Below are 57,182 nucleotides of genomic sequence, written 5' to 3'. Positions count from 1 at the left end.
GCGAATCCAATGCCGGGCACTACAACCGCCAGGTGGATGGCTCGTTCCGCATGGGCATGGTGTGGTTCATCTTTTCCGAGGTGATGTTCTTCTGCGCTTTCTTCGGTGCGCTGTTCTATACGCGTGTGCTGACCTTGCCCTGGCTGGGTGGCGAAGGCGACGGCGTGATGACCAACGAGCTGTTGTGGAACGGCTATTCCGCTGCCTGGCCGACCAATGGCCCGGGCACGATTGGCGGGCAGTTCCAGACCATTCCGGCCTGGGGTTTGCCGCTGATCAATACGTTGATCCTGCTCAGCTCCGGCGTGACCTTGACCATCGCCCACCACGCACTCAAGGGCGGGCGCCGCGGTGGGTTACTGGTGTGGCTGGGCCTGACCGTACTGCTGGGCTGCGTGTTCCTGTTCCTGCAGGCGGAGGAATACATCCACGCCTACACCGAACTCAATCTCACCCTTGGCTCGGGCATCTACGGCTCGACGTTCTTCATGCTCACCGGCTTCCACGGCATGCATGTGCTGCTGGGCACGATCATGCTGGCGGTGATGTGGCTGCGTGCGGCCAAGGGGCACTTCACCCGCGACAATCACTTCGCATTCGAAGCGGCCGCGTGGTACTGGCACTTCGTCGACGTGGTGTGGCTGGCGCTGTTCCTGTTCGTGTATGTACTTTAAGAATCGGGAATCGCCAGAGCGAGCCTGCTTTTGCTCTTACGATTCCCCATTCCCGGCCGCGTCAGCGGCCGATGCCATGCGGCTTGATCCAGCCGGTATAAATGCCGAGGATCACGATGGCGATCAACGCAACCGATAGTCCGATGCGCCAGGTCAGTGCGTTGACGGTGCGCTTGGTCTGGCCTCGGTCGGTCAGCAGGTAGTAGAGGCCGGCGCCCAGGTTCCACAGAATCACGATCAGGAAGGCGACAATCAGCAGCGTCTTGAGCGAATCGTTCACAACAGCCCCGGGTGCAGTCGGCGTGGTGATGGCATTGCACGCCTTTTTGCGTCGCTTGTCATGACGCGCAAGCACACGGCGGCGGTCGGCTGGTGTCTGGCGCTGCTGGTGAGCGCGGGTTTCGCCGCGCTTGGGCACTGGCAGTTGCAGCGCATGCATAGCAAGCAAGCCTTGCTCGACCGTGCCGCGCATGTGCGCGATACCACGCTGTCCTTGGCACAGGCGCTGGCGACGCCGCACGATCTGGCATGGGTGCGTGGGCGTGTGCGATTCCTGCCTCACCTGGTCTTGCTGGACAATCAGTTGCATGACGGGCGTGCCGGTGTGCGGGTGTATCAACTGGCAGCGCCAGAAGGCGTGTCGGCAAGCATGCTGGTCGATTTGGGCTGGCTGCCATTACCGGCGGATCGAACGTTGCCCAGCATCGTTGCGCTAACCGGCCTGCAGACCGTGCAGGGTCTGTTGAGCGCACCGCCATCGGCGGGGCTGGCGATCGGGCCGGCAGTGGCGCCGGGGGCCGCTCCGCAGAGCTGGTTGGCCACGCGTCTGGATGCGGAGGCCTTACGCCGCATGCTTGGTAGGCGCGACATTTCGTCGCAGGTCTTGCGCCTGGATCCGGCACTGCCGGTTGGTTACGTACGCGATCTGGAAATGCTGCCAAACACGCTGCCACCCGCGCGGCACTTGGGTTACGCGGTGCAATGGTTCGGGCTGGCCGCCGCGGTACTGGCGACCGCGACGCTGCTGACATGGCGTGCGCGCCGCCGCCGCCGCGGGCACTGATGCCTGCGGCATGAGAAAATCGCCGGCATGACCCAATCCACATCGGCCACACCGCAGTCGGTCAAACGCGGTCGCAGGATGCTGATTGCCCTGGCGGTGCTGTTCTTCGGCTCGATGTTGCTGGCCGGCGTGCTGCGCTTCTCCGGATGGCAGCCGGCATCGATGCGCAATCACGGCGAACTGCTGAAGCCGCCCGCGGATCTGCGGGCGTTGGTGCCGGTCCGTGCGAACGGGCAGCCGTATGCCTGGGCACCGAGCGAGCGCATCTGGCGCATCGCGGTGGCGCCGCCGGCAGATTGCACCCAGCAATGCGTGGCGTTGGCCGCAGAACTGGACAAGGTGTGGCAGTTGCTCGGGCACCGCGCCGACAAGGTAGAGGTGTTGTGGATCGGCACGCCGCCGGCCGGGCTGCCGCCGATGCCGGAATTGCGCGTGCTGCGCGACGATGCCCGCCTACGCCAGGCATTGTCGCGCGGCAACAATGCGGCCGGCGTGCCGGTGTATGTGATCGACCCCAATGGCTTCGTGATCTTGCGTTACGCCCCAGGCTTTGATCCGGCCGGCTTGCGGTCGGATCTGGTCAAGCTGCTGAAACTGATGTGAGCCCGTTTCGATGAATTTGTTTGCGCCACCGGCATTGTTCCGTCACTTCCATCGCATGGCCTGGCTGGCTGCGCTGTTCACTGCGAGCACGATCCTGTTCGGGTCGTTCGTGCGGCTATCCGATGCCGGCATGAGCTGCCCGGACTGGCCGACCTGCTACGGCCGTGTGACCTGGCCGCAAACCAGCGACGAAGCCAACACGCATGTGGCCAGCAAGATCCGTCCGCTGGAATCGCATAAGGCCTGGCGTGAGCAGGTACACCGCTTCCTGGCTGGCGCGCTGGGTGTGGAAGTCCTCGTGCTGTCGTTGCTGGCGGTGCGTCGCCGCCGCATGGGCATTGCCCAGGTGGTGTCGGCGGCCGCGTTGGTGGCGTTGTCGATCCCGCTCTACATGTCCGGCTGGCACAGCGTGGGCTTGGGCGTGGCGATCGCCGGCGAGGCCATCCTGCTACTGGCGGCATTGCGCTGGAGCAACATTGATCTGGCGCGCGCGGCGGTGCTGACGCTTGCGGTGGTGATCTTCCAGGCGCTGTTGGGCATGTGGACGGTGACGCTGCTGCTCAAGCCCATCGTGGTGATGGGGCACCTGCTGGGCGGCATGCTGATGTTCTCGCTGCTGGTGTGGATGGCCTGGCGTGCGACGCATTTGCCGATCACCCTGGCCGACGCGTCGCGCTTGAAGTGGCTGCTGCGCCTGGGCGTGGCGGTGCTGGGTCTGCAGATCGCGCTCGGTGGCTGGGTCAGCGCCAACTACGCCGCGCTTGCGTGCGGCGGCGGCAGCTGGTCGGCCGATAATTTCCCGCGTTGCGTCAGCCAATGGTGGCCGCCGCACGATTTCCGCGAAGGCTTCACCTTGTGGCGCGGCATTGGAGTGGATTACGAAGGCGGCGTACTGGATGGTGCGGCGCGTATCGCGATCCAGATGGCCCACCGGCTGTGGGCGATTGCGACGGCGCTGTACCTGTGGTGGCTGGCTTGGCGCTTGTCGCGTTCGCCGGGGATGCGGGTATGGGCTGCGGCGCTGGCGCTGCTGGTGGCCGTGCAGGTGACGCTGGGCGTGCTCAACGTGAAGCTGGCGCTGCCGTTGGAAGTGTCGGTCATGCATAACGGTGGTGCGGTGGCCTTGTTGTTCGTGCTGGTCTCGCTGCTGGCGCGGCTGCGCGCGCCGGAGTGAGCATGGCCGTCAGCGCACGCGATTATTGGGATCTGACCAAACCCAAGGTGGTGGCACTGATCGTGTTCACTGCGTTGGTGGGCATGTTCCTGGCCATTCCCGACATGCCGACCTGGCTGCAGGTGCGCACCGGCGCGCTGGGCTTTCTGGGCATCTGGCTGGCCGCCTCGGCGGCGGCGGCGATCAACCAATTGCTCGATGCCAAGATCGACGCGCAGATGGCGCGCACTTCATGGCGCCCGCTAGTGGTGGGCAAGGTGCAGCCGTGGCAGGTGCTGGTGTTCGCAGGCGCGCTGATCGTGATCTCCATGACCATCCTGGTGGTGTGGGTGAATGTCATCACCGCGGTGCTGACCTTCGCCTCGCTGATCGGATATGCGGTGATCTACACCGTGTACCTGAAACGCGCGACCTCGCAGAACATCGTGATTGGCGGTCTGGCCGGCGCCACGCCGCCGATGCTGGGCTGGGCCGCAGTGACCGGGCTGTCGACCAGCGCCGACTGGATCAACGCCTCGCTGCTGGTGCTGATCATCTTCATCTGGACGCCGCCGCATTTCTGGGCGCTGGCGATCTTCCGGCGCGCCGACTACGCCAAGGCGGCGATCCCGATGTTACCGGTGACCCACGGCGTGCCGCATACGCGCAAGCAGATCCTGGTCTACACCGTGTTGCTGGCCATCGTGACCTTGCTGCCGGTGGCAGTGGGCATGAGCGGGGTGTTCTATCTGGGCGGCGCGGTGGTGCTCAATGCGGTGTTCCTCTGGTATGCATGGCGCATGCTGGACCCGCCGGACGAACTGTTTTCGATGAAGATGTTCGGCTATTCCATCGTGTATCTGATGGCGCTGTTCGCCTTCCTGATGGTCGACCATCTGCTGTTGCCGTGGGTGCGCTAGTCGCCACGGTGGCGCGCTCCGCGCATTCTGCGCAATGCGCCTGTCGCGCGTTCGCAGTGTGACCAGGAACTGTCGGGTAGACAGGCCAGGTGCGCCGTGTGGAAATCATAGCGACGTCGATGTTGGCAGACGTCGCGGTTCCCGGTTCGCGAACTGAGTTGATCCATCAGACGTTGCCAGCAACGGCAACGCTGTGCCGGCTCAGCTCAACCAGCTGGCGCACTCGCTGGTGTTTTTGCTGTCGCAGCTGGATTGCATTTTCTGTTGCAGGCGCGCCAGCACTGCGCTGCCTTCATGGCGGTGCTGCTTGCTCCAGGCCTTCAATGCGGTGCCGAGCGTAGCGAAGCGCTGCCGGGTGCGTTGCCGGTACCCATCCGGTTGGCCAGCCAACTCGCCGATCACCTGCGTGGCAGCGCTCTCGATGCCGGCGGTGTCGTCGGGACTGAGCCGGATCAGCCCATCCACGTACATCACGCCCCACTGCACGCGGGTGGCAGGGCCTTGCGCGCTTTCGTAGGCCTTCCTGAGCCAGGACAGCGCGGTCTTCTTGTCGCCACGTTGTTCGGCCAGATCTGCCAGCTCGGGCATGTAGTAGTACGGCGTCTTGCTGCGCGACAGCTCCGCCAGCAGCAGTTGCTCGGCACCGCTGGCATCGCCCGCTTCTCCCAGCAACGCCGCGGCGGTGCTGATGGTGGACTGGCGCTCCTCATCGGTCTTGGCTGCGTCGCTGGCCCATTGCACGCGCTGGCGCACGAGATCGGCCACCTCGGTGGGAAGCGGCGGCTGCGGGCCTTTGGCCTCGGTCTCGGTGGGCTGGCCTTGCGCCAGGCGTGCCAGCTGGATGCGGGCATATGCAGTGCCGAGCCGGTCGGAGATCGGCAGTGAGGTGTCGGCGTAGACCTTGTCCAAGGCCTGATTCAGTGCGTTGGAAAGCGTAGTGCGTACGCCGGCCTCGTTGCTGGCGGCCGTGATCAGACGCGCCGGCATATAGCTCAGCGTGCCGAGATTGGCGCGTACTTCTGCCGGGTCGGCCAACACCGTTTCCAGCAAGGTGCGATTGGCGGCGCTGGCGGCCGGTGGATGCTTGGCAGCGCTAATGGCGGCCAGGGCGAAGCTGCGCTGCAGCGCCGGCTGTGGCGCCGCTGTCGAGAGCCGGGTCAGCACATTGGCGGCGTCGGCGGGCTTGACCAGCCGGTCGTCGGTGCCCCAGGCATAGCTGCCGAGCACGGCCCAATCGTCTGCGCTGAGCTGTTGCGGCGTGTGCAGCGCCTTGTCGAGCAATTGCTGTGCGGTGCTGGTGCTCTTGGCCGCAACCCGCAATACCTCGGCCAGGCGTGCGTTATCGGCATCGCCGGCCAGACGGGTGATTTCGCTGTGGTCCGGGCGTAGCACGATGATGGTGGGATAGCCCTTGACCCCGAAGCGCTCGCCCCAAGCCTGCGCGCCTTCGGAATCGCCATCCAGGTGCACGGCGACAAATTGCTGGGTGCGCGCGATGAAGGCCGGATCCTTGAACAGCGTGGCCTTCAGTCGATTGCAGGGCGGGCACCAGGCCGCGCCCCAGTACAACAGGATCGGCTTGCCGCTTTCCTTGGCTTCGGCAAAGGCGTCTTCCACGTCGCCCTCGCGCCAGGCGATGCTGGCAGCGGGCGCTGGCGTGGATGCAGCCTTGGTCTGCGCGGGAGCTGCGGGAGCTGCGGGCGGGGCGGGCTTGTTGCAGGCAGTCAGCGTGGCCAGCACCGCCAGCAGCGCGATCAAGGACGGGGAGGGGCGTCGAAACGACAGCGTCATGACAGTCACCGTGGGGCGGCAGGAGGTCGATCCAGCACTCTAGCGAGCGCGGGGGCGCGCAGGCGGACGTGCGTGATCACCGTTGTATATCTGCTTACAACCCGGACCTTCCGGCAATGCGAACTGCTGTCACGCGATGCGCAACGGCTGGGCGCTGACGATGCACCGTCAATGCGCCCCGGGCGCGCCTTGCGGCGCGTTTGGTGCATTGCGTGCATAACGCGCGGCCACAAACGCGCACACGATCAGCTGCAACTGGTGATACAGCATGATCGGCAACACGATCGCGCCCAGGCCGCCACCGGCAAACATCACCTTGGCCATCGGCACGCCGGTGGCCAGGCTCTTCTTCGAGCCGCAGAACACGATGGCGATCTCGTCGGCGCGGTTGAAGCCAAGCCGGCGCGCAATGAAGGTGATCGACAGCATGGCCACTGCCAGCAACAGTGCCGCCGCGCCCAGCACTGCGAGCAATGCCGGCAGTGGCGTCTTCTGCCACAGCCCTTCGTTCACCGACGCGCTGAAGGCGGTGTAGACCACCAGCAGGATGGTGCCCTGGTCGGTATAGCGCAGCACCGCGCGATGGCGCTCGACCCAACCGCCGATCCACGGGCGCATGAAATGCCCCGCCAGGAATGGCACCAGCAACTGCAGCAGGATCTTGCCGATGGCTTCGGCCGGGTGCGCCATCGCGCCCTGGCTGCCGACCATGGCGCCCATCAGCAATGGGGTAAAAAACACGCCCAACAGGCTGGACAGCGAGGCCGCGCACACCGCGGCCGGCACATTGCCGCGCGCCATCGAGGTGAATGCGATCGAGGACTGCACCGTGGACGGCAACGCGCACAGGAACAGCACGCCGATGTAGAGCTCCGGCGTCAGTGCGATATGCGCCAGTGGCTTGAACAACAGGCCGAGCAGCGGAAACAGTACGAACGTGCAGGCCAGGATCACCAGATGCAGGCGCCAATGCAGCGCGCCGGCCTTGACCGCTTCGCGCGAGAGCCGTGCGCCGTGCAGGAAGAACAGCGCGGCGATCGCCACATCGGTGACATCGTCCATGATCGCGGCGGCAGCGCCGGAAACCGGCAACAACGAGGCGAGCGTGACCGTGCACAGCAATGCAAGGGTGAAAGGATCGATGCGCAACCGCGCCAACCAATGTTTGATCATGGTGTGAAACTGGGGCAAGAGAGTGTCTAACGCAACCTGCATTGTAGAGTCAGTCGCTCGCTAAGGCATCGTGCCGGCCGTGGCGCTGCACCCACATGCGCCTACCCCGCAAGTCGTTTCGAAATTACGTGCAGGTCTCAGTTCGCGCAGCCCGGTATTGCTACATTTATTCAGCACTTGCACACGGCGCGCAGCTGCAGGCGACCACTCCATCAGTGGAGTCAGGTCATTCGACGTTTTCTATCGACCACAGGGAAAGGTGTGTCATGCCCTACGATCAATTCCAACGGACATTCGCGTTGTCGAGCCTGGCCAATTGGGTCAGCACGTGTACGGGCCCGCAATCCGTGCTGCAGGCGGACTGCCAGCAAATGCTGACTGATACCTTGTCTTTATCTTCCAACCAAAAGGTCATTGGCGACTGGCAATTGGTCTGGGGGCCGCAGGTCTGGCAGGCGCCGGATTCGGTGTTGTCCGGCAACGTCATGTATGTGGCGCATACCGCTGCGATGCCAGACGTTGGCGAAGCCTATGTGGTCGCACTGAGCGCTACCAATCCCAGGTCGCTCTACGATTGGTTCGGCGAGGATTTCGATGTCGCTTCCAGCGTGGATTTCGCCAGCTTCGATCCGTTGGCAAGCAGTGCACCTGTGGCGCTGAAGAAGCCCGTCGACCCGCAGGGCGTGACGATCTCGATGGGCACCGCCACGGGTGTGTGGCATCTGCTGAATATGGTCAGTCCGCAGACTGCGCTGGCGCCCAACACGACCCTGGTCGAATTTCTGCAAGCCTTGGGCAACACCGGCGCGACGGTGATCTTTACTGGACATAGTCTGGCCGGTGCGCTTTCGCCAACGTTGACGACCTGGTTGAAGACGCATGGCAAACTGGACGGGTTCGATCAGGTCTATTGCTACCCCACTGCGGGGGCAACGCCGGGCAATGCAGGCTTCGCAGCGCTATTTGCAGCGACCTTGCCATCGACGGGTGTGGGCGAAAAGCCCTACCAGATCTGGAATGCCGACTTGTGGAATACGCTCGATTGCGTGCCGCACGCCTGGGAAATTCCGATGTTGAATCAGATCAGGACGCTGTACGGCAACGCCAAGATCGGTGAAATCGATCTGCTCGTGGATCTGGCGATTCTCAACACCAAGGCATCTACCGTCAGCTATTGCCAGATCGACAATCAGTCCTTGACGGGAACCTCTACCGGCATACCGACGGATATCGGGCAATTTCTTGAGCAGATGAAGTCGCAGCACACCACTGCCTACGATAACTTGATCGCCGAGCCGATCAAGGCCGTGACCGGGAAGCAGCAGTGCCAGCAGGCCGACGCAATCGAGCAGCAGGCGCGCGATGCCTTGATCGACCGGCTGGTCACGCACGCCCGGCAGATCGAGGCCAGCGATGTGCAGGATGCGGAGACGACTGTCGCTGTGCTTGAGTCCATGGCAAACACCTTGTTCAAGCGGCTCTAGTGTCAGCAATGGCCACCGACGTGCCGAGCGCGTTGGCCTTCAGGCGTGATCGGCTATTGCAAGATTCCCAACGCTGGAGCAGGCCGGCGATTTCGCGCGTCAGCGCGGCGGTGCGGCATTGCTTGCCCTGACATGACGCCAGCGGAAGTGCATCACGACGCTGCGAGTGCCTTGAGCAGTTCGCGCATTTCGTATTTATCGGTGTCGTCCAGACCCTGCGCGCGCTGTTTGCCCTGCAGTTCTTCCACGCGCTGACGCAGCAGCTGTTTGTCGAGCTGGGCGACGACGTCGTGCAGCTCGATTGCCCAACTGTGTTCGTCGCCGGGCAGTTCCTGCGCCGCCAATTTTTGCAACGCGGCCTGCTCCTCGCGCTCGGCGAAGTGCTCCAGCAGCGCGCCCGTGCTGATGTCCGGGCGTTGCCGGACCAGATCCAGCAACTCCATCAACAAGTCGATACCAGGCAGGCGCAATCCGGAAAAATCATGAACGCCCTCCAGGCTCGCTGCCAATGACGGTCGTTGCAGCAGGATGGCGATCGATGCCCGTACCAGGCTGCGTTTCTGCGTGGGGGCACCCATGCGTGCAGGCGGCCGCGGCTTGGGTGCAGACTGCTGCGCGGACGCACCCGCACCAACGCCGGTCAAACGCGCCAGTTCCTGTTTCATCAAATCGCCGAACGCACCCTCGGGGATCTGCGCCAGCATCGGGCGCGCGCGTTCGGCCAGGCGTGCCTTGCCGTCGAGCGTGTGCAGGTTGATCTCGCGCGACATCTCGTCGAAGAAGAACTGTGACAGCGGGGTAGCCTGTTTCAGGCGCTGATCGAAGGCCTGCGCGCCTTCCTTGCGCACGATGGTGTCCGGGTCTTCGCCATCGGGCAGGAACAGGAAGAACGCCTGGCGGCCATCCTTCATGCGCGGCAGCACCGATTCGAGCGCGCGCCAGCCGGCCTTGCGCCCGGCGTTGTCGCCATCGAAGCAGAAGTACACATCCGGCGCATTGCGGAACAACAGCTCGGCATGTTCGGGCGTGGTGGCGGTGCCCAGCGTGGCTACCGCCTGGGTCACGCCGAACTGGAACAGCGAGACCACGTCCATGTAGCCCTCCACCACGATCAGCCGCTCGATCTTCTGATTGGCCTGGCGCACCTGCCACAGGCCGTACAACTCGCGGCCCTTGTGGAACAGCGCGGTTTCCGGCGAATTGAGGTACTTCGGCCCCGGGTCGCGGCCATCGGCCGGTGCACCCATGATGCGTCCGCCGAAGGCGATCACCCGGCCCCGGCGATCGAAGATCGGAAACATCACCCGGTCGCGGAACTTGTCGTAGACGTGGCCGCGATCGTTCTTGGAAAACAGCCCGGCCCGCTCGAGCACACTCATGCGGCGGGCATCGGTGCCCAGGGTGTCCTTCAATGCGCTGTAGCCATCGGGCGCATAGCCGATCTGGAAACGCGCACGGTTCTCCGCATCCACGCCGCGCCCGTCCAGATATTCGATCGCGCGCGCGCTGCCTTCGAGCTGACGCTGGAAGAACCTGGTGGCCGCTTCCAGTGCCGAATACAGCTCGCGGCTGTCGTCCTGCTGCTGCGGGGTGCGTTGCTGGGTCTCGCGTGGGATTTCCATGCCGGCGCGCTTGGCCAGCTCGTCGACCGCATCGAGAAATTCGAGGCGGTCGTAATTCATCAGGAAGCTGATCGCGGTGCCGTGCGCGCCGCAGCCGAAGCAGTGATAGAACTGCTTGGTCGGCGACACGGTGAACGAGGCCGAGCGCTCGTCGTGGAACGGGCAGCGCGCCGAATATTCCTTGCCCTGACGCTTGAGCGGCACGCGACCGCCCACCACCTCGACAATGTCGGTACGTGCGAGCAGTTCGTCGATGAATGCGTCGGGGATGCGGGCCATCCCGCTAGGATATCTCAGCGGCCTGCCGGCGCCCTGTCCCGCCATTCAGTGACTGCGTGCGCCAGCCATGCGGAAACCGCTGTTGTCCTCAGCCGCGTGGCAGCGGCACTGACTCCGACGCTGAAGACATGGGCGCTGCATCGGCAGGCGGTACGATCACCGGCGGATGTTCCGGGTCGACACCTGCCTCGCGCAGCTTGCGATGCGAGCGCACGCGCTCGTCGATCACCGCGGTGATCAACGCGCCCACAAAGAACACCACCGAGGCGTAGTACATCCATACCAGCAGGATGACCAGCGTCCCCATCGAACCGTACGCGCTGCCTGGCGCAGCGGTGGCGATATACACGCCAATGGCGTAGCGGCCCAGCGCAAACAGCAGCGCAGTGATGACGCCGCCCAGAAACGCCTGGCGCCAATCGACGGTGCGGTCGGGCAGATAGCGATACAGGAACGCGAATGCCAGCGAATACAGCGCCAGCGTCGTCACATATCCGACCGCAGGCAACACCGATGGCAGGCGTGCGAACACCACCTGCAGTGCGGTGGTGGCGATCATCGACACGATCAGCAAAAAGCCCAGTGCCAGGATCACGCCGAACGAGAACACGCGCTTTTTCAGCCACGCCATCAGGCCGTCCAGGCGTTGCTTGTCGGTACGAAAAATCAGGTTCAGGGCGTTCTGCAGTTGCGCAAACACCGCCGTGGCGCCGATGAACAGCAGCAGCGTGCCCCACAAGCCTGCCAGCGAGCCAACGCCGGGCTGAGCGGTGGCGTTGCGAATGATGGTCTGGGCCACTTCGGCAGCGCTGCCGCCCGCCAGTTGCGCGACCTGCTGCACCAACGCGTCCTGCGCGGGCGGATACAGCGAGGCCGTCAGCCACAACAGCAGGACCAGCAGCGGTGCGAGCGACAACAGCGCGTAGAACGACAACGACGCCGCCTGCGTCATCACGTCGATCTCAATAAAGCGGTTCAGTAGCGCCATCGGCACGCTGCGCTGTAGACGGCTCACGTGCTTATGCAGATAGGCGGTTGAAAGCGTCGTCACCGTCGGGAACATCCTTGGCGCATACCGTTGTACGCGCAGGTGACGCCAGAGCAAAGTTGGTATGCGGAAAGACCTTGCCCATGCCTGCGCTGTCCCGCTTTTCTAACAGGGCTGATCCAAAGATCGGGTGAAAGCGGTGAGGAAGGAGGGTCGATGGGCGAAGGCATGCAGCGTGGACCCTTGGCACTTAGCGATGCCCGCCGCAACGGGATGCTGTCCTGGCGTGAAGTACGCAGCGGGGGCAGCCTTTGGTGTATCTGCCGTGCAGCGTCATGCGTCCAGAGGCGTTACGAAATCCTGGTAATGATCGCGTGCCGGGGGGACAGAATGAAAGCCCTTCGATGCAAGGAGTCTCGCCTGCATCAGTGATTCGGATATCTCTTCCAGGAATTAATGCAGGGAGAGATCGAAGTACGACGCCATCGCTATTCGTAATGAAGGCAGGTCAGCACAGCTGTCGCAAATCGGGCTGGATCTTCCACCATCATGAGGTGGCCTGCATTCGGAATGTTTATCCGCATCGCGCATCCCGCATTGGCCCACTCCGGGACATCCCATCCCGCAGACGAGCGCGCTCCGGCAATGAGATACATCGGCGTTGATGAGGTGAGTAAATGACGGATGTCTGTCAAATACTGGTCTGCACCTGTCGCAGCGACAACGGCTTGCGCTTGCGCCCGGATCGTTGAAGCCGGTTGATTGGCCAGCCAGCTTCTCGCAAGGGTGGAAGTCCATGCGGTGATTGGAACTCCGGCAGCAGCGATCCAGGCATCGGGATCAGCTTTGTAGCGATCCATGATCGCAGTCACCTCGGTCAGTGGCTTTTGCGCAACCTGCCCGGACCAGAAGGCATCTTTCAGAGTGAAGTTGCCCTCGACACTGGTGAAGGAAGCGACGAGCTCTGGGTACAGGCTGCAGACCAGCACAGCGACTGCTCCGCCCACGGAATGCCCCACGAGATGAACCTTGTTTCTTGCAAGGCGACGAATGTATGCCGCAACGTGGTGCGCCTGATCCGTGAGGGTCAGGTTTTCCGGGGCACAATGCTTATAGTGTCCGTAGCCAAGTAAATCCGGTGCATAAACGTCTGCAGTTCCAAAAGCGGTCAGTATGTTCGGGTCTGCCAAATGTCCAAACAGACCATGTACGAGAACGATTGGAGAATTCAGCAAGACCATCATTAACTTCTGCTTCTTCAGGCGTTGCGGATCGATAACGTCCAGACGAGATGCTTTGATGGAAGCTCCGGTGGGAATCGTACTGCGCGATTGCACTATGCCGAGAGAGCTGCATGCTGTGCCGCAATCGCCGCAATCGCCGCAATCGCCGCAATCGCCGATCGCTGACCCGCCCGGACGCCCCGGCCGATTGGCGCAGGACGTCGCGGAGGTGGGGCTCAGCCGGCCAGGTGCTGCTTGACCAGGGTCGAGACCAGGCCCATGTCAGCCTGACCGGCCAGCTTGGGCTTGAGCGCGCCCATCAGCTTGCCGATGTCGGCCGGGCTGCTGGCGCCGGTCTGCGCGATGGCAGCCTGGATGGCGGCGACGATGTCGGCTTCGCCCATCTTGGCCGGCAGGTAGCGCTCGATGACCACGATCTCCTCGCGCTCGATCTGCGCCAGGTCTTCGCGTGCGGCGGCTTCGAACTGGCTGACCGAGTCCTTGCGCTGCTTGACCATCTTGTCGAGCACGGCGATGACGGCGGCATCGTCCATCTCGATGCGCTCGTCCACTTCCTTCTGCTTGATCGCGGCATTGATCAGCCGGATCACGCCCAGGCTGTGCTTGTCGCCGGACTTCATGGCGGCCTTCATGTCATCGGTGAGCTGCTGCTTGAGGGGCATGCGGTGACTCCTGAGTGTGGGTATCGAATGGTGGCCGAGGCGCCTGGACCCACTGGGTGCGTCGGCCGAAATGTAGGCGGGGCGCGCGTTGCAATCAGCACGGTGGGCGGCACGCGTCTCGCACGGGCTGCGCGATGTCGCTGACGCGCAACCGCGTGACAGACCAATGCAAAAAGCCGGCGACGCTTGCGCGTGCCGGCTCTTGGGTTCGCTCCCGGTGAGACGCGCCTTCAGCGCAGACCCACCGGCAAGGAACCGCGTTCGATCAGTACAAGCGCTGGCGCTTGGTGACGTCGCGCGAGGAACGACGCAGCTGACGCTTCACGGCAGCGGCAGCCTTGCGCTTACGCTCCTGGGTCGGCTTTTCATAGAACTCGCGCTTGCGGGTTTCGGCCAGCACGCCGGCCTTTTCGCAGGTGCGCTTGAAACGACGGAGCGCAAATTCGAAGGGCTCGTTCTCGCGGACTTTAACGCTGGGCATGTGTTCTCCAGAAAATGGGATTTCCGTCCGGGAGCCCCGGGCGGGTGCGAGCGGACTCGCGTGACGGAATTTCCGGGTTGCCCCGGCGAGCCGCGCATTATAACGACTTGCCAACGACCTGCAAGCCCCCGGCAGAATTTCCTGGCACGACACTGATAAAGCGTGCGCCCGGGCCGGATATGGCCAAGATCACGGGGCGACGCAGCCTATCGTCATCGGCCAATCTGCGCAGCCCAAAAGCTGCGAAAATACGTACATGTCTGTACCTGCCGAGCTGCCGTGAAAGTCCTTGGGATCGAATCATCGTGCGATGAGACCGGTGTAGCGGTCTATGACACCGCGTTGTCCGGTGTACCGGCGCTCCGCGCCCACGCGGTCTACAGTCAGATCGCGCTGCATGCCGAATATGGCGGCGTGGTGCCGGAGCTGGCCAGCCGCGACCACGTGCGCAAGCTGCTGCCGCTGATCCGCCAGACCCTGGGCGAGGCCGGGCTGGGCATCGACGAACTGGATGGCGTGGCCTACACCGCCGGCCCGGGCCTGGTTGGCGCCTTGCTGGTCGGTGCCGGGGTAGCGCGTTCGCTGGCCTGGGCACTGGATGTGCCGGCAATTGGCGTGCATCACATGGAGGGCCACCTGCTGGCACCGTTGATGGAGGACGACCCGCCGGAGCCGCCGTTCGTGGCCTTGCTGGTGTCGGGCGGGCATACCCAATTGGTGTCGGTGAAGGCGCTGGGAAGCTACGAAGTGCTGGGCGAGACCCTGGACGATGCGGCGGGCGAGGCCTTCGACAAGACCGCCAAGATGATGGGCCTGCCGTATCCGGGCGGCCCGCAGCTGGCGGCATTGGCCGAAACCGGCACGCCGGGGCGCTATAAATTCGCGCGGCCGATGACCGACCGACCCGGCCTGGATTTCAGTTTCAGCGGGCTCAAGACCCAGGTGCTGTTGGCCTGGCGGTCCAGCGATCAGTCGGACACCACCCGGGCGGACATTGCGCGCGGCTTCGAGGACGCGGTGGTGGACACCCTGGTCATCAAATGCCTGCGCGCTCTGGATGCGGCCGAGTGCAATACGTTGGTGGTGGCTGGCGGCGTGGGCGCAAACAAGCGCTTGCGCGCGCGCCTGCAGGAGGCTGCGCAGCGCCGCAGCGGCCGGGTCTGCTTCCCACGCCCGGCCTTGTGTACTGACAACGGCGCAATGATTGCCTTCGCTGGTGCGCTGCGGCTGCAAGCCGGCGAGCGCGCCGACGCGTCGGTGCATGTGACGCCGCGGTGGGATATGGCTGCGCTGCCGCCATTGGCGGCGAGGGAATCGGCAGTGGGGAATCGGGACTAGTGAAGAGCGGTACTCCGAGCCTTTCCCTACGTGCGCCGTTGCCTTTGCTTCTACCCATTTCCGACTCCCGACTCCCGATTTCCCATGGATAAAGTGTTTATTGAAGGTCTCGAAATCGATGCGCTGATCGGCATCTACGACTGGGAGCGGCGCATCCGCCAGACCTTGCGGTTCGATCTGGAGATGGGGTTCGACAACCGTCTTCCGGCGGCCAGCGACGACATCGCCGATACGCTGAACTACAAGGCGGTAAGCAAGCGCTTGGTCGAATTCGTGCAGGCGTCGAACTTCGGGCTGGTCGAGACGCTGGCCGAGCGCTGTGCGGCGATCGTGCTGGACGAATTCGGCGTGCACTGGCTGCGGCTGAAGCTGAGCAAGCCCGGTGCGGTGCGCGGCGCGCAGGCAGTGGGCGTGATCATCGAGCGGGAACGGGCGGTCTGATTGCCGCCGGCCGTATGTCGCGCTGGCCACGTTCGCTCCGTGGGGTGCCACGGGGTGCCGGAGCAAGGGGCGCGACGTTGCCAATCCGGCGCGCCCACGCGCAGTCCAACCGGGCTCTACGCCTCCAATCCCGACTCCCGGCCCTCAAAACTTGCCTTCCCGCAGGCGCGTCAGGCTAGAATTGACGGCCATGTAAACGTTTTCTCAAGGATCTCATGGCTGCTGATCGCATCGAAACCCTGATTGCCCGGATGACCGTCGAAGAGAAGGTCGGACAGTTGGGTGTGTTCGCCGACATGGTGCGGCCGTTCGCGCCGGACGTGAATCCCGAAGCCAACGTGCTCAATGCCGACGAGGTGTTGCAGCAGGTGCGCGCCGGCCGGGTCGGCTCACTGTTCAACGGCGTCGGCGCCGCGCTGGGCGCGCAAATCCAGAAAGTCGCGGTGGAAGAGAGCCGCCTGGGCATCCCGGTGATCCTGGCCGCCGATGTGATCCACGGCATGCGCACGGTGTTCCCGATCCCGCTGGGCGAGGCGGCCAGTTTCGAGCCCGAGCTGGCCGAGCGCACCGCGCGCGCCACCGCGATCGAGGCCACCGCTGCCGGCCTGCACTGGACCTACGCACCGGCCGTGGACATCGCCCGCGACCAGCGTTGGGGCCGTGGTGCCGAAGGTGCCGGCGAAGACGTGTTGCTGGGCGCCGCCTTTGCCGCCGCCCGCGTGCGCGGGTTCCAGGGCAGCGACCTGACCGCCCATGATTCGCTGCTGGCCACGCCGAAGCATTTCGCCGCTTATGGCGCGGTGGCTGCGGGCATGGAATACAACACCGTCGATATTGCGCCGCAAACCTTGCGCGATGTGCACTTGCCGCCGTTCAAGGCGGCCTTCGATGCTGGTGCACTGACCGTGATGTCGTCCTTCAACGACATCAACGGTGTGCCGGCCAGCGCCAACCATGAGTTGCTGACCGAGATCCTGCGCGGCGAATGGCAGTTCCCCGGCTTGGTGATTTCCGATTACACCGCCGATATGGAATTGATCGCGCACGGTTATGCCGCCGATGAGCGCGACGCGACCAAGAAGGCCTTCCTGGCCGGTCTGGACCTGAGCATGCAGAGCGGCTTCTATGCCGCGCATCTGCCGTCGCTGGTGGAAAGCGGCGAGGTGCCGGTGGCGATGTTGGATGCCAGCGTGCGGCGCATCCTGCAGCTGAAAGAAACGATCGGCTTGTTCGACAATCCGTATCGCTCGCTGGACCCGGCGCGCGAAGCCGACACCGCGCATCTGCCAGCGCACGATGCGCTGTCGCGCGATGCGGCGCGGCGTTCGATCGTGCTGCTGAAGAACGAGGGCGCACTGCTGCCGCTGAAAAAGAGCGGCCAACGCATCGCGTTGATCGGCCCATTCGTGCAGGACCGCGAGAACATCGAAGGCTGCTGGACCCTGTTCGGCGATCAGGAACGCTACGTGACGCTGGAGCAGGGCGTGCGTGCGGTGGTCGGCACCGAAGACCTGAGCGTGGTGCCCGGTTGCGGCCTGGAAGAAGCGTTGCCGGGCGGTATCTCCGCGGCGATCGATGCTGCGCAGGCGGCGGATGTGGTGGTGCTGGCGTTGGGCGAGCCGCAGCGCTTCAGTGGCGAGGCGCAATCGCGCACCGAGATCACCTTGCCGGCGGCGCAACAGGCGCTGGCCGAAGCGATTGCAGCGACCGGCACGCCGATGGTGGTGTTGCTGCGGAATGGCCGCGCGCTGGCCTTGAGCGGTGCGGTGCGCGATGCCGACGCGATTGCGGTGACCTGGTATCTGGGCACGCAGACCGGCACCGGCGTGGCCGATGTGCTGTTCGGCGACTATAACCCGTCAGCGCGTTTGCCAATCAGCTTCCCGCAGGTCACCGGGCAGCAGCCGTACTTCTACAATCATCTGCGCACCGGCCGCCCGGAGTTACCGACCCTGTCCGAGTACAAGGCGCGTTGGCGCGAGATGCCAAACGAGCCGCTGTATCCGTTCGGGCATGGCTTGAGCTACACCACGTTTGCGTATGCGCAGCCGCAATTGAGTGCGGCGCAACTCGGTTGGGATGACACGCTGACCGTTACCACGCGCGTCACCAACACCGGCAAAGTCGCAGGCGAAGAAGTGGTGCAGTTGTATGTACACGACCGCGTGGCCAGCCGCGTGCGCCCGGTGCGTGAGCTCAAGGGGTTCTGCAAGGTGCTGCTGCAGCCGGGCGAGAGCCGGGACGTGGTGTTCACGTTGGCGCGCGATGCGTTGGCATTCACCAATCACAAGGGCGTCTTCGGTGCCGAGCCAGGTCTGTTCGACGTGTGGGTATGCGCGTCGGCCAAGAGCGGCGAGGCAGTGACTTTCGAGCTGCTGGAAAGCTGACAGCGGTAGGCTTTGGGGCGCGGCCGGCATGTAGGCTGCGCTCTTGAGCGAACTGCGCGGGAGTTAGGCCAACGCTGTTGCTGTCGATACGTGACTGGTGCTGGCAGTTGCGCAGCGATGACCGCAGCAGGGAGTGCTACATCACTCAACTAGCGCGCTGCATCGACGTACCACATTAACAAGACCGACGTGCATCCTCGCCCGACGGTGATGCCGTTTATCCTCACGATCGCCAGCGCTCCAACAGCGCGTGGCGATCGTGCGAACCGGGTGAACCAGTGCGACAGCAGGAAGTGCCGGCTGACGTAGTGCTTGCGCGCGATGACGACTGTCCAATGTCGCCATCGCGCCAGTCGATGCATCAAGCCAGTTGCATCAGCGCATACCTCGCACCCACTCAAGCGTCGTTCTCGACCGCCGCCTTGCTCTTGGGCGTGAGTTTCAGCAAACGTCCGGTGCTGCCACTGGCTTCGTCTTCGAGCAGCCACAGCGCGCCGTCCGGGCCTTGCTCCACTTCGCGGATGCGTGCGCCCATGTCGTAACGGGCCACTTCACGCGGTTGGTCGCCCAGCGACACCTGCACCAGCGCCATCGACGACAGCCCACCGATAAAGCCATTGCCGCGCCATGCCGGGAACTGCTTGCCGCTGTAAATCACAAAGCCAGCAGGCGAAATCACCGGCGTCCAGCTGATCTTTGGCGCGGCGAACTCCGGGCGCGTGTTGTGGTCCGGGATCGGCGTGCCGTCGTAGTTGTCGCCGTTGGAGACGATCGGGTACCCGTAGTTGGCGCCGCGCTGGATCAGGTTCAACTCATCGCCACCGAGCGGGCCCATTTCGTGTTCCCACAGGCGTCCCTTGCTGTCGAAGGCCAGGCCGAGAATATTGCGGTGACCCAACGACCACACCTGCGCGGCAACGCCGCCTTGCGCAACGAAGGGGTTGTCGGCCGGCACGCTGCCGTCGTCATTGAGCCGGATCAGCTTGCCGAGGTTGGCTTTCATATCCTGAGCGGGGGTAAATTTCTGCCGTTCGCTGGAGCTGATCCACAGCTTGCCATCCGGCCCGAAAGCCAATCGATGCCCGAAGTGGCCATTGCCGGTGACCTTGGGGTCCTGGCGCCAGATCACGTTCAGGTCCGACAGCACGCCGCCGCCGGTTGCATCCAGGGTGAGCTTGGCGCGCGCCACCGCAGCGCCGCGTGTGTCGCCCTCGCCCGGCTCTGCGTAACTGACGTAGACCAAGCCGTTCTTGGCGAAACGCGGATGCGCCAGCACATCGCCAAAACCGCCTTGGCCGCCGTAAGCGACGGCCGGAACGCCGGTGATGGCGCTCTTGCGTTTGGTCTTGGGGTCCAGCCGCATCAACGCACCGCGCTTTTCGCTCACCAGCAATGTGCCATCGGGCAGGAAGGTCATTGCCCAGGGTTCGTCGAAATCGGCAACCGTAGTGGCCTGAAATGGCCACTGTGCTTTGGGGATCGAGGCCGCGGGAGCGGCGGCGGGCGCGGCAGCTGCAGCGCCGGTAGTGAACAAGGTGGCCGCGCAGGCCAGAGCAAGCAAACGTCGGGCAGACATGGAATCCTCCTGGGGATAGGGCGTGGTGACGCTGCAGCCCTCCCGCAACGTGTCCCGCGTCGGGTTTTCAAGTACCTTACACGACGCCGCCGGGGTCGCCTTTGTTGCAGATCACTGTCTGCAAGACGTCCGCGTCTCACATCGTTGTATGTCATGCATCGTTTCACCATGAAAAGGAGTTTCCATGGCCACGCAAAAAACCTCGCCTGCTTTTATCGCCGCATCCTGGGCCGCATTGTTGCTAGGCGGTGCGGCGTATCTGATCGGATTGTGGAATGCCCAGATGCTGCTCAACGAGAAGGGTTACTACTTCACGCTGCTGTTGTTCGGTTTGTTCGCATCGGTGTCATTGCAGAAGAGCGTGCGTGACCGCGCCGATGGGATTCCGGTCACCGGCTTGTACTATGCCATTTGCTGGTTTTCGCTGATCGTGGCGTTGGTGCTGCTGACCATCGGTCTGATCAACGCAACGCTGTTGCTGAGCGAAAAAGGCTTTTACGCAATGGCCTATGCGCTGAGCCTGTTTGGTGCGGTTGCGGTGCAGAAGAATACCCGCGATGCGATGGAGATCGATGACGCATCGCGCAGTGCGCGGAGCGTGCCGCCGGCACTCGACTAATACATGAGAGATCGTGCGATGCAACAACGCCACCTTGACGGTGGCGTTGTCGTTTCAGCGCTTATGTGTCTCGTCGCCAGTCACCAAGTCGGCTGCGTTTTCCCAGGCGCGCCTGACTGCGTGCCGTGCCTTGCTCCAACTGAGGGAAGACGTTCCGCGCTTGGTTTCCCAATCGCGATGCAATTCGGCTTCAACCTGGTCGTAGGCGCGCGCGTTGTCGCGGATGCGCGCTTCATGGCCTGCGAGGTAAGCGCCTTCATAATCTTCGTAGCGATCGCCTTCGGTGTAGTACGGTTCTTCGGTGAAGCGTTCGCGCCAATACGTCGATACGTTCTGACTGCGGTCTTCGTCCGGTGCACGGCCCGGAATCTGATACGGCACGTTCATGCGCGTCTCCGTGGTGGATGTGCGTTCTACCGTAGGTCGCTTGCTGTTAATTTCATTGCCAGGGCGAGTGAGGGGAACATCAAAGCCGCAGGTCCACGCAGTGCAGGACGACCACATTCGAACGGACTATCGCTGCGGCCCGGCACGCATGGTGTCTTGCCTGCGATTCAGGTGGTCGCTGAGGCGGCTTCATACGGCAATGCTGTCGCGCCAGCGGCCACCATCGCTGGCGCGGCATCCTGCAATGCCGCTTGCTCGGCATCAAGGATGACCAACACGCGCCCGGACTGGATTTCGTCTTCGAACTGACGGCGTACCGGATCGGGCACCGTCGCACCGATCAATGCCGACGACCAGCTGCCGACCAGTGCGCCAGCCAACGCCATGACGCCTGCGCCCGCCAAGGTCAGCCCGATCGGTGGCACGGCAATGGCCACCAATCCTGCCACCAGACCGGCCGCACCGCCGGTGGCCGCGCCACGTGCGGCCGCAGGAAGGAAATCGGTCTTTGCGTCCTTGCGTTCGTCCGGCACATCCTGCAATTCGATATCAGAGCGGGCGATCAATGACAGCGCATCGTTATCGATCCCCGCGCTGCGTGCCGCCTGCAGAACACGTTGCGCACTGTCGAGATCGGCAGTGCTGTAGACATGGCGCTGTTTCATCGCGAGCTCCCGTAAGCTGAGAGCCGCAGCGTTGGACGCACGCGGTTAGGCGTGCGTGAGCGCTGCGCGAGAGTGCTGCGAAACGTCTGGTTGCGATGGAGCGAGCGCGTTGCCGTCAGCCGAGGTCGGCCAGTATCCGACGCTCCGTTGTAGTGCGCGTACTGCAGTGACTGCGCGTGCTCCAATTCCGGTAAATAACGACGCCGTAGCGCGCTCAGCTGTTCTCAACTTGCTTGCGCGGAAATAGATAAAACGCCCAGCCGACCAACAGCGCGACGCCTGCAGCGGCCAGGTTCTGCCAGCTGGCGCTGGCCAGCAAGCCCAGCGACAGCAACAAGGCGGCGATGGGGATGGCCGGGCCGCCAGGCAGGCGTAAGGTATCGGTGCGTTGTCGGTACCTGCGCGCCAGCACGATCACCGCCGCTGCGGTGCCGATGTAAGCGAACAGGCGCGTGACCATCGACAGTAACGCCAGCTGCGTAAACGATCCCGACAATGCCAGTGCAAGCGACAGCACGCCCTGGGTAAGCACTGCTGCGGCAGGCGTGTGGAAGCGCGGATGCACGCGTGCCAGGAACGCCGGTCCATACCCATCGCGAGCAAGCGCAAACAGAAAACGCGGACCCAGCATCACCGTGTTGCTGGTGGTGCCGAGGATGGAAATGGTGGCACCCACGGTCAGGATCAGTGCCAATGCTTCGCCACCGAATCGGCTTGCTGCATCTGCCAACGGTGTGGGCGAGGCGGCAAGATTCGGTAGCGTGCCCTGGGCTATCACCTGCACCGCGGCGTAGATCAGGGTCACGGTGACGATCATGGTGATCAAGGCGAAGGGCACATCGCGCCGCGGGTTGCGGTACTCGCCAGCGGCTGCGGGAATGTTTTCGAAACCCGCGTAGGCAAATAGCAGCAACAAGGCCGCTTCACCGAGATTGCCCAGGTCACGCAGATCGGGCGTGGTGCCGGCAAACGCCCACGACCAATCCACATAGAACACACCGATCGCCACGAACAGCAGCAATGGCACCAGCTTGCCGATCACCAGCGCGATGCCAGTGCGCGCGGCCGATTTGACGCCGATCACGTTGATGGCAGTGAGCAGGCCCAACGAGCCGACCACCACCAACGAGCGCGCCCAGGTATCGGTAGAGGCGGTGGGCCAAAACCGCGCGACTGCATCGGCCAGACCATTGCTCAAAGCGGCAGCCGAACTGATGCGGGTGAGCCAGATCATCCAGCCGATCTGAAAGCCGACGAACGGGCCGAATGCTTCGCGCGTGTAGAGATAGCTGCCGCCCGGCGTATCGAAGTAGCTCGCCGCCTGCGCGTAGCACAGCACCAGCAAGGCCACCGCCAGGCCAGCCAGCATCACCGCCCACAGGCTCATCGGCCCCAGCAGGGCGGCAGTCGCGGCAGGTAGTAAATAAATGCCGCTGCCGATGACATCGTTGATCGACAGGCCGACGATCTGCCAGCGGCTGACGACACGGACCAACCCCGTTGCATCCGGTGCAGGCTGCGGTGTGCTCATGGCGCCTCCTCGGTCAGTGCAGGCAAGTGCCACGCAGTGTGCAGACGTGCGTACTCTGCGCGTGGCAGCAGCACGAACAGCGGGTGATCGTCCGGCTTCAGCCAGGCGAGCAGGCGTTGCATGTCGGCCGCTGCCATCGCGGTGCAGCCGGCGGTGAACTGGCCCGGCGTGCGCCATAGATGCGCGAAAATGCAGCTGCCGCGTCCGGGAATGGCCTTGGGATTGTGCACGATCATAAAGCCCTCGCTGTAGCGCGCATCGCCTGCGTGGCGCAGATCCAGGCGCATCGGTTCGGTCGAGCCGGCCACGGCTGCATCGCCCACTTGCGCGGCATCGACGATGCGGTTGTAGAGCGGCGAGCTGGGCACATCCATGCAGTAATGGGTGGCGCTCATCGCCTGGTATGGCATTGCGCTGTCGATACTCGGCGAGTAGCCAAAAGCCGGACCGATGGCGAAGACGCCGGCAGGGCTGCGGCCATCGCCCTCGCGTTTTTGCGGGCCCTGCGGCTGCGCCGGATGCAGGCCCTCGCCCCACGCACTGCCATGCCGCCCTAGCGCGACTGCAAAGCTCTGCGCAGCCGGCTGCCATTTGCCATCCACATGGGTGAACGTCTGCAGGCGCGCCTGCGTGCTGTTCCAGCCCGGAGTGATCACCACGATCAACGTGCGTGCCTGATTCAAGGCATCGATTGGGTCGGCGGCGACGGCGAGACTGCTACAGCTTGCGAGCGCCAACAGCACGAAGGGTCGAAACACGGGGGCAAGGTGCATGCAGGCTCCAGGTGTTGGGTCGAGCGGGATGAGTCTAGGGCGATACATGGTCGTCTGGAGACGGAGCGCTAGGGTGGTGCTGCGTGACCGACGCCGTGTTGTCGCTACGCCGTGTTGTCGCTACTGTACTCAGCAATGCGGTTGCGTGGTGCATGTGCGTGCGATGTCTATGCGCGCTGTTGGTAGCGGCATATCGTGGCGAACACCTCTTGTTTGGTGTCGTTTCGTTTTTTAATGCGTGATTTCGTCAAGGAGCGAGTGCAGAGCGTTTGGGTGCGCCCGGCGATCAGAGCCGGCTCGTATATCTCATGCACTCCGGCTCCTTTGCGCGGTCAACGTCTACCTGGCGACTGCTCGCGACGTGCGTTAACCGCTCTTCTCCGGCAATAGCTCCAGCCCACGAATACGACAGATACCCAGCCCGGGCGAATCGTCGATATGGATCTGCGCCTCGTCGAACTGGACGCCGCCCTCGGTGGGATCGAACTGCCCAAGCGCGGGTGCATCCAGATCTGCCAGGGTGATGCTGTCGGCCTTGGCGACCGCCAGATGCACCGCAGCGGCGACGCTGATGCTGGATTCGATCATGCAGCCGATCATGCAAGGCAACCCATACAGCCCGGCGATATCGGCGATGCGGATGGCGTTGGACAGCCCGCCGGTCTTCATCAGTTTGATGTTGATGATGTCGGCGGCGCGACGCTGGATCAGGTCGATCACCTGTGTGGGCGAGAAGACGCTTTCGTCGGCCATCGTCGGCGTGTCGATGCGTGCGGTGACGAAGGCGAGCCCCTCAAGGTCGGCCGCCTTGACCGGTTGCTCCAGCAACTCCAGCGCGATGCCGCCATCTTCCAGCATGCGCATGGTACGCACCGCTTGTTTGGGCGTCCAACCTTGATTGGCATCCAGCCGCAGCGTCGCGCGCCCGGCGACCGCCGCATGGATCGCCGTGACACGTTCGACATCCGAATCGATGTCCTTGCCGACCTTGATCTTCAGTGCGCGATAGCCGCGTGCGAGCGCCGCTTGCGCTTGCGCCACCATGGTGTCGATGGCATCGGCGCTGATGGTGATGTCGGTGGTGATACGCGGCGTGCCGCCACCGAGCAGTTGGTACAGCGGCGCGCCGAACGCCTGCGCCCACAGGTCGTACAGCGCGATTTCCACGGCGGCTTTGGCGCTGGTGTTGCGTTCGAGTGCATGTTGCACAAGCCCGCAGAGCCGGTTGAGATCGGCCACGTCCTGGCCGATCAGTTTGGGGCCGATGCAGTGTTGGATCGCAGCAACGATGCTGCCATGCGTATCGCCGGTGATGGGCGCGGTGGCCGGCGCGGCGCCATAGCCGATGTGGCCGCAGTCGGTCTGCAACAGCACCACGACATCCTCGATTGCCTGCACGGTACGCACGGCCGTCTTGAACGGGGTTTTCAATGGCACGCGCACCATGCCAAGCCGACAGCCAGTGATCTTCATGGGGTGTCCGTTGGTGCAACGCGCTGGATGCGGGTGATGTGGTCGATGAATGCAGTGCCATCGCTAGCGAGCAGTGGCAGCAACGGTGTCACCGACACACCATTCAAACGCGCGCGCTGCACGCTGCCATCGGCGGCGCGGTAACTGGCGCCGGCCACATCATGGATCACCCATGGCGCGCCACCTGCGTGCCCGATCACCAGCATGACATGGCCAGGGATATAGATCAGATCACCGACCTGCAGTTGTGCGAGCTGCCGCAAACGTCTCGGCAGCGGTGCAGCTGTATCGAAAGGAACGCTGCGCAACACGGTGCTGCGCGCCTGGTCGCCGGTATTGCGGGGCAGTGCGATGCCGAGGCTGCGATAGACATCCAGCACGAAGCCGCTGCAATCGCGCGCGTTGTAATCGTTGCCCCAGCCATAACGTTCGCCGAGGAATTTGAATGCCTGCCGCAGCAAAGCGGCATCGGTTACCGGCAAGGCGCCGATGTGCACATCGGCAGCGCTTGGGATCAGGGCGGGCACCAGCTGCAAACGGCCATCGGCGCTGCGCAGTGACACTTGCACCACATAGGCCGCCAGCGGCAGCTGGCCGTTGACCGGCTGCTGTGGCGGCCAGTCACCGAGCAGTGGCAAGGTGCTGCCCATGTCCAGCGTGAGTGCAGAAATCGCCGGGCTTTCGGGGGTGTAGGCGGTCTGCGTGCGGGCTGCGGTAACGACCAAGCGCGGGCCACGTCGTGCGTAATCCAGCACCTCGGCGCGGCTACTTTCGGCGAGTCGTGCGCTTGCGATCCACGCGGCGTAATTTGCGGCAATCACGAACTTCCACGCCCCATCTGCGCTGCTGTGCAAGATCGCGACCGGCGTGCCGGGATACAGCGCCGATTCCTGGAAGCGGTCGATATCGCGGTCGTCGGTACCGGTGAACACACGCTGCGCGGTGGGGAAGGTCCGCAGTGCTGCACGCGAAACCACCAGCGCAAAGCGCAGCGGGACCCGCGCGGGAAGCGCATCCAGTGCCAAGGCTTTACGTAACGCGGCTAAATGTGTGCCATCCACGCGCTTCCCGTCTGCCTCGTACAGCGGTCGGGTTGGCGTGGCCGACACTGCCTCGATGCGTGCGCGCACTTCGGTTGCGGCCAGCATGTCGGGCAGCTGCGCGATGTCGTGCATCGATGCATCGTCGCGTAGCAGTTGTGCGTTGAAATCAGCGATCTGCACGGGAGTCATCCGTGGCGTCTGCGCATTGCGGCTGCGCTTGATCCAATATTCTGGGGTGAGCTGTGCATCGCTAACGACGAAGGGCGGCGCGTGTGCAGCCGGCGCGCCGGCAGGTGCGGACAGGGCGCTGCGGGGCAGGGCGAGTGCGATCAGCAGCAGTATCAGCAAGCGGCGCGACAATGACATGCAGAGCTCGGGGTGAAGGCAGCTGCTGGCGAGCTGCGGAGGAACGTTGATAGTGGCATGCGGCGCAGACCGCATCCACGCGTTTTCGCCGTAAGGCGATGACACGCTTGCAGTCCAGTCCAGTCCAGTCCAGTCCAGTCCAGTCCAGTCCAGTGCAGGCCACACGTGTGGGGGTGGGGGAAGTCAGCAGTCCATATTCGTCACAGCCACGGCCGCAGTCGCGGCCACGCGAGTGGCCGTTGCCGCCATAGCCGCCCAGGGCGGTTCTTGCGGAGTCGAGAGACGCAGCCAAATGCCCAACGATCGCAGCACGCAAGCCACAGCGCTGTTGGCGCGCCCATGCCTGGAAGGCCGCGCAAGCACCAACTCGACGGATAATGGTCTTGCGACAGCAGCGTAGCCGAAACGTCTGCGCTGCCCAGGTCGTCCGGCCTTCCCAGGAGAAATCCGTGCTGCCCAGCTTCCCTCTCTCGTCATCGGCCTGGCTGCGTGCCGCCGTCTGTCTGGCCGCGCTGTCGCTGGGCGCCTGCGCGCATGCACCGCAGCGCAATCCGCTGGCGCAGTGGGTTCCCTCGCCCAATTACGATACGCGGCGACCGATCCTGATCGTGTTGCATTTCACCGACCAGCATTCAGTGCAGCAAAGCCTGAGCACGCTGCGCGGCCGCAACAGCGGTGGTCGGGTCAGTGCGCACTATCTGATTGGCAAGGATGGGCAGCGCTACCAGTTGGTCAGCGATGCGCAGCGCGCCTGGCACGGCGGCGCCGGCCGCTGGGGCACCATCACCGACATTAATTCGGCCTCGATCGGCATCGAACTGGACAACGACGGCAGCGAGCCCTTCGTGCCAGCGCAGATCGACAGCCTGCTGATGCTGCTGGATGACCTGTGTAAACGCCTGCGTATCCCGCGCACGCAGATTGTTGGCCACGAAGATGTTGCCCCGACGCGCAAGAACGATCCAGGCCCGTTATTTCCCTGGAAGCGCCTGGCCGAAGCCGGCTTCGGCCGCTGGCCCGCTGCCGACGCGCCTGCAGCACCTGAGGGTTTGGACCCATGGCAGGCGCTTGCCCTGATCGGCTACAGCATCGACGATCCTGCCGCTACACTGCAGGCATTTCACCATCACTATCGCGGTAACAGCGCCACCACGCTGGATGCCGAGGATTTGCGCATCTTGTATGCATTGACCAAAGACGCGAGAACCTCTAGCCCGCGACCGACTCTTGAGCCAACCGAAGGCGACAGCCGCTAGGCCTAGGGCGATCGAGCCACGCCGTGCCTGGTTGCGAAGGACGCAAAGCGCGATCCATCGCGCGGACTCGGCACCTTGCAAGGAAACGAAAATGAAACGAAACCTGCTGGTTCGGAAAGGGCGCTGCTGGCGACAGCGTTTTCTTCGAGACGCGCTGCTGCTGATCGCCATGGCGCCATCTGCCCTGGTCGCCAGCGACGTGCATGTGTCCTCGGCAAAGACCGCCGCAGAGGCTGGCCTTGTGGACGTGCACGCGCTTGCGCCGGACATCGCATTGGACATGCGTTACGCAAGCAGCAACAACTTCACCGGACAGGTCGTGCCGGGCTATCACGCGCCGCGGTGTTATCTGCTGCGGCCCGCCGCCGACGCGTTGGCGCGGGTGGCGCAGACGCTCAAGGCCGAGGGGTACAGGTTGCAAGTGTTTGACTGCTATCGGCCGGTGCGGTCTGTGAAAGCGTTCGTGGCCTGGGCTGCGGAGTTGCAGGATCAGGCGACCAAGGCGCAGTACTACCCGCAGGTGGACAAGCGTGCGCTGTTGGGCGATTACATTGCCCCGACCTCCGGGCATAGCCGTGGCGCGACCCTGGATCTTGGCTTGCTGGAGTGCAAGTCGACTGCGTGCCACGCAGTGGACATGGGCACCGGTTTCGATTTCTTCGATGCGCGTGCGCACACCGACGCGCCGGACATCAGCGCAGCGCAACGCGCACACCGCCAGCGCCTGCTGCGTGCGATGGCGGCCGAAGGATTTGCCAACTATCCAATGGAATGGTGGCATTTCACGTTTCGTCCCGAGCCCACGCCTGATACGGCCTACGACGTTCCAGTGGACTGACGGCGACCGATCAACAGCTGCGTCGGCGCTCACCACCAGGTGGTGCTCGAAATCGGTAGTCGGCTTGCGGCAAGGGTGCATCGCAACGCGGAAGCGGCCACCGTGGATGCCGTCAATCTGTCCGAAGGGTGGATGTGCGAGAAGTGCAGTGCGCGCTTGTCAGCTCCCGGCAGTGCGTGTCGCCATCGCATCGCTGGCAACAGCGCAAGCACCAGCACAGCGCCAGTCGTACACTTCAGCGTCAGCCTGCCGTCGCACCGGCGGCACCGTCCCATCGTCTGATCACCCGCTTCGACAGATCCAAGGAACCCCCATGTCCGACCCGGAACGCTTTGTTGATATCGCCTGCCCGTACTGCGGGGAGTGGATCACGCTGGCGCTGGATCTGACGGGTGGCGACCAGCACTACATCGAAGATTGCCAGGTCTGCTGCAAGCCGATTTCGGTGAGCGTGCGCTGGGATGAGGAGGGCGAGGCGCAGGTGAGTGCGCGTGGGCAGGACGATGCCTGAGCCATCCCGCGGCCATCGCATCCGGCCCGCTTGTCGTCGCGACGCACGACGGCATTGCACCCGGTAGCGGCATGAGTCCAGCCAGCGCCTGCCATCGGCATATCGCTCCGGCTGCAATCGACGCGGCCAGCATCCAGTTCGTTCGGATCGCTCACGTTGCGGTACGCGTGCGGATCCAAGCGCTGCAGCCGCTAGACTGATGCGCCTGCTGCCTGGATCGTCACGATGAATCTGCCCCTGCACTTCGGCCTGCTCGGTTCGCTGGAGGCCGGCCTGATCGCGCTCATCCTGGGCGTGCTGGTTTTTGCGGTGGTGGAACGCATCGGCCGGCGTTTGCAGTTCAACCATGGCCACACGCTCGGCATTGCCTGCCTGCTCACCGTCGCCATCGGCGCCGGTTACGACATCTGGAATCTCGTCTACACCAGCATCGTGCGGCTGGAATCGCCGCTTTACGCGCGCTTGGCACTGGCCAAGATCCACGATCCCAACGAGTTGGGCTCGCGCGTGGTGCTCGAAGTGGCCGGCGCGCTTGCCGGCGTGGTGCTCGGTTGGAAACTGTTCAGTTCCGGAAGCTGGGACGACGACGCGCCGCGCGCCTGACATCGCGGGTGAAAGTGGGGTTTGGATCGCAAAATTTTATGCATTGAATGAGTCGCTTCGGTTTGACTCACCTGCGACTAACAGGCGGTTAGCCGCAAACATTCAGGCGGTGGTTAAAAGACTGTTCTGCGCAAGATTGCATCGGGTTGGACGTTCATTTGCGATGGGTAGGGTGAGGCCATGTGCGGCGACACCGCGCATTCCCAAGCCAAGGAGACCTCCCTAATGAACAATCGCAACCGCACCTCGCTGCTCGCCGCCACCGCCGCTCTTGCTGCCGCTCTGGCGCTGCCGGCGATGGCGCAAAGCACCTCTCAGGATGCCGCAGCGCAGTCGGCTAGTGCAGCGCAGTCGGGTAGTTCGGCCACCTCCGCGCAATCCGGTGGCGGCCAGACCTGGGCCAGCGTGGATACCGATAGTGATGGCGCCATCAGCAAGCAGGAAGCGCAGGTCAACGCGGGCCTGGCGCAAATTTTCGATCAAGCCGACGGCAACGCCGATGGCAAGCTGACACCAGACGAGTACAAGGCGTTCGTCGCCAAGCAGCAGGGGGGCGGGGCTGCGAGCGGGTCGCAGGGCAACTGAGTCGTTGGTGCGATATATCCCTACCAGTCGTGAGAGGAGATATCGCAGCGCAGAGCGCCGGCATTGATCCACGCCAGCGCCTGGTCACACGCTGTAGTACGCAATAGCAACAGGCAATAGCAACAGGATGGTCACGCGGGAGCGATCTGCCAGGGTCGCTCCCGTTTTGTTGACGTCTATCGCGCTAAGGTAATGCGTTACGCCTCGGGCGCTTGTCCAATGTCGCACTCACGTCTTGCACTTCTGGTCGGGTTGGCGATTCCCTGCTGTGCGTTTGCCGCGCCGCCCGAGTTGCCACCGGCCACCCCTGCGCCGTCCCTACCGACGACCGCTGGCGGCACCGCCCCAGCGATGGCGCCCTTGCCAATCGATCCACCGGCACCGGCAACCACGCCCTTGCTGCCGGCCGACGCACCCAGATCCGCCGGATCCACCAGCGGTGCCGAGGCATCCGTTGCACCCTCCGCCGGCAGCTTGGCACCGCGCAGTTTCCGCAGCCTGGATACCGACGGCGACGGATCGCTGACACCGGCCGAGGCGCGTGCCGATCCGGTGTTGCGCGAGAACTTCGCCGCCTTCGACAGCAATGGCGATGGGCGCCTGTCGCGCGACGAATTCGCCAGCTATCAGCCCGGCCCAGGCGATGCTGCAGGCGATTGAGCACAGCGCCAGATCGGTGCGCTGCTAAACTGGCCCGATGAGCGCACTTGCACAACGCGACGGCCAGGCGATCCAACTGGTCGGTTTCGACGGCGACGATACCCTTTGGAAAAGCGAGGACTATTACCGCACCGCCGAAGCGGATTTCGAAGCGATCCTGTCCGGTTATCTGGATCTGGGCGATAGCCGCATGCAACAGCATCTGCTGGCGGTAGAGCGACGCAACCTCAAGGTATTCGGTTACGGCGCCAAGGGCATGACGCTGTCGATGATCGAAACCGCAATCGAACTGACGCAGGCGCGCATCGCAGCCAGCGATATCCAGCGCATCGTCGAGATCGGCCGTGCCACGCTGCAGCACCCGGTGGACGTGATTGCCGGCGTGCGCGAGGCAGTCAGTGCGATTGCCGCCGATTACGCAGTGGTGCTGATCACCAAGGGCGACCTGTTCCACCAGGAACAGAAGATCGCGCAGTCCGGCCTGGCGGATCTGTTCCCGCGGATCGAAGTGGTGTCTGAAAAGGATCCGCAGACCTATGCGCGCGTGCTCGGTGAATTCGATCTGCCGGCGCAGCGGTTTGTCATGATCGGCAATTCGCTGCGTTCGGACGTGGAACCGGTGCTGGCCATCGGTGGCTGGGGCATCTACACCCCGTACGCGGTGACCTGGGCGCACGAGCAGGAGCATGGTTTGGCCACCGACGAACCGCGTATGCGCGAAGTGCCCGACGCCGCCGGCTGGCCGGCAGCAGTGCATGCGTTGGATGCGTTGGCACGGCAGCAGCGCTAGGCCAATCGGTGTTGACCACAAGGTCGTTCGTACCGGCTGGTGCAGACCGTCTTAGGACTGACAGCACCGCAGGCATGCGGCATCATCTGTGCATGCCTGCGTCCCGCTCATCCGTGTTGCGCGCTCTGTCCTTGCTGGCGGCATTGCTGTGGCCGTCGCTGGTCGGCGCGCAAACCTCGCCGGCATCCACAACAGCCGCTGCAACGAAAGAATCGGCGCCGGCGGCGATCCCGGGCACCGGAGATGGCTGGGTGGACCAGCATCTGGCCGACATGGGCAGTTATGCGCAGCGCTATCCGGCCAGCTTCATCGATGAGGTGGCGCGCCATACCGGTACGCCGCGCGTGTACGTGCAGGCGTTGCTGCAAGTGCACGGCTGGCATGCGGGAGATATCTATTTCGCGTGTTTCTGGGCGCAGACCGTGCAGCTGTCGTGCCGTGACACCGTACGCGCCTATAGCCGCGACCATCACGATGGCTGGGAGGGCGTGATCACACGGCTATCGGTGGCGCCGGACAACGCGCATATGCGCGCACTGCGGCACGCCATCGTCGCCAGCTACGACCGCTGGGAACGCCCGATCACCCTGGACGCGTTGCTGCGCCGTCAGCTCGGCGATCCTGCGCAGCGCCTGGAAGCGGCGCGCCAGGCCAGCGAAGCGGCCGAAGCAGCGGCGCAGGCCGGGCTGTAACGCGGTCGTTGCGTCGTCGCGGCCCGCACGCCTGCAGTGTGTGGCTGTCTGCACGCCAACACGCGGCCTGCGATGCTGCCGTGCAGCTGGCCGCCACAGGGCGTGGTCGGCGAGAATGCGGTAACGCTGGCATCGGCCGGCCTCTGCCAAGACCATGCCATGCGCGATACCGTGTTTGTCTCTTCCGATCACATCCGCAGCCTGTTCGCCCAGGCGATGTCGGACATGTATCGCGCCGAGGTGCCGTTGTATGGCGATCTGATGTCGCTGGTGGCGCAGGTCAATGCGCAGACGCTGCAGTCCGATCCTGCGCTGGCCGCACGGCTGCAGCGCAACGACGAGCGCGCACGGCTGGATCTGGAACGGCATGGCGCGATCCGGGTCGGCACGGCGGCGGAACTGGCCACCCTGGGGCGCCTGTTTGCGGTGATGGGCATGCACCCGGTGGGCTATTACGACCTCTCGGTGGCGGGGGTGCCGGTGCATTCCACCGCGTTCCGCCCGATCGACGAAGCGGCGCTGTCGGCCAATCCGTTTCGCGTGTTCACCTCGCTGCTGCGGCTGGAGTTGATCGAAGACGCCACGCTGCGCGCGCAGGCCGAGCAGATCCTGCAGCAGCGACAGATCTTTACCGCCGGCGCCTTGCAGTTGATCGAGCGCTACGAACAGCAAGGCGGGCTGGATGCCGACCAGGCACGGCAGTTCGTGGCCGAAGCGCTGGAAACCTTCCGCTGGCATGGCGATGCCACGGTGTCGCTGCCGACCTATCGCGCACTGAGTGAGGCGCATAAATTGATTGCCGACGTGGTGAGCTTCCACGGCCCGCACATCAATCACCTCACGCCGCGCACGCTGGATATCGACGCGGCGCAGGCGCAGATGCAGGGTGCCGGCATCGATGCGAAGGCAGTGATCGAGGGGCCGCCGCGTCGGCGCGTGCCGATCCTGCTGCGTCAGACCAGTTTCAAGGCGCTGGAAGAGCCGGTGCGCTTTGTCGGCGACGGCGGGCAGCCCGAGCACGGCACGCATACTGCACGCTTTGGCGAAATCGAACAGCGGGGACTCGCGTTGACGCCCAAGGGCCGCGCGCTGTACGACGCGCTGCTGGCGCAGGCGCGCGAGGCCGATGGCGCCGGCAGCACCGGTGCCGATTACGCCACCCGCCTGCAGACCGCGTTCGTGGCCTTTCCCGACGACGAGGCGCTGCTGCGTCAGGAAGGGCTGGGGTATTTCCGCTATGCGCTCACCGACGCCGGCCGCGCCGACCCGGCGCAGGTGGCCGCGATGCCGGCAGAAACCGCGATCGCGCTCGGCTTGGTCAGTGCCGACCCGATCATCTACGAAGATTTTTTGCCGGTCAGTGCGGCCGGCATCTTCCAGTCCAACCTCGGTGGTGCCGAACAGCGCGCCTATGCCGCCCATTCGAGCAAGCGCAGTTTCGAGCAGGCGTTGGGCGCGCAGGTGCACGACGAGTTCGCGCTGTATGCGCAGCTGGAGCGTGAGTCCTTGCAGGGCTTGCTGGTGTAGCCGGCGCTGCGCGCGGCCCCACTGGGGCGTCAGCCCGGCGCGCCGCTACTGTGGAAGACCTCCCATAGGTGGCCGTCCGGGTCGGCAAAGCCGTGTTGATACATGACGCCATAATCCTTTGCTTCGCCGTCGATCTGCTCACCGGCTGCGCGCGCTTTGCTCACCAGCGCGTCGACCTCGGCGCGGCTGCTTACCGCCAATGCAGTGATGGTTTCTGCAGCATTTGCCGTATCGCAGATGCCCTTGTGGCTGAAACCCTGGAAGAACGGCTTGACCAGCAACATCGCGAAAATGTTTTCGCCCAGGATCAGGCAGGTGGCGTTCTCATCGGTGGAGGCCGGATTGAACGTAAGCCCATGGCGGTGAAGAAAGCGACCGCGCGCGGCAGCGACTCGACCGGCAGGTTGACGCAGATTTGCGTGATCATGCGGGGTCTCCTGCGGCGTGACTGGCGTGGTAATCAGAAGCTCCGGTAACGGCCGTTGACCAGCCATTGGATGCCGAAGCGGTCGGTACACATGCCGAAGCCTTCGGCCCAGAAGGTTTCGCCGAACACCATCTGCACCTGACCGCCCTCCGCCAATGCCGCATGCGTGCGTTCGGCCTCAAGGGTATCGTCGAAACCGAGCCCGACCGACACCGGTTTGGCACCCTGCAGCTGCTGGCCTGGTGGCAGGTCCGAGCCCATCAGCAGTGGGCCCTTCGATCCAGCGAGCGTCACGTGCATCACCAGGTCAGCTGCCGCAGCGTCGATCGACATGCCAGATCCAGCGTGCGGTGGCATCTGCGCATAGGTGGTCAGCATCAGTTCGCCGCCCAGCACGTGCTGGTAATGCACAAAGGCCGCGCGGCAAGTGCCTTCAAAATACAGATAGGGCGTGATGTGCATCGGGCAGTCCTTTGGAAGCAAGTCGGCGACGGCGCGGAGTCCTGCGTGCGGTTCTGTCCAGTCAAGACCAGGCCTGTTGTCGGCCATCAGGTCCGGTTGCAGGTCGAGACCGCTACGAGCATTGCCGGGGTGGGCATGCGCCGCAACCAGCGCAGCCTACCTCCCGACACGACCACGTGCAGCCGCCGCGGTCGCTTGAGCGTAGCGGTTGCTGGTGACATCACTTCATGCCGAAACGCATGCGGCTATGTCTGCGCGCAGACACGTGCCAAGACCACTCCCTGGATCACCACGCAGGCGACCATGTCTGCGTGGCTGCGCCGCAACACACTGAAGACCGTACCGCCGGGCTGAGCGGTCTTCGGTGCGAAACCTCACTGCGCTTGTGCCGCCGGACGGCGTGCCGCAGCGCGTTCGGCACGGCGTGCGCGCGCACGTGCGCGACGCGCTTTCCAGCGCGCGCTCAGACACGAGAAAATCACGTACAGCGCCGGGGTGCTGAGCAAGGTCAGGCTCTGCGAGAACACCAGCCCGCCGATCATTGCGATGCCCAGCGGGCGGCGCAGCTCCGAGCCTTCGCCCAGGCCCACCGCCAGCGGCACGGCGGCCAGGATCGCCACCATCGTGGTCATCATGATCGGGCGGAAGCGCACGATCGACGCCTCGCGTGCGGCCGCGCGCGCATCCATGCCGTGCACGCGCTGCGCCACCAGCGCGAAGTCGATCATCATGATGGCGTTCTTCTTGACGATGCCGATCAGCAGCACCAGCGCGATCATCGAGATCACCGACAGTTCGGTATTGGTGATGAACAACGCCAGCAGCGCGCCGACACCGGCAGCCGGCAAGGTGGACAGGATGGTGACCGGGTGGATCAGGCTCTCGTAGAGCATGCCCAGCACGATGTAGACGGTGAGCACCGCCGCCAGCAGCAGAATGCCCATCGAATTGGGGCTGAGCTGCACGTTGAAACTGTCGTCGCCACTGAGGCGGATGCCGTCGGGCATGCGCAAGCCGTCCACAGTGGATTGGATGATCAGATCCGCCTCGCCGGTGCTGACGCCCGGCGCCAGGTTGTAGCTCAGATCCATCGTGGTGTACTGGTTTTCATGAATGATCTGCGGCGGCGCCAGGCCCGGGACCTGAGTGGCGACGGCGGTGATCGGCACCATTTGCCCTGCACGGTTGGGCACGAAGATCTGATCCAGCGCCTTGGGCGTGGCCGTCTGCGACGGCAGGGCATTGACCACCACGCTGTACTGATTGAGATCGGAATAGATAGTGGAAATGGAGCGCTGGCCGAACGCGCCATACAGCGCGCCATCGATGGCGCCGACCGAAATGCCCAGACGCGCGGCCTTGGCGCGGTCGATCACGATGTTCTGGCGCAGGCCCGAGGTATCCACATCGGTGCCGACATCGCGCAGGCGTGGGTTCTTTTTTAACGCGGCCTGCAGTTTGGGCAGCCATTCCTGCAATTGCGCCAGGTCGTTGCCCTGCAGCGATACGCGATATTGGGCGCCCTGGCTGGTGCCGCCGCCGCCGTCGCTGGGCAGGTCCTGGATCGCACGCAGGCGCAGGTCAAGATCCGGGTAACGGTCGGCCTTGGCGCTCAGACGTGCAACCACGTCCGCGGTGGTGTCACGACGGCCTTCATCGCGCTTTTTCAGCTCGATGTTGAACGATGCGCTGGAGCCCTGACGGCCGGAGCCCAGGCGTGCGCCGACGGTTTTCACCGCCGGATCGGCCATCAGCATGTCGGTGATGCGGCGCTGGCGGCTGACCATGTCGGCGAACGACACCGTGGCGCTGGAATTGGCGCGGCCCCAGATCAGGCCGGTGTCCTGTGCGGGAAACGAGCCCTTTTTGACCGCACTACCCAGAAAGATGGTGGCGGCGATCAGCAACAACGGCGTCAACGACAGCAGCAGCGCGTGGCGTAGCGAGAAATCCAGCGCCACCGTGTACACACGCAACATGCGGTCGTGCATGCGGTCCAGCCAGGCGCCGAAACGGCTGGGTTTTTCCGGCTCGCTGTGCGCCGACAGGAAGCGGCTGCATAGCGCAGGCGTCAAGGTCAGCGACACCAGCATCGAGACCACGATCGCCGCCACCAAGGTCACGGTGAACTCGCGGAAGAACGCACCGACCATGCCGCTGGCGAACAGCATCGGGATAAACACTGCCACCAGCGAGGCGGTGATGGAGACGATGGTAAAGCCGATCTCGCGCGCACCGGCTAACGCCGCTTCCATGCGCGACATGCCTTCGTCGAGATGGCGCATGACGTTTTCGATCACGACGATCGCATCGTCGACCACGAAGCCAATGGCGATCACCAACGCCAGCAGGCTGAGGTTGTTCAAGGTGAAGCCGAGCACGTACATCACCAGCGCCGAGCCAGCCAGCGACAGCGGCACGGTGATCGCCGCGATCAGCGTCGGCGCCAGGCGGCGCAGGAACAGCGCCATGGTCAGGATCACCATCACCAGACTGATCATCAGCGTGGCTTGCACCTCGTGCAGCGAGGCGCGAATGGTGGGCGTGCGGTCGAAGTAGGGCGTGAGCGTGGTGCCGGGTTGTAGGTAGCTGCGCAGCTCGGGAATCTGCGCCTTCACCTGGTCCACGGTTTCGACGATGTTGGCGCCGGCGCGGGTGAAGGCATACATCACCACCGCCGGTTTGCCGTTGAACCAGGCGGCTTGATAGGCATCCTGCTGACCGTCGTAGACGGTGGCCACATCGCCCAGCCGCACGATGCGTCCGTTGGACTGCGTGGCGATCGCCAGCTGCGCAAAATCGGCGGCCTTGGACACCGAATCGTTGGCGATGATGGCCATGGTGGTGTTGCCGTCGGACAGGAATCCGGTCGGCGAGGTGACATTGGCTGCACGCACCGCATTGCGCAGATTGTCCGGTGTCAGGCCTAGCGCGTTGAGCGCGCGCAGGTCCACGTCCACGCGCACCGCAGGCGTGGAGGCGCCGGCAATGTCCACCGAGCTGATGCCGGTGATCTGGCGTAGCCGCTGTGCAAGCAGCGAGTCGGCCACGTTGTAGAGTTCATCGGCCGATTGCGTGTCCGAGGTCAACGCGATGGCGATCACCGGGTCGTCGTTCGGGTTGGCCTTGGAGTACATCGGCGTACCGAGTCCGGAGGGCAGGTCCGACTGCGATGCATTGATCGCGGTCTGGATGTCCTGCGCGGCCGAATCGATATTGCGACTGCTCTGGAACACCAGCACGACCAGGCTGCTGCTCTCCGAACTGGACGAGCGCATGCGGTCGATCCCGGGCAATTGGCCCAGGTGACGTTCCAGCGGTGCGGTGACCGTGGAGGCCATGGTGCTGGCGTCGGCACCGGATTGGGTGGCGTGCACGAAGATGATCGGAATCTGGATGTTCGGCAACGACGCCACGCCCAGCCGCAGGTAGCACATCAATCCAATCACGAACAAACCGATCGCCAGCAACGAGGTGCCGATCGGGCGCTTGATGAAGGGCGCGGAGATGTTCATGGGGTGACTGCCGGGAGTCGGGAATCGGGATTCGGGAATCGGGAAAGGCAACAGCCAGCGCAGTTGCCATACGCGCGTGCGGGAAGGCGATGCCGCGGGCAGGCAGACCGATCGGCGATGACGCCATCGGTGGTCATGCCGAGCGCTCCGATGTGGATGCCGCAGTGACGCCGTCACGGCGCGCCGCACGCTGCGCACGCCAGGCACGCAGCCGTTCGCCGCCGCGTTCCATGTACAGATAGATCACCGGGGTGGTGTACAGCGTCACCAGCTGCGAGAGCAGCAGGCCGCCGACAATGGCGATGCCCAGCGGGCGGCGCAATTCCGAGCCGATGCCGGTGCCCAGCGCCAGCGGCAAGGCGCCCAGCATGGCCGCAGCGGTGGTCATCATGATCGGACGGAAGCGCAGCAGGCAGGCGCGCCGGATCGCATCGTGCGCGTTCGCCCCTTCGCGGCGTGCGTCGATGGCGAAGTCGATCATCATGATGGCGTTTTTCTTGACGATGCCGATCAGCAGCACGATGCCGACGATGCCGTCCACCGACAGGCTGAGCCCGCACATCATCAAGGCCAGCAACGCACCGACACCGGCTGGCGGCAGCGTGGAGATGATCGTCAACGGGTGGATGTAGCTTTCGTACAACACGCCCAGCACGATGTAGATCACCACGATCGAGGCCAGCAGCAGCCATACGATGTCGGTCTGGCTGCCGGTGAATTCGGCGGCCTTGCCGACGAACTGCGCATGCACCTGGGTCGGGATCTTGAGCTCTTGGCGTGCTTTTTCGATCGCCGCTACCGCCTGCGACAGCGAATGGCCTGGCGCCAGATTGAACGAGATCGTGACCGCGGGCAGCTGCTGCTGGTGGCTCACCACCAACGGTGTGTTGGTGACCTTGGCTTCGGCCAAAGCGGCCAGCGGAATGATGCTGCCGGCGCCGACCACGATGCCGGTGTTCTGCGCGCCCACACCGGTGGCCGTGGACGAGTTGGACGAGGTCACCTGGCCGAAGCTGGTGGCGTTGGTGCCGGTCAGCGCGCCGCTGCCGTTGCTGGCCACGGCCAGCTGGTTCATCAATGCCGTGCTGCTGCGGAATTCCGGCGCCACTTCCAGCACCACGCGGTACTGATTGAGCTCGGTGAAGATGGTGGAGATCTGGCGCTGGCCGAACGAGTCGTACAGCGTGTCGTCGATGGTCTGCATCGGCACGCCGAGCATGCTGGCTTTGTCGCGGTCGATGTTCAATTCCAGCGCACGCCCCTGGTTGGCCAGGTTGTTGTCCACATCCGCCAGCTCGGGCAGTTTGCGCATCGCCTCGGTCATGCGCCCGGCCCAGGTCGCCAGCTCGCTGCTGTCCACGTCCGAGATCGAGTACTGGTATTCGGTCGCGGCCACACGCGTGTCCAGGGTGACGTCCTGGACCGGCTTGAGGAACAAGGCCACGCCCGGAATGCCGGCCACGGCTTTCTGCAGGCGCGGCAGTACCTCGTCCAGACCATCGCGGTCACCGCGCGTCTTCAGCACGATCGACAGCTGGCCCTGGTTGAGGGTGGGGTTCATGGTGCCGGCGCCGATGAAGGCCGCCACGCCGGTCACCGCCGGGTCTTTCCGCAACGCGGCGGCGACCGCCTGGGTGCGCTGCTCCATCTGCGGGAACGCCACGTTCTGGTCGGCCTGTACCACGCCGGTGATCAGGCCGGTGTCCTGCTCGGGCAGCAAGCCCTTGGGGATGACCACATACAGCACCACCGTCAACGCTACCGCGCCGATCGCCACCGCCAGGGTCAGCGGTTGATGGGCAAGCACCCAGTCCAGGCTGCGCTCGTAAGTGCCCACGGTGCGCGTCCACAGATTGCGCTTGCCGGCGGCGGTTGCGCGCTCGTGCGCGTCTTCGCCTTCGGGCAAGGCATCGGGCTTGAGCAGATAGGCGCACATCATCGGCGTCAGCGTCAGCGACACCAGCATCGAGATCACCACCGCAATCGACAGCACCCACGCAAACTCGTGGAAGAGTCGCCCGGTCACGCCGGGCATCAGCAGCAGCGGCAGGAACACCGCCACCAGCGACACGGTCAGCGACAACACGGTGAAACCGATCTGCTTGGCGCCGATCTCGGCCGCTTCCGGCCCGCTCTTGCCCTGCTCGATGTAGCGCACGATGTTTTCGATCATCACGATCGCATCGTCGACCACGAACCCGGTGGCCACCACCAGCGCCATCAGCGACAGGTTGTCCAGCGACATGCCCGCAAATGCCATCACCGCGAAGGTGCCAGCCAGCGACAGCGGCACCGCCACCGAGGGAATGATGGTGGCCCATAGCCGGCGCAGGAACACGAAGATCACGGCCACCACCAGCGCAATGGTCAGCACCAGGGTGAACTTCACTTCGTGCACCGAGGCGCGGATGGTTTCGGTGCGGTCGGAGAACACCTCCAGATGCACATCGGCCGGCAACACCGACTGCAGCTGCGGCAGGATGCTGCGGATCTGCTCCACCGTCTGCACGATGTTGGCGCCCGGCTGGCGGCGGATCTCCAGCAGTACCGCCTGCTTGCCGTCGGCCCAGGCGGCCAGCTGGTCGTTTTCCACGCCATCGACCACGTTGGCCACATCCGCCAGCCGCACCGGGCGGCCATCCTTGTAGCTGATGATGGTCTCGCGGTACTGCGCCGCATCGGTGAGCTGGTCGTTGGTGCCGATGCTGTAGGACTGGGTCTTGCCGTTGAGCGAGCCCTTCGGCGCGCTGACGTTGGTCTGGGTCAGCGCGCTGCGCAGCGACTCCATGGTCAGGCCCATGTTGGACAGCTGCGCCGGATTGACCTGGATGCGCACCGCAGGGCGGACGTTGCCGGCGATCGAGACCAGGCCCACACCCGGCACCTGCGACAGACGCTGGGCCAGAATCGCATCCGCGTAGCGGTTGACCTCGCGCAGCGGTAGCGAATCGGAGGTGAGCTTGAGCGTGAGAATCGCCGCGTCTGCCGGGTTGACCCGGTTATAGACCGGCTGGTAGGGCAGCGAGGAGGGCAGGGTGGCCTGGCGGATCGCCGCCTGCACATCCTGCGAGGCGATATCGATATCGCGCTCCATCGAGAACTGCAGAATGATGGTGGACAGGCCCGCCGACGAATCGGAGGTCATCATCTGCAGGCCGGAGATCTGCCCGAACTGGCGCTCCAGCGGCGTGGTCACCAATGAGGCCATGGTGGTCGCATTGGCACCGGGGTACTGGGTGGTGACGACCAGGCTGGGGGCGTCGATTTCCGGCAATGCAGAGACCGGCAGTTGACGGTAACCGAGAATGCCTAACAGCAGGACGCCGGCCATCAACAACGAAGTAGCGATCGGGCGGCGGATGAAGATGGTCGAAAAGCCCACGGGGGGTGTCCTTGCTGAAGACGTCAAGCGAAGCCGGCGCATGCAGCGCCGACGCACGCCGGCGACGGAAGGTCCGTCGCCGGTGGTCGAGGATTAGCGTGGACCGCCGCCACGACGGCCGCCGGTGCCACCCGCACGGCCCTGTTTGTCGTGCGCCGCCTTGAGTTCGGCCTCGGTCGGCTCCGGCGGCGTCTCGCCTGGCTTGAGCGCGCTGACCTTGCTGCCCGGCTTCAGGCGGAACTGGCCTTCGGTCACCACGCGCTCGCCGGGCTTGAGGCCCTTGGTCACCTGCACATGGCTGTCGTCCACCTCCACGCCCTGCACCACGGTGCGCATCTGTGCGGTGTTGTCACCGCCCACCACATAGACGTAATCGCCGTCCGGGCCGCGCTGTACCGACTGGGTCGGCACCACGGTGCCGCCGGCGATGGTGCGCAGTTGCAGGCGTACGTTGACGAACTGACCCGGCCACAGCGCGTTGTCGGTATTGCCGAAGATCGCGCGCGCGCCGAAGGTGCCGCTGTCGGCGGAAATGCGGTTGTCGATCACATCCAGCTTGCCGTCGCCGCTGATCACATGCGCATCGCCGCGGTCCAGTGCGGCCACGGACAGTGGCGTCGCCGCCTGGCCGGCGCGCACGGCCTGCAACTCACGCTCGGGCAGGTTGAAGGACACGTAGATCGGGCGGATCTGGGTCAGTGTGACGATGGTGGAGGTGCTGCTGACGATGTTGCCCACGTCCACGCCGCGGATGCCGGCGATGCCGTCGATGGGTGCGGTGATGCGGGTGAACTGCAACTGCACCTGCGCCGAGCGCATCTGCGCATCGTTGGCAGAGACCGCGGCTTCGTACTGGGCAACCTGGTTACGCTGGGTATCCAGGTCTGTGCGCGAAACGTATTGCTTGTAGGCAGGATCGTTGGAGCGCTGATAGTTGACCCGCGAGGTTGCCAACAGCGCCTGGTTCTGGCGCTTGGCCGCCAACGCCTGGTCGTAGCTGGCCTGCAGCGTGCGTGGATCGATCTGCGCCAGCAGATCGCCCTTCTTCACTTCCTGGCCTTCCTTAAAGTTCAGGCTCATGAGCTGGCCGCCGACCTGCGGGCTGACCGTGACTGTATTGAGCGCGGTGACCGTACCCAGCGCGCTGGCATAGACCGGCACATCCTGCGTGGTGGCCGCCACCACTGTGACCGGCACCGGACCGCTGTTTTCGGGGTCATTGCCGTCCTGTGCGCCTGCGCGCTTGCCGTGGTGGCTCCCACCCATCATCCGCATTGCGACGAACACCACGACGAGCACCGCTACAACCAGCAGTGTGATCTTCCAAAAACGCGACATGCGACAACTCCTGAGGGGCGGGCCGGGCGCGTGGGTGCGACCGTGGGGCGGCTGTGCGAAGCATATCGTTGCGTCACACCAAATTGAGCGTTACTGAAGTAACGGCTCGGCCGGCGAAACGACAGCAATGGTCACAGTTGCACCCCGGAAGCAACGCACCATGCCTGCCGCGGTTGACCGCCTGGCTGAATCGGGGCCCACTGCAGCCCATCCAGCATGCGCCTGAACTACATTAGGCAGCCATCTTCAGAGGATTGCCGATGCGCCCCTCCCGCCTGCTGACCAGCGCGCTGTTGCTCGCCCTGCCCACGCTCGCCGCCGCGCAGACCGCGCAACGGCCCGAAGTTCAGGCCGCCGCTGCCCCGCTGCAGGCCAAGGTGGTGCAATGGCGCCGCGACTTCCACCAACACCCCGAGCTCTCTAACCGCGAGGAGCGCACCGCCGCCGCCGTGGCCGCGCAGCTGCGCAAGCTCGGCCTCAAACCGCGCACCGGTATCGCCCATCACGGCGTGGTGGCCATCATCAAGGGCGGCAAGCCGGGGCCGAAGATCGCCCTGCGTGCGGACATGGACGCGCTGCCGGTGAAGGAGCAGACCGGGCTGCCGTTCGCCTCCAGGGCCACCGCCGAGTACCGCGGCGAGCAGGTCGGCGTGATGCACGCCTGCGGCCACGACGCCCACACCGCCATCCTGCTCGGCGTGGCCGAGGCGCTGGTCGGTATGCGCGATCAGTTGCCGGGCGAGGTGATGCTGATCTTCCAGCCCTCCGAAGAGGGCGCGCCCGGTAACGAAGAGGGTGGCGCCTCGCTGATGCTGAAAGAGGGTCTGTTCGCCGACTTCAAGCCGCAGGCGGTATTCGGCCTGCATGTGTTCTCCAGCGTGCAGGCCGGCAAGATCGCCGTGCGCGGGGGGCCGCTGATGGCGGCGTCGGACCGCTTCGCAATCAAGATGATCGGTCGGCAGACCCATGGCTCGGCACCGTGGAACGGCATCGACCCGATCGTGGCCAGCGCCGACATGATCGGCGCTGCGCAAACAGTGATCAGCCGCCGCGCCAACCTGTCCAAGCAGCCGGCGGTGCTGAGTTTTGGCGCGATCAAGGGCGGCATCCGCTACAACATCATCCCCGACGATGTGGAAATGGTCGGCACCATTCGCACCTTCGACGAGGGCATGCGCCAGCAGATCTTTGCCGATCTCAAGAACGTGGCCGAACACACCGCTGCTGCGCATGGGGCCAAGGTCGAAGCGCAGGTGCCGGATCAGCCAGGCAACCCCGCCACCGTCAACGACCCGGCACTGACTGCCAAGATGCTCCCCAGCCTGCAGGCCGTGGTGGGCGCCGGCAATGTGTACGAGCCGCCGCTGCAGATGGGCGCGGAAGATTTCTCGTTCTACGCCCAGCAGGTGCCATCGATGTTCTTCTTCGTCGGCTCCACCGCCAAGGGCATCGACCCGGCCACCGCACCCAGCAACCATTCGCCGCAGTTCCTGTTGGACGAGTCGTCGCTCGATGTGGGCTTGCGCGCCCTGTTGCAGGTGTCGCTGGATTACCTGCATCAGGGCGAGGCTGGCTGATTCGGGAATCGGGATTCGGGAATGGGGAATGGGGAATCGTGTGCAGTTGCGCGGTTTCCGCTGGAGCATTGGTGATTGCGTGGGGCGGCGGGCCGCTTGAAGGCTCGCTGCCCTGTCGCCAGCTAGGTGCTTCAGCGTCTGCCATATAGCTCACGGCCAGTCGGCTCGGCCTAAAATGGCGCGATGAATACTCCAGAAGAGTCCACCCTCGGTCGTGAGGTTGCCTATCCCAGCGGCTACGACCCGTCGCTGCTGTTTCCGATTCCGCGCGCGGCCGGGCGCGAGGCGATCGGCCTGACCGGCGCTTTGCCCTTCATCGGCCGCGATCGCTGGCACGCCTACGAGCTGAGCTGGCTCGATGCGCAAGGCAAGCCCTGCGTGGCGACGGCCACCCTGCATGTGCCATGCGACTCGCCGTCGCTGATCGAATCCAAATCGCTCAAGCTGTATCTCAATTCGCTCAACGCTACCCGCTTCAACAGTGCCGAAGCGGTGCGTACGCGCATCGCCACCGATCTGTCGACGCGTGCCGGTGCCGATGTGGCGGTGGAGTTCGGCCTGCCGCCGATCGACGCGGTGGGTGAGGGCGAATCGATCGACGCACTCGACGTCAGCATCGACGATTACGGCCCACCGAATGCCGCGTACCTCTCCGCACAGGCGCAGCCAGTGGTGGAAGAAGTGCTGACTTCGGCCTTGCTCAAATCCAATTGCCCGGTCACCGGTCAGCCGGATTGGGCCAGCGTCACGCTGCGTTACCGCGGCGCACCGATCGACCGCGAAGGGCTGCTGCGCTATCTGGTGAGTTTTCGTGACCACGCCGAATTTCACGAGCAATGCGTCGAGCGTATTTTCAACGACGTACTGGCGCAGTGCGCACCGGAGTGGTTGGTAGTAGAAGCACGCTATACACGTCGTGGCGGCCTGGACATTAATCCGCTGCGCAGCTCGCCGAGCGTTCCGACGCCGCTGTCGATTTTTCGCGACCTGCGTCAGTAAGCCTACGCGTACGGGATCGCGCCAGCTTCACGGCGGCGCGATCCACGCTTAACGGCACCCCGCGCACCCTGCTGCTACCGCGATGCACAGGGGTTGCAGCAATGAGTGTCGACAAGAAAGCAGATTTTTCCAACGTCACCTCTTCGGCCGACAGTACCGCCGAGGTCACGCCTGCACCGGATTTTTCCAACGTGCATACCAGTGTAGAAAGCACTGCCAAGCTCGTCGAAGAATCGGTCACCGTCCAGGCCGGCGATAGCCTGTCCAGTATTGCCAAACGCCACCTGGGCGACGGCAATCTCTGGCCACGTATTTTCGAAGCCAACCGCGAAACGCTGAAGGATCCGGACAAAATCTTTCCGGGCCAGGTCCTGCGTCTTCCTGCCAAATCATGAAAGTAGCGGGTTTCTAAAAGCTAGTGCTTGCCGATTACCCATTGTCTAAACCCACAAAACATCCAAACACCAAGTGCGGGTGTTTCATTATCGGAGAACGCATTCATGTCCACTAAGTCCATTTCCAGCAGCCTCGTTATCGCGTTGGCCGGCGTGCTGGCATTGTCCGGTTGCAGCAAGAAGACCGATGACAGCGTGTCCAAGGACCCAACCTCCGGCGCCCCCACCGAAGCAATGCCCGGCCCGGCGGCCACACCGCCGGCCAGCGATCAGGCGGGGCAGAGCAGTACGACTGGCGCAGCCAGTACCGATGGCGGCGCTGCAATGGGTGGCGCGGTGAGGGTTTCCAGCGTGGTCGTCGGCACGAAGGCCGCAGCTGATAAAACGGTCACTCCATCGTCCAACGTTGGCACCAAGGACACCATCATCGTGTCGGTCAAGACCGATGGCAGTGCCAGCAATGTTGCCGTGTCGGCCAAGCTGACCTATCAGGATGGTCAAGTGGCAGGCGAGCAGAACGCCACGTTGAACACCACTGGCGCTGAAACCACCAACCTCAGCTTCAGCAAGCCAGATGGTTGGCCGGCCGGCACCTACACCGCGCAGGTGATGGTGGACGGCAAGCCCGCCGGCAACCCGCAGACCATCACGGTCAAGTAAGCGTGCGTGACGCAGTGACGACGGTCGATCCTGGCCATGTGCAACCTCACTTCCGTCAGGAAGTAGCGCGATAGTTCATCGAGCCATCCAAGAGGGGCGCGACCATCAGGCTGCGCCCTTCTTGCTGTGTCCCGTATTCGTTACAGCTGCATCCATGTCGATGGGGCGTGTGACGGGACGAAGCATCCGCCTGTGGTCGCTTTACCCGGGCGCGGCTCAGACGCGACAATGCCGTGCTGATCCATCGCCGCATCCAACGTGCTGGCCAACTGGTGTGCCATCAACGACCCCCGTCGCGCGCACCATTGCCATCGTCCGTGAATGCCGGCGTTCCTCCCGACCACAAGAGCCATCGCACCTCATGTCGAAGACACCGAAGATCCTCTACACGCTCACCGACGAAGCACCCTACCTTGCCACGCAGTCGCTGCTGCCGATCATCGATGCCTACACCGATACCGCCGGCATCGTGGTCGAAACGCGCGATATCTCGTTGGCGGGGCGCATTCTTTCGCTGTTTCCCGAGTATCTGAGCGAGGAGCAGAAGATTGCCGACGATCTGGGCGAACTCGGTGAGCTGGCTACCACGCCAGAAGCCAACATCATCAAGCTGCCCAACATCAGCGCCTCGGTGCCCCAGCTCAAGGCTGCGATCAAGGAGTTGCAAGGCCAGGGTTATGCGCTGCCGGCATATCCGGACGAGCCCAAGGATGCAACCGAAAAAGACGTCAAGGCGCGCTACGACAAGGTCAAGGGCAGCGCGGTGAACCCGGTGCTGCGCGAGGGCAATTCCGATCGCCGCGCACCGCTGTCGGTGAAGAATTACGCACGCAAGCACCCGCATCGCATGGGCAAGTGGAGTGGCGATTCCAAGTCGCACGTGTCGCACATGGAGTCTGGCGATTTCTTCGGTAGCGAGCAGTCCACCACCCTGGCCGATGCCGGCACGTTGAAGATCGAATTCGTCGGTGCCGACGGCAGCAGCACCGTGCTGAAAGACAAGGTCGCGGTCAAAGCCGGCGAAATCGTCGATGCCGCCGTGTTGAGCAAGCGCGCGCTGGCCAGCTTCATCGACGCGCAGATTGCCGATGCCAAGGCCCGCGACGTGCTGTTCTCGGTGCATCTGAAAGCCACCATGATGAAGGTCTCCGACCCGGTGCTGTTCGGCGTCGTCGTCGGTGAGTTCTACAAGGACACGCTGAGCAAGCATGCCGATGTACTCAAGTCGGTCGGCTTCGATCCCAACAACGGGATCGGCGATCTGTACGCCCGCATCGGCACGCTGCCGGAAGATCAGCAAGCGCAGATCAAGGTCGATATCCAGGCCGAATACGCGCAGCGTCCTGGTCTGGCGATGGTCAATTCGGACAAGGGCATCACCAACCTGCATGTGCCCAGCGACGTGATCGTGGACGCCTCCATGCCGGCGATGATCCGCGACTCCGGCCAGATGTGGAATGCCGCCGGCAAGTTGCAGGACACCAAGGCAGTGATTCCGGATCGCTGCTACGCCGGTGTGTATCAGGCGGTGATCGATGACTGCAAGGCGCATGGCGCGTTCGATCCGTCCACCATGGGCTCGGTGCCCAACGTGGGCTTGATGGCGCAGAAAGCCGAGGAATACGGCTCGCACGACAAGACCTTCCAGATGGCCACTGCCGGCACCGTCAAGGTCACCGATGCCAACGGCAAGACGGTGTTCGAGCACGCGGTGGAAGCCGGCGATTTGTGGCGCATGTGCCAGGTCAAGGACGCGCCGATCCAGGACTGGGTGAAGCTGGCCGTCGAGCGCGCACGTCTGAGCGACACCCCGGCGGTGTTCTGGCTGGACAATGCACGCGCGCACGATGCGCAGGTGATTGCCAAGGTCGAGCAGTATCTGAAGGATCACGACACCAACGGTCTGGATATCCGCATCCTGCCGCCGGTGGAGGCCACCACCTTCTCGCTGGAGCGCATCCGCAAGGGCCAGGACACCATCTCGGTCACCGGCAACGTACTGCGCGATTACCTCACCGACCTGTTCCCGATCATGGAGCTGGGCACCAGTGCCAAGATGCTCTCCATCGTGCCGCTGATGGCCGGCGGCGGCCTGTTCGAGACCGGTGCCGGCGGCTCGGCGCCCAAGCACGTGCAGCAGTTCGTCGAAGAGAACTGCCTGCGCTGGGATTCGCTCGGCGAATTCCTGGCCCTGGCCGCGTCGCTGGAGCATCTGGGCAACCGCTACAACAACCCGTCGGCCACGGTGCTGGCCAAGGCGCTGGACGTGGCCAATGGCCAGTTCCTGGACAACAACAAGTCGCCGGCACGCAAGGTCGGTGAACTGGACAACCGCGGCAGCCATTTCTATCTGGCGATGTACTGGGCGCAGGCCCTGGCCGCGCAGACCGAAGACGCCGCATTGCAGGCCAAGTTCGCACCGCTGGCCAAGGCGCTGACCGAGAACGAAACCACGATCGTGGCCGAGCTCAATGGCGCGCAAGGCAAGCCGGTCGAGATCGGTGGTTACTACCATCCTGATCTGGCCAAGGTCAGCGAAGCGATGCGTCCGAGCAAGACCTTCAATGACGTGCTGGCTACGTTGAAGGCCTGATCCCGCGCACTGCGCGCCGGTGCGTCCAGTCAGTACGCTCGTCAGGGCCCGCCTCGCCAACAGGCGGGCCTTGTCGTTTCAGCGAAAGGGCGACAATGCGGTCATCGCCCGCACCAGGTGGCGCGCACGCCGCGCCATGCGCTTCTCGGCACGCCGTCGAGGCGCAGTCTTGCTCGCTTCCGGCCCGTTTTGCGCAGTTTCGGTCGGTTCGGGTGTGGCGTCCGTCGCCACATCCGCCGCGATCTCGGGCTCTGCCAGCTGTCGTGCAAGCGCCGCGTCGGCAATGTGTCCGTGCTGGAACAGCAACTCGGTAAAGATGCGCATGATCCTGCTCCCACTTGAGTGGAAGCCACAGTAGGCGCAGGCTTGGCCTTGCAAAAGCGAGGGTTTTGCAAGTCTGTGTTGAATTTTATTCAAGGGTGAGCCATGTCGCGTCCGCCGCTCCACGCATTGCAGGGCTTCGTCAGTGCGGTGCGTCTGGGCAATCTGTCGCGCGCTGCCGCGTCGATGCATCTGACCGTCAGCGCGCTCAGCCATCAGGTGCGTGCACTCGAACAGCGCCTGGGCTATCGGTTGTTGCAGCGGCATGCGCGCGGCGTCAGCGCCACGCCGCAGGGGCAGCAATTGCTCGACCGCATCGCACCGCATCTGGATGCGATTTCCGAGGCGTTCCAGCCGTTCGCTGCGCGCCGCGAAGATACGCTCACCCTGAGCATTACACCGTCGATGGCCTCGGCGTGGCTGGTGCCGCGCCTGAGCGATTTTCTGGCGGCCCATCCCACCATCGAGATCAATCTGTTTTCCAGCGAGCGACTGGTGGATTTCGAGCGCCAGCCGCAGGTGGATGCGGCCATGCGCATCGGTGCCGGGCAGTGGCCGGGGGTGATCGCCGAACCGTTGTTCGACGAATGGCTGGTGCCGATGGCGAGCCCGGCGCTGATCGCACGCATGGGCGGCATCGATGCGCAGCCGCTGCAGCGATGGCCGCTGCTGGGCGACCCGGATGGCGACTGGCCGCGCTGGTTTGCGACCTTCGGGGGCGAGCCGCCGCGACGGTATGCCGCGGTGCTCGACGAGTCCGAGTCCCATCACCGTGCCGCGCTGGATGGCGTCGGGGTTGCGATGGGACGGGTGACGCGCGCGCGCCTGTTGCTGGCATCCGGTCAGCTGGTGGCGCTGTCTGCGCAAAGGCTCAAGACCACTTGGTCACATTACCTGGTATACCCGCAGCGTTCGTCCACGCACACCGGGTTTCTTGCGTTTCGCCAGTGGCTCACGGCGCAGGCGCGCGAACATGCCGAGCACGCGCAGCAGGCGATGGCCGCGCCGTCTGCCGTGCTGCCGCCCACCACGCATCGCCGCAAGCGCGCAAGGACACTGCCGCCATGAACCAGCTGCCGTTACCGCCCCAATCCGAACGCCGCGCGCTGGCGATCGCCCACGCGGTGTACGAAGCGTTCGAGGAATACCACGCGCGGTTTTCCGAGATCACCGCACGCGCCAAGCAGCGCTTCGAAATGCGCGACTGGAGCGGCGCGCGCGATGATGCCGTCGCACGTATCGCGCTCTACGATCAGTACATCAGCGAATGCATGCTGCGCCTGCGCGCCGTGCTGCTGGGGCAGGCGCACGATCGCGCGTTGTGGATGCGCGCACGCAGTCATTACGCTGCGTTGCTGGCCGGGTTGATCGATCAGGAGTTGTACAAGACCTTCTATAACACGCTGACGCGGCGTTACTTCGGCACCCACGGCGTGGATGCCGATATCGAATTCATCGCGCTGGATATCGAACCCACCGACGCCATCACCGTGCCGGTGGCGCGGCATACCTACGCCGTGTCGCCAGGTCGGCTGACCGACATGCTGGTACGCGTGCTTGGCGATTACGCATTCGCGGTGCCGTATGCGCACCGCACCCGCTGCGCGGCGGCCATTGCGGTACGTCTACTCGATGATCTTGCGCATTGGGGCGAACACCCGGTGCGCAGTGTCGAATTGCTGGAGACGGTGTTCTATCGCGAGCGTCGCGCCTATCTGGTCGGACGCGTGTTCGGCGAGCACCGGTTTTCGCCGTGCGTCATCGCATTGATCAACGACGATGCCGGCTTGCGCGCCGAAGCAGTGTTGACCAAGCGCAGTGATGTCGCCCAACTTTTCAGCAATTCGCGCAGTTATTTTCAAGCCGACCTGTCGACGGTGGGCGATGCGGTGGTATTCCTGCGCAGCCTGCTGACCCACAAACCCGTCGATGAGCTGTACACCATGCTGGGCCGCGCCAAGCAGGGCAAGACCGAACGCTATCGCACGTTTTTCAGCCATTTCCAGGCACAGCCGTCCGAGCAGCTGGTGCACGCCGATGGCACGCCCGGTATGGTCATGGTGGTGTTTACGCTGCCCAGTTACCCGCTGGTGTTCAAACTCATTCGCGACCGTTTCGCCTACCCCAAGACCATGAGCCGCGCGCAGGTGGAGGGCAAGTACGAACTGGTGTTCCAGCTGGATCGCATCGGCCGCTTGCTCGATGCGCAGCCGTATCGTTTCCTGCGCTTTCCCAAATCGCGCTTTTCGCCGGCGCTGTTGCAGGAACTGCAGACCAGCTGCGCGATGAGCCTGAGCGAGGATGGCGAGGATGTCTTGATTGCGCTGTGCTACGTGCAACGGCGCCTGCGTCCGCTCAACTTGTACCTGCGCGAACAACTGCCCGAGGCCGCGCATGCGGCCGCGCTGGACTATGGCCAGGCAATCAAGGATATGGCGCGCAACAACATCTTTCCCGGCGACATGCTGCTGAAGAACTTCGGTATCACCCGTCATCAGCGTGCGGTGTTCTACGACTACGACGAGCTGTGCCTGATCACCGAATGCACCTTTCGCGACTGGCCAACGCCCACCACCTACGAAGAACAGATGGCCGCCGAACCCTGGTTCCATGTCGGTCCACGCGACGTCTTCCCCGAGCGCTTCGCACTGTTCATGGGCCTGCCGTCCTCGCAACTGGAAGCGGTCAAGCACATCCACCCGGAACTGTTCGACCCGCAGTGGTGGCGCGGCCTGCAGAGCCGTCTCCGCGAAGACGACTATCCAGACACCCCGCCGTATGCGGAATCGCGCCGGCTTGCCTAGACCGTTCCGTTTGCAGCGGCAGGCTGGTAAAACGTGCGATCAACCAATGGAGTACGGCAATGCAGTGGAAGCAACGTGTAGGTCTGGGCATCCTCTTTTCGCTGGCAGCGATGGGCGTTGCGCACGCCAAGCCGGACGCTGCGCGTCTGCAGATCGAAGCGAGCATGAATGTCACCGGCGAGTTGACGCTGACGCCGGACGGCACCGTGACGGCGGTGGCCCTCGCCGACGAGGAGCGTTTGCCTGTCGCTGTTCGCGAGCGGATCAAGCATTCGGTGGCGGCGTGGAGGTTCGATCCGGTCAAGGACGACGGCAATGCCTTGCCGGCGCGGCTGCCGATGAGCTTGCTGCTGGTCGCCAAGCCTACCGACGACAATCAGTACCAGGTGTCGATCCGCAGCGCGCATTTCGGCGGTCAGGCTGCGCAGGGAGACGGCGCACAGGCCAAGGACATGGCGCCGCCGCCTTATCCGGTCAATGCCTTCAGGGGCGGGGCGACCGGCGTGGTCTATCTGCTGCTCAAGATCGGACGCGATGGCAAGGTGGAGGATGTGGTTGCCGAACAGGTCAACCTCACCGCACTGGTTCCCGAGTCCAAGCGTGCGCGCTGGCGCAAGGAATTTGCCGATGCCTCGATGGCCAAGGCGCGCAGCTGGACGTTCACCCCGCCCACCGCCGGGCCTGAGCGCAGTGCGCCGTTCTGGGAGATGCGCGTGCCGGTGACGTTCGACATCGCCGCGTCCGAGAAGGACCTGGATGCCAAGCAGAAAAAATGGCAGTCGTATCTGCCGGGCCCGCGCCAAAGCGCATCCTGGCGAGCGCAGAACGAGACAGCCGCTGCGACCGACAGCCCGGACGCACTGCCAGGCTCGGGATTGTTTTCCGTACGTGGCGAAGGCGTGCGCCTGATCACGCCGCTGCAGGAAAGCTAAAGGTTCACCCAGGACTCTGCCGGTGGAGTCGGATCGTGATGGCGCGTATCGCGCATCCGGTCCGGCAGGGAATCAACAATCCAATGGTCAGCTGCACGACGAGCACCCACAGCGCAGTCGATATGCAACGACCGCAATAGTGCGATCAAACGCGGGCAACCAAGCGCATTGCCTGACGCAAAAGCCGCCCACAAAAAAGCCCCGCAATGCGGGGCTTTTGCGTACCGATAAAGCCGACCGAAATCAGCGCTTCATCGAACTGAAGAACTCGTCGTTGGACTTGGTGGTCTTCATCTTGTCCAGCAGGAATTCCATTGCCGCGATTTCGTCCATCGGGTGCAGCAGCTTGCGCAGGATCCAGATTTTCTGCAGTAGCTCCGGCTCGATCAACAGATCTTCGCGACGCGTGCCCGAGCGGTTGATGTCGATCGCAGGATAAACGCGCTTTTCGGTGATGCGACGGTTCAAATGCACTTCGCTGTTGCCGGTGCCCTTGAACTCTTCGTAGATCACCTCGTCCATCTTGCTGCCGGTCTCGACCAGCGCGGTGGCGATGATGGTCAGCGAGCCGCCTTCCTCCACGTTACGCGCCGCGCCGAAGAAGCGCTTCGGACGGTGCAGCGCGTTGGCGTCCACACCACCGGTAAGCACCTTGCCGGAGCTGGGCACCACGTTGTTGTAGGCACGTGCCAGGCGGGTGATCGAGTCGAGCAGGATCACCACGTCCTTCTTGTGCTCGACCAGGCGCTTGGCCCGTTCGATCACCATCTCGGCGACCTGCACATGGCGCGCAGCCGGCTCGTCGAACGTGGAGGAGATGACCTCGCCGCGCACGGTGCGCTGCATTTCGGTCACTTCTTCCGGGCGCTCGTCGATCAGCAGCACGATCATGTGCACTTCGGGATGATTGGTGGTGATGGCCGTGGCCACCTGCTGCATCATCATCGTCTTACCGGCCTTGGGCGGGGAGACGATCAGCGCGCGCTGACCCTTACCCTGCGGCGCCATCAGATCCAGGATGCGGCCGGTGATGTCCTCGGTGGACCCATCGCCACGTTCCAGACGGAACCGGCGACGCGGGAACAGCGGGGTCAGGTTTTCGAACAGCACCTTGTTCTTGCTGGCTTCCAGGGGCTCACCGTTGATGGTGTCCACGATCGACAGCGCGAAATAGCGTTCGCCGTCCTTCGGGAAGCGGATGCGGCCGGACAGATGGTCGCCGGTACGCAGATTGAAGCGACGGATCTGGCTGGGCGAAATATACGTATCGTCCGGGCCGGCCAGATAGCTGGCTTCTGCAGCACGCAGGAAACCGAAGCCGTCCGGCAGGATTTCCAGCACGCCATCGGCGGCAACGCCTTCGCCATGACGGGTGAGCACCTTGAGCAGGGCGAAGATGACGTCCTGCTTGCGCGCACGCGCCACGCCTTCCTGGATATTGAGCTGATCGGCGATATCCAGCAGCTTCTGCGCCGGCATCCGCTTGAGATCGCTCAGCGAGTAGACCGGGAAGCCTTCCGGCACGGCCGGATGCGGACGCGCGATAAACGGCTCGTTGCTGCCATCGGACGAGGGCATGCCGCCGCCTTCGTTACCGAAGCGGTCACGCGGGCCGCGGTCGCGGCGGTTGCGGAACCGGTCGCGGCGATTGCCCTGCTGGTTCTGGCCTTGCTGGTTTTGCCCCTGACCTTGACCTTGACCGCCCTGGCCTTGCTGATTCTGGCCGGCGTTCTGGTTCTGGCCTTGTGCCTGGGCTTGACCCTGCTGCTGGCCTTGTCCCTGGCTCTGGGCCTGATTCTGGTTCTGCTGTTGCTGCGCCTGGTTGAAGCGCTGCTGCTGCGACTGGCCGCCCTCGCGGGACTCGCCGTGGGTGTCGCCGCCGTGGTTGGCGCTGGGCGCCTGACTGGCGTGTGCGCCATCGCTGGACGTCTGCGCCGGTGCCGGATCGGCAGTGCGCGACGGTGCCTGCGGGGCACGGGGTGCTTCGGGTGCGGGGCTGGCGGGCAAGGGCAGGTTGGGCTGCTGTGCGCCGCCGTCTTCATTGATGACGGCGGTCTTGCTCACGCGCGGCTTGCGCACGCGCTTCTCGACGGGAGCGTCGACGCTGCTCCCAGTATCGGAGGAAGGATGATCGGACAAGTGCGTGATTCCTCGCTAAGGTGCGAGCGCCCAGCTAGGGGGCGAACTATTGGTAGATGGGAGTCTAGAAGAGTTTCTAGAGGGGTACGGCGGCGCACGAACGTGTGCCGGACCGACTGACACTATCACCGCGGCGCGTGACCGCGCAAGCGTCTTCCGGCGCAGGATTTAACTGCCGGCGCATCATCGGGCGCCCATCGCTGGACGCCCGTCTGCTCAGGCGGCCGCGCCGCCCAGGGTCTTGTCGATCATCTGGGTCAACTGGCCCTTGCCGACCGCACCGATCTGGGTGGCCTGCACCTGCCCGTCCTTGAACAGCAACAGCATCGGGATCGAACGCACGTGGTACTTGATGGCCAGGGCGCGGTTCTGGTCCACATTGACCTTGGCGACCTTCAGGCGGCCCTGGTAGGTGTCGGCCAGATCGTCCAGCACCGGTGCGATCATCTTGCACGGGCCACACCACTCGGCCCAGAAATCCACCAGAACCGGTTCGCCGGATTGCAGTACCGCTGTATCGAAGTCGGCATCGCCGACATGTTGAACCTTATCGCTCACGTTGGGTCTCCTGGAAACCAAAACGGCCCACCCGAACGGGCAGGCCGCTACATTGCGTTAAACTGGGGCATTGCGCGACTCAATCAAGTGTTGGTCCTGAAGCCGCGCTGTCCGCCACAAGAGCCGCAGTTTGCGACGCTGTCGGCATCGATGCAAGCCGCGCCCGGGCTGCCCAGGGCGCCTCACGAAGACGGAATAATGAGCGACAAACCGCTAACCGATTTGACTTTTTCCTCGTTCGACCTGCATCCGGCGTTGGTCGCCGGGCTGGAGAGCGCAGGGTTTACCCGCTGTACCCCGATCCAGGCGCTGACCTTGCCGGTCGCGCTGCCGGGCGGCGATGTCGCCGGCCAGGCCCAGACCGGCACCGGCAAGACCCTGGCCTTCCTGGTGGCGGTGATGAATCGCCTGCTGAATCGCCCGGCCCTGGCCGACCGCAAGCCGGAAGACCCGCGCGCGCTGATCCTGGCGCCGACCCGCGAGTTGGCGATCCAGATCCACAAGGACGCAGTGAAGTTCGGCGCCGATCTGGGCCTGCGCTTTGCGCTGGTCTACGGCGGTGTGGACTACGACAAGCAGCGCGAACTGCTGCAGCAGGGTGTGGACGTGATCATCGCCACCCCGGGCCGGCTGATCGACTACGTCAAGCAGCACAAGGTGGTGTCGCTGCATGCCTGCGAGATCTGCGTGCTGGACGAAGCCGACCGCATGTTCGACCTGGGCTTCATCAAGGACATCCGCTTCCTGCTGCGGCGCATGCCCGAGCGCGGTACCCGGCAGACGCTGCTGTTCTCGGCCACGCTCAGCCACCGCGTGCTGGAGCTGGCCTACGAGCACATGAACGAGCCGGAAAAGCTCGTCGTCGAGACCGAGACCATCACC

The 57,182-nt window shown here is 64.1% G+C and carries 50 protein-coding genes and 1 pseudogene (2 of these 51 only partly in view); 28 read left to right on the top strand and 23 right to left on the bottom strand.

Annotated elements, in window-relative coordinates; translation table 11 throughout:
- Positions 1-674, top strand: partial view of a cytochrome c oxidase subunit 3 gene (locus tag XpruCFBP8353_RS06425; RefSeq protein ID WP_101362395.1) — the 3' portion only. It extends 202 nt beyond the left edge of the window; the window shows 674 of its 876 coding nt (coding positions 203-876); its start codon lies beyond the left edge, outside the window; it ends in the stop codon at positions 672-674.
- Between the two features lie 61 nt (positions 675-735).
- On the opposite strand, the gene XpruCFBP8353_RS06420 is transcribed toward XpruCFBP8353_RS06425, so the two are convergent.
- Complete coding sequence (locus XpruCFBP8353_RS06420; protein ID WP_017157720.1) at positions 736-954, bottom strand: twin transmembrane helix small protein; 219 nt, start codon at positions 952-954, stop codon at positions 736-738.
- Positions 955-1,014: 60 nt separating this feature from the next.
- Between XpruCFBP8353_RS06420 and XpruCFBP8353_RS06415 the strand changes: the two genes are divergently transcribed.
- From XpruCFBP8353_RS06415 to cyoE, 4 genes are read left to right on the top strand one after another with little or no spacing between them, the layout of a single operon-like run.
- On the top strand, positions 1,015-1,737 hold the full coding sequence (locus tag XpruCFBP8353_RS06415; protein WP_101362394.1) for an SURF1 family protein: 723 nt from the start codon (positions 1,015-1,017) through the stop codon (positions 1,735-1,737).
- A 27-nt stretch (positions 1,738-1,764) separates the two neighbouring features.
- Positions 1,765-2,340, top strand: a complete 576-nt coding sequence (locus XpruCFBP8353_RS06410) for a hypothetical protein (protein ID WP_101362393.1) — start codon at positions 1,765-1,767, stop codon at positions 2,338-2,340.
- 10 nt (positions 2,341-2,350) lie between these two features.
- On the top strand, positions 2,351-3,514 hold the full coding sequence (locus XpruCFBP8353_RS06405; RefSeq protein WP_101362392.1) for a COX15/CtaA family protein: 1,164 nt from the start codon (positions 2,351-2,353) through the stop codon (positions 3,512-3,514).
- Positions 3,515-3,516: 2 nt separating this feature from the next.
- Complete coding sequence (gene cyoE, locus XpruCFBP8353_RS06400; RefSeq protein WP_101362391.1) at positions 3,517-4,413, top strand: heme o synthase; 897 nt, start codon at positions 3,517-3,519, stop codon at positions 4,411-4,413.
- 201 nt (positions 4,414-4,614) lie between these two features.
- Here the strand turns inward: cyoE and XpruCFBP8353_RS06395 are convergent, their stop codons facing one another.
- Together XpruCFBP8353_RS06395 and XpruCFBP8353_RS06390 are read right to left on the bottom strand one after the other, a co-directional pair.
- The gene (locus XpruCFBP8353_RS06395; RefSeq protein WP_101362390.1) at positions 4,615-6,204 is read right to left on the bottom strand and encodes a thioredoxin family protein; all 1,590 of its coding nucleotides are present in this window, start codon (positions 6,202-6,204) and stop codon (positions 4,615-4,617) included.
- Between the two features lie 168 nt (positions 6,205-6,372).
- On the bottom strand, positions 6,373-7,377 hold the full coding sequence (locus XpruCFBP8353_RS06390) for a bile acid:sodium symporter family protein (protein WP_101362389.1): 1,005 nt from the start codon (positions 7,375-7,377) through the stop codon (positions 6,373-6,375).
- Between the two features lie 371 nt (positions 7,378-7,748).
- On the opposite strand from XpruCFBP8353_RS06390, the gene XpruCFBP8353_RS06385 reads away from it, so the two are divergent.
- Positions 7,749-8,861 carry a lipase family protein gene (locus XpruCFBP8353_RS06385; protein WP_244298139.1) on the top strand — a complete coding sequence of 371 codons (1,113 nt, stop codon included), beginning with the start codon at positions 7,749-7,751 and terminating at the stop codon, positions 8,859-8,861.
- Positions 8,862-9,013: 152 nt separating this feature from the next.
- Here XpruCFBP8353_RS06385 and dnaG read toward each other — a convergent pair whose 3' ends face one another.
- The 5 genes from dnaG to rpsU all read right to left on the bottom strand — a co-directional run bounded on the left by dnaG (position 9,014) and on the right by rpsU (position 14,137).
- Positions 9,014-10,762, bottom strand: coding sequence for a DNA primase (gene dnaG / locus XpruCFBP8353_RS06380; protein WP_101362387.1), 1,749 nt, complete (start codon positions 10,760-10,762; stop codon positions 9,014-9,016).
- 88 nt (positions 10,763-10,850) lie between these two features.
- Positions 10,851-11,813 carry a YihY/virulence factor BrkB family protein gene (locus XpruCFBP8353_RS06375; RefSeq protein ID WP_101362514.1) on the bottom strand — a complete coding sequence of 321 codons (963 nt, stop codon included), beginning with the start codon at positions 11,811-11,813 and terminating at the stop codon, positions 10,851-10,853.
- Positions 11,814-12,238: 425 nt separating this feature from the next.
- Positions 12,239-13,087: an alpha/beta fold hydrolase gene (locus XpruCFBP8353_RS06370; RefSeq protein ID WP_207759578.1), complete on the bottom strand. Its 849-nt coding sequence runs from the start codon at positions 13,085-13,087 to the stop codon at positions 12,239-12,241.
- Between the two features lie 122 nt (positions 13,088-13,209).
- Complete coding sequence (locus XpruCFBP8353_RS06365) at positions 13,210-13,656, bottom strand: GatB/YqeY domain-containing protein (RefSeq protein WP_101362386.1); 447 nt, start codon at positions 13,654-13,656, stop codon at positions 13,210-13,212.
- Positions 13,657-13,921: 265 nt separating this feature from the next.
- The gene (gene rpsU, locus XpruCFBP8353_RS06360) at positions 13,922-14,137 is read right to left on the bottom strand and encodes a 30S ribosomal protein S21 (protein ID WP_002808376.1); all 216 of its coding nucleotides are present in this window, start codon (positions 14,135-14,137) and stop codon (positions 13,922-13,924) included.
- Between the two features lie 279 nt (positions 14,138-14,416).
- Between rpsU and tsaD the strand changes: the two genes are divergently transcribed.
- From tsaD to XpruCFBP8353_RS06345, 3 genes are all read left to right on the top strand, one after another.
- The gene (gene tsaD / locus XpruCFBP8353_RS06355) at positions 14,417-15,475 is read left to right on the top strand and encodes a tRNA (adenosine(37)-N6)-threonylcarbamoyltransferase complex transferase subunit TsaD (RefSeq protein WP_101362385.1); all 1,059 of its coding nucleotides are present in this window, start codon (positions 14,417-14,419) and stop codon (positions 15,473-15,475) included.
- Positions 15,476-15,559: 84 nt separating this feature from the next.
- Positions 15,560-15,916, top strand: a complete 357-nt coding sequence (gene folB, locus XpruCFBP8353_RS06350; RefSeq protein ID WP_101362384.1) for a dihydroneopterin aldolase — start codon at positions 15,560-15,562, stop codon at positions 15,914-15,916.
- Between the two features lie 215 nt (positions 15,917-16,131).
- The gene (locus XpruCFBP8353_RS06345) at positions 16,132-18,303 is read left to right on the top strand and encodes a glycoside hydrolase family 3 N-terminal domain-containing protein (RefSeq protein WP_101362383.1); all 2,172 of its coding nucleotides are present in this window, start codon (positions 16,132-16,134) and stop codon (positions 18,301-18,303) included.
- A 397-nt stretch (positions 18,304-18,700) separates the two neighbouring features.
- Here XpruCFBP8353_RS06345 and XpruCFBP8353_RS06340 read toward each other — a convergent pair whose 3' ends face one another.
- Positions 18,701-19,879, bottom strand: coding sequence for a PQQ-dependent sugar dehydrogenase (locus XpruCFBP8353_RS06340; protein WP_101362382.1), 1,179 nt, complete (start codon positions 19,877-19,879; stop codon positions 18,701-18,703).
- A gap of 184 nt (positions 19,880-20,063) precedes the next feature.
- Here XpruCFBP8353_RS06340 and yiaA point away from each other — a divergent pair, with 184 nt between their 5' ends.
- Positions 20,064-20,498 carry an inner membrane protein YiaA gene (gene yiaA, locus XpruCFBP8353_RS06335; protein WP_101362381.1) on the top strand — a complete coding sequence of 145 codons (435 nt, stop codon included), beginning with the start codon at positions 20,064-20,066 and terminating at the stop codon, positions 20,496-20,498.
- A 54-nt stretch (positions 20,499-20,552) separates the two neighbouring features.
- Here the strand turns inward: yiaA and XpruCFBP8353_RS06330 are convergent, their stop codons facing one another.
- From XpruCFBP8353_RS06330 to XpruCFBP8353_RS06305, 6 genes are all read right to left on the bottom strand, one after another.
- The gene (locus XpruCFBP8353_RS06330; protein ID WP_101362380.1) at positions 20,553-20,885 is read right to left on the bottom strand and encodes a hypothetical protein; all 333 of its coding nucleotides are present in this window, start codon (positions 20,883-20,885) and stop codon (positions 20,553-20,555) included.
- Between the two features lie 167 nt (positions 20,886-21,052).
- The gene (locus XpruCFBP8353_RS06325) at positions 21,053-21,550 is read right to left on the bottom strand and encodes a hypothetical protein (RefSeq protein WP_101362379.1); all 498 of its coding nucleotides are present in this window, start codon (positions 21,548-21,550) and stop codon (positions 21,053-21,055) included.
- Positions 21,551-21,764: 214 nt separating this feature from the next.
- Positions 21,765-23,081: an APC family permease gene (locus XpruCFBP8353_RS06320; RefSeq protein ID WP_101362378.1), complete on the bottom strand. Its 1,317-nt coding sequence runs from the start codon at positions 23,079-23,081 to the stop codon at positions 21,765-21,767.
- A complete protein-coding gene (locus tag XpruCFBP8353_RS06315) occupies positions 23,078-23,854 on the bottom strand; it encodes a L,D-transpeptidase family protein (RefSeq protein WP_101362377.1) in 777 nt (258 codons plus the stop codon). The genes XpruCFBP8353_RS06320 and XpruCFBP8353_RS06315 overlap by 4 nt, the downstream gene beginning before the upstream one ends.
- Positions 23,855-24,220: 366 nt before the next feature.
- The gene (locus XpruCFBP8353_RS06310; RefSeq protein ID WP_101362376.1) at positions 24,221-25,327 is read right to left on the bottom strand and encodes a dipeptide epimerase; all 1,107 of its coding nucleotides are present in this window, start codon (positions 25,325-25,327) and stop codon (positions 24,221-24,223) included.
- Positions 25,324-26,736 carry a C40 family peptidase gene (locus XpruCFBP8353_RS06305; protein ID WP_101362375.1) on the bottom strand — a complete coding sequence of 471 codons (1,413 nt, stop codon included), beginning with the start codon at positions 26,734-26,736 and terminating at the stop codon, positions 25,324-25,326. The genes XpruCFBP8353_RS06310 and XpruCFBP8353_RS06305 overlap by 4 nt, the downstream gene beginning before the upstream one ends.
- A 449-nt stretch (positions 26,737-27,185) precedes the next feature.
- Here XpruCFBP8353_RS06305 and XpruCFBP8353_RS06300 point away from each other — a divergent pair, with 449 nt between their 5' ends.
- The 9 genes from XpruCFBP8353_RS06300 (at position 27,186) to hglS (ending at position 34,198) form a co-directional block, all read left to right on the top strand.
- Positions 27,186-27,992, top strand: coding sequence for an N-acetylmuramoyl-L-alanine amidase (locus tag XpruCFBP8353_RS06300; RefSeq protein ID WP_101362374.1), 807 nt, complete (start codon positions 27,186-27,188; stop codon positions 27,990-27,992).
- 91 nt (positions 27,993-28,083) lie between these two features.
- Entirely contained in the window at positions 28,084-28,830 is a 747-nt protein-coding gene (locus XpruCFBP8353_RS06295; RefSeq protein ID WP_207759577.1) for a M15 family metallopeptidase, read from the top strand.
- A 313-nt stretch (positions 28,831-29,143) separates the two neighbouring features.
- Positions 29,144-29,341, top strand: a complete 198-nt coding sequence (locus XpruCFBP8353_RS06290) for a CPXCG motif-containing cysteine-rich protein (protein WP_010380036.1) — start codon at positions 29,144-29,146, stop codon at positions 29,339-29,341.
- A gap of 225 nt (positions 29,342-29,566) precedes the next feature.
- Complete coding sequence (locus tag XpruCFBP8353_RS06285; protein ID WP_101362373.1) at positions 29,567-29,944, top strand: hypothetical protein; 378 nt, start codon at positions 29,567-29,569, stop codon at positions 29,942-29,944.
- A 225-nt stretch (positions 29,945-30,169) separates the two neighbouring features.
- Positions 30,170-30,529, top strand: coding sequence for an EF-hand domain-containing protein (locus XpruCFBP8353_RS06280; protein ID WP_101362372.1), 360 nt, complete (start codon positions 30,170-30,172; stop codon positions 30,527-30,529).
- A 252-nt stretch (positions 30,530-30,781) separates the two neighbouring features.
- Positions 30,782-31,189 carry an EF-hand domain-containing protein gene (locus XpruCFBP8353_RS06275; protein ID WP_207759599.1) on the top strand — a complete coding sequence of 136 codons (408 nt, stop codon included), beginning with the start codon at positions 30,782-30,784 and terminating at the stop codon, positions 31,187-31,189.
- A gap of 37 nt (positions 31,190-31,226) precedes the next feature.
- Positions 31,227-31,979, top strand: coding sequence for an HAD family hydrolase (locus XpruCFBP8353_RS06270; protein ID WP_101362370.1), 753 nt, complete (start codon positions 31,227-31,229; stop codon positions 31,977-31,979).
- A gap of 92 nt (positions 31,980-32,071) precedes the next feature.
- The gene (locus tag XpruCFBP8353_RS06265; protein WP_243391050.1) at positions 32,072-32,671 is read left to right on the top strand and encodes a hypothetical protein; all 600 of its coding nucleotides are present in this window, start codon (positions 32,072-32,074) and stop codon (positions 32,669-32,671) included.
- Between the two features lie 159 nt (positions 32,672-32,830).
- Entirely contained in the window at positions 32,831-34,198 is a 1,368-nt protein-coding gene (gene hglS / locus XpruCFBP8353_RS06255) for a 2-oxoadipate dioxygenase/decarboxylase HglS (protein WP_101362367.1), read from the top strand.
- Positions 34,199-34,227: 29 nt separating this feature from the next.
- Here the strand turns inward: hglS and XpruCFBP8353_RS06250 are convergent.
- From XpruCFBP8353_RS06250 to XpruCFBP8353_RS06230, 5 genes and pseudogenes are all read right to left on the bottom strand, one after another.
- Positions 34,228-34,625, bottom strand: a pseudogene (locus XpruCFBP8353_RS06250) (VOC family protein).
- 33 nt (positions 34,626-34,658) lie between these two features.
- Positions 34,659-35,087, bottom strand: a complete 429-nt coding sequence (locus XpruCFBP8353_RS06245; protein WP_101362366.1) for a VOC family protein — start codon at positions 35,085-35,087, stop codon at positions 34,659-34,661.
- A 374-nt stretch (positions 35,088-35,461) separates the two neighbouring features.
- Entirely contained in the window at positions 35,462-38,602 is a 3,141-nt protein-coding gene (locus XpruCFBP8353_RS06240; protein WP_101362365.1) for an efflux RND transporter permease subunit, read from the bottom strand.
- Positions 38,603-38,735: 133 nt separating this feature from the next.
- Positions 38,736-41,984 (bottom strand): efflux RND transporter permease subunit, encoded by a 3,249-nt coding sequence (locus XpruCFBP8353_RS06235; protein ID WP_162300957.1) that lies wholly within the window; start codon positions 41,982-41,984, stop codon positions 38,736-38,738.
- 93 nt (positions 41,985-42,077) lie between these two features.
- The gene (locus XpruCFBP8353_RS06230) at positions 42,078-43,322 is read right to left on the bottom strand and encodes an efflux RND transporter periplasmic adaptor subunit (protein ID WP_101362363.1); all 1,245 of its coding nucleotides are present in this window, start codon (positions 43,320-43,322) and stop codon (positions 42,078-42,080) included.
- A 260-nt stretch (positions 43,323-43,582) separates the two neighbouring features.
- Between XpruCFBP8353_RS06230 and XpruCFBP8353_RS06225 the strand changes: the two genes are divergently transcribed.
- The 5 genes from XpruCFBP8353_RS06225 to XpruCFBP8353_RS06205 all read left to right on the top strand — a co-directional run bounded on the left by XpruCFBP8353_RS06225 (position 43,583) and on the right by XpruCFBP8353_RS06205 (position 49,546).
- Positions 43,583-44,899: a M20 family metallopeptidase gene (locus XpruCFBP8353_RS06225; RefSeq protein ID WP_101362362.1), complete on the top strand. Its 1,317-nt coding sequence runs from the start codon at positions 43,583-43,585 to the stop codon at positions 44,897-44,899.
- Positions 44,900-45,082: 183 nt separating this feature from the next.
- Positions 45,083-45,898, top strand: coding sequence for an NADPH-dependent 7-cyano-7-deazaguanine reductase QueF (queF, locus tag XpruCFBP8353_RS06220; protein ID WP_101362361.1), 816 nt, complete (start codon positions 45,083-45,085; stop codon positions 45,896-45,898).
- A gap of 101 nt (positions 45,899-45,999) precedes the next feature.
- Positions 46,000-46,293 (top strand): LysM peptidoglycan-binding domain-containing protein, encoded by a 294-nt coding sequence (locus tag XpruCFBP8353_RS06215; RefSeq protein ID WP_101362360.1) that lies wholly within the window; start codon positions 46,000-46,002, stop codon positions 46,291-46,293.
- A gap of 105 nt (positions 46,294-46,398) precedes the next feature.
- A complete protein-coding gene (locus tag XpruCFBP8353_RS06210) occupies positions 46,399-46,953 on the top strand; it encodes a hypothetical protein (RefSeq protein ID WP_101362359.1) in 555 nt (184 codons plus the stop codon).
- A 361-nt stretch (positions 46,954-47,314) separates the two neighbouring features.
- Positions 47,315-49,546 (top strand): NADP-dependent isocitrate dehydrogenase, encoded by a 2,232-nt coding sequence (locus XpruCFBP8353_RS06205; RefSeq protein WP_101362358.1) that lies wholly within the window; start codon positions 47,315-47,317, stop codon positions 49,544-49,546.
- A 78-nt stretch (positions 49,547-49,624) separates the two neighbouring features.
- Here the strand turns inward: XpruCFBP8353_RS06205 and XpruCFBP8353_RS06200 are convergent, their stop codons facing one another.
- A complete protein-coding gene (locus XpruCFBP8353_RS06200) occupies positions 49,625-49,870 on the bottom strand; it encodes a hypothetical protein (RefSeq protein ID WP_101362357.1) in 246 nt (81 codons plus the stop codon).
- A gap of 102 nt (positions 49,871-49,972) precedes the next feature.
- On the opposite strand from XpruCFBP8353_RS06200, the gene XpruCFBP8353_RS06195 reads away from it, so the two are divergent.
- Genes XpruCFBP8353_RS06195 through XpruCFBP8353_RS06185 form a run of 3 tightly spaced genes read left to right on the top strand, consistent with a single transcriptional unit; the run spans position 49,973 to position 53,603 of the window.
- Entirely contained in the window at positions 49,973-50,935 is a 963-nt protein-coding gene (locus XpruCFBP8353_RS06195) for a LysR substrate-binding domain-containing protein (protein ID WP_101362356.1), read from the top strand.
- Positions 50,932-52,671: a bifunctional isocitrate dehydrogenase kinase/phosphatase gene (gene aceK, locus XpruCFBP8353_RS06190; protein ID WP_101362355.1), complete on the top strand. Its 1,740-nt coding sequence runs from the start codon at positions 50,932-50,934 to the stop codon at positions 52,669-52,671. Before XpruCFBP8353_RS06195 ends, aceK begins: the two co-directional genes overlap by 4 nt.
- A gap of 59 nt (positions 52,672-52,730) precedes the next feature.
- The gene (locus tag XpruCFBP8353_RS06185) at positions 52,731-53,603 is read left to right on the top strand and encodes an energy transducer TonB (RefSeq protein WP_101362354.1); all 873 of its coding nucleotides are present in this window, start codon (positions 52,731-52,733) and stop codon (positions 53,601-53,603) included.
- A 243-nt stretch (positions 53,604-53,846) separates the two neighbouring features.
- Here the strand turns inward: XpruCFBP8353_RS06185 and rho are convergent, their stop codons facing one another.
- Together rho and trxA are read right to left on the bottom strand one after the other, a co-directional pair.
- On the bottom strand, positions 53,847-55,742 hold the full coding sequence (gene rho, locus XpruCFBP8353_RS06180; protein ID WP_101362353.1) for a transcription termination factor Rho: 1,896 nt from the start codon (positions 55,740-55,742) through the stop codon (positions 53,847-53,849).
- A 216-nt stretch (positions 55,743-55,958) separates the two neighbouring features.
- Complete coding sequence (gene trxA / locus XpruCFBP8353_RS06175; RefSeq protein WP_005923050.1) at positions 55,959-56,300, bottom strand: thioredoxin TrxA; 342 nt, start codon at positions 56,298-56,300, stop codon at positions 55,959-55,961.
- Positions 56,301-56,498: 198 nt separating this feature from the next.
- Between trxA and rhlB the strand changes: the two genes are divergently transcribed.
- Positions 56,499-57,182, top strand: the 5' portion of a protein-coding gene (rhlB, locus tag XpruCFBP8353_RS06170) for an ATP-dependent RNA helicase RhlB (protein ID WP_101362352.1). Its footprint extends 1,041 nt past the window's final position; only the first 684 of its 1,725 coding nucleotides appear in the window; its start codon is at positions 56,499-56,501; its stop codon lies beyond the right edge, outside the window.

It is taken from the genome of Xanthomonas prunicola (assembly GCF_002846205.1).
GTDB lineage: Bacteria > Pseudomonadota > Gammaproteobacteria > Xanthomonadales > Xanthomonadaceae > Xanthomonas > Xanthomonas prunicola.
The sequence above is the reverse complement of the archived record's forward strand: the minus strand, read 5'-3'. Positions and strand labels throughout refer to the sequence as shown.

Coding starts and splice junctions, on each gene's coding strand:
- XpruCFBP8353_RS06230 (WP_101362363.1), bottom strand. CDS start 43,322: ATGTCGCGTTTTTGGAAGATCACACTGCTGGTTGTAGCGGTGCTCGTC.
- XpruCFBP8353_RS06305 (WP_101362375.1), bottom strand. CDS start 26,736: ATGTCATTGTCGCGCCGCTTGCTGATACTGCTGCTGATCGCACTCGCC.
- XpruCFBP8353_RS06310 (WP_101362376.1), bottom strand. CDS start 25,327: ATGAAGATCACTGGCTGTCGGCTTGGCATGGTGCGCGTGCCATTGAAA.
- queF (WP_101362361.1), top strand. CDS start 45,083: ATGAATACTCCAGAAGAGTCCACCCTCGGTCGTGAGGTTGCCTATCCC.
- yiaA (WP_101362381.1), top strand. CDS start 20,064: ATGGCCACGCAAAAAACCTCGCCTGCTTTTATCGCCGCATCCTGGGCC.
- hglS (WP_101362367.1), top strand. CDS start 32,831: ATGCGCGATACCGTGTTTGTCTCTTCCGATCACATCCGCAGCCTGTTC.
- XpruCFBP8353_RS06225 (WP_101362362.1), top strand. CDS start 43,583: ATGCGCCCCTCCCGCCTGCTGACCAGCGCGCTGTTGCTCGCCCTGCCC.
- XpruCFBP8353_RS06320 (WP_101362378.1), bottom strand. CDS start 23,081: ATGAGCACACCGCAGCCTGCACCGGATGCAACGGGGTTGGTCCGTGTC.
- XpruCFBP8353_RS06210 (WP_101362359.1), top strand. CDS start 46,399: ATGTCCACTAAGTCCATTTCCAGCAGCCTCGTTATCGCGTTGGCCGGC.
- XpruCFBP8353_RS06315 (WP_101362377.1), bottom strand. CDS start 23,854: ATGCACCTTGCCCCCGTGTTTCGACCCTTCGTGCTGTTGGCGCTCGCA.
- XpruCFBP8353_RS06280 (WP_101362372.1), top strand. CDS start 30,170: ATGAACAATCGCAACCGCACCTCGCTGCTCGCCGCCACCGCCGCTCTT.
- XpruCFBP8353_RS06365 (WP_101362386.1), bottom strand. CDS start 13,656: ATGCCCCTCAAGCAGCAGCTCACCGATGACATGAAGGCCGCCATGAAG.
- XpruCFBP8353_RS06270 (WP_101362370.1), top strand. CDS start 31,227: ATGAGCGCACTTGCACAACGCGACGGCCAGGCGATCCAACTGGTCGGT.
- XpruCFBP8353_RS06390 (WP_101362389.1), bottom strand. CDS start 7,377: ATGATCAAACATTGGTTGGCGCGGTTGCGCATCGATCCTTTCACCCTT.
- rpsU (WP_002808376.1), bottom strand. CDS start 14,137: ATGCCCAGCGTTAAAGTCCGCGAGAACGAGCCCTTCGAATTTGCGCTC.
- XpruCFBP8353_RS06290 (WP_010380036.1), top strand. CDS start 29,144: ATGTCCGACCCGGAACGCTTTGTTGATATCGCCTGCCCGTACTGCGGG.
- XpruCFBP8353_RS06415 (WP_101362394.1), top strand. CDS start 1,015: ATGACGCGCAAGCACACGGCGGCGGTCGGCTGGTGTCTGGCGCTGCTG.
- folB (WP_101362384.1), top strand. CDS start 15,560: ATGGATAAAGTGTTTATTGAAGGTCTCGAAATCGATGCGCTGATCGGC.
- XpruCFBP8353_RS06385 (WP_244298139.1), top strand. CDS start 7,749: ATGCTGACTGATACCTTGTCTTTATCTTCCAACCAAAAGGTCATTGGC.
- cyoE (WP_101362391.1), top strand. CDS start 3,517: ATGGCCGTCAGCGCACGCGATTATTGGGATCTGACCAAACCCAAGGTG.
- XpruCFBP8353_RS06295 (WP_207759577.1), top strand. CDS start 28,084: ATGAAACGAAACCTGCTGGTTCGGAAAGGGCGCTGCTGGCGACAGCGT.
- XpruCFBP8353_RS06185 (WP_101362354.1), top strand. CDS start 52,731: ATGCAGTGGAAGCAACGTGTAGGTCTGGGCATCCTCTTTTCGCTGGCA.
- aceK (WP_101362355.1), top strand. CDS start 50,932: ATGAACCAGCTGCCGTTACCGCCCCAATCCGAACGCCGCGCGCTGGCG.
- XpruCFBP8353_RS06215 (WP_101362360.1), top strand. CDS start 46,000: ATGAGTGTCGACAAGAAAGCAGATTTTTCCAACGTCACCTCTTCGGCC.
- XpruCFBP8353_RS06345 (WP_101362383.1), top strand. CDS start 16,132: ATGGCTGCTGATCGCATCGAAACCCTGATTGCCCGGATGACCGTCGAA.
- XpruCFBP8353_RS06330 (WP_101362380.1), bottom strand. CDS start 20,885: ATGAACGTGCCGTATCAGATTCCGGGCCGTGCACCGGACGAAGACCGC.
- XpruCFBP8353_RS06200 (WP_101362357.1), bottom strand. CDS start 49,870: ATGCGCATCTTTACCGAGTTGCTGTTCCAGCACGGACACATTGCCGAC.
- XpruCFBP8353_RS06405 (WP_101362392.1), top strand. CDS start 2,351: ATGAATTTGTTTGCGCCACCGGCATTGTTCCGTCACTTCCATCGCATG.
- dnaG (WP_101362387.1), bottom strand. CDS start 10,762: ATGGCCCGCATCCCCGACGCATTCATCGACGAACTGCTCGCACGTACC.
- XpruCFBP8353_RS06240 (WP_101362365.1), bottom strand. CDS start 38,602: ATGAACATCTCCGCGCCCTTCATCAAGCGCCCGATCGGCACCTCGTTG.
- XpruCFBP8353_RS06265 (WP_243391050.1), top strand. CDS start 32,072: ATGCCTGCGTCCCGCTCATCCGTGTTGCGCGCTCTGTCCTTGCTGGCG.
- XpruCFBP8353_RS06395 (WP_101362390.1), bottom strand. CDS start 6,204: ATGACGCTGTCGTTTCGACGCCCCTCCCCGTCCTTGATCGCGCTGCTG.
- XpruCFBP8353_RS06410 (WP_101362393.1), top strand. CDS start 1,765: ATGACCCAATCCACATCGGCCACACCGCAGTCGGTCAAACGCGGTCGC.
- XpruCFBP8353_RS06205 (WP_101362358.1), top strand. CDS start 47,315: ATGTCGAAGACACCGAAGATCCTCTACACGCTCACCGACGAAGCACCC.
- XpruCFBP8353_RS06340 (WP_101362382.1), bottom strand. CDS start 19,879: ATGTCTGCCCGACGTTTGCTTGCTCTGGCCTGCGCGGCCACCTTGTTC.
- XpruCFBP8353_RS06245 (WP_101362366.1), bottom strand. CDS start 35,087: ATGCACATCACGCCCTATCTGTATTTTGAAGGCACTTGCCGCGCGGCC.
- XpruCFBP8353_RS06195 (WP_101362356.1), top strand. CDS start 49,973: ATGTCGCGTCCGCCGCTCCACGCATTGCAGGGCTTCGTCAGTGCGGTG.
- XpruCFBP8353_RS06285 (WP_101362373.1), top strand. CDS start 29,567: ATGAATCTGCCCCTGCACTTCGGCCTGCTCGGTTCGCTGGAGGCCGGC.
- XpruCFBP8353_RS06325 (WP_101362379.1), bottom strand. CDS start 21,550: ATGAAACAGCGCCATGTCTACAGCACTGCCGATCTCGACAGTGCGCAA.